The organism is Nocardia thailandica NBRC 100428, assembly GCF_000308795.1.
Lineage (GTDB): Bacteria > Actinomycetota > Actinomycetes > Mycobacteriales > Mycobacteriaceae > Nocardia > Nocardia thailandica.
Map to the genome: position 1 here is coordinate 1 of NZ_BAGK01000067.1, position 41805 is coordinate 41805.

General features: G+C 71.4%; 34 protein-coding genes. 22 read left to right on the forward strand and 12 right to left on the reverse strand.

Going from position 1 to position 41805, the window contains the following annotated elements; translation table 11 throughout:
• The 6 genes from sucB to ppnP form a co-directional block, all read left to right on the forward strand.
• Positions 1-716, forward strand: a 716-nt coding sequence (sucB, locus tag ON36_RS07175) for a 2-oxoglutarate dehydrogenase, E2 component, dihydrolipoamide succinyltransferase (protein WP_043649310.1), incomplete at its 5' end; no start/stop codon positions are given.
• A 9-nt stretch (positions 717-725) separates the two neighbouring features.
• Positions 726-1622: a TIGR01777 family oxidoreductase gene (locus tag ON36_RS07180; RefSeq protein WP_043649313.1), complete on the forward strand. Its 897-nt coding sequence runs from the start codon at positions 726-728 to the stop codon at positions 1620-1622.
• A 4-nt stretch (positions 1623-1626) separates the two neighbouring features.
• Entirely contained in the window at positions 1627-2148 is a 522-nt protein-coding gene (locus ON36_RS07185; protein ID WP_043649316.1) for a GNAT family N-acetyltransferase, read from the forward strand.
• A 9-nt stretch (positions 2149-2157) separates the two neighbouring features.
• Positions 2158-2928 carry a lipoyl(octanoyl) transferase LipB gene (lipB, locus tag ON36_RS07190; protein ID WP_043649318.1) on the forward strand — a complete coding sequence of 257 codons (771 nt, stop codon included), beginning with the start codon at positions 2158-2160 and terminating at the stop codon, positions 2926-2928.
• Entirely contained in the window at positions 2925-3947 is a 1023-nt protein-coding gene (gene lipA, locus ON36_RS07195) for a lipoyl synthase (protein WP_174377544.1), read from the forward strand. The genes lipB and lipA overlap by 4 nt, the downstream gene beginning before the upstream one ends.
• Positions 3948-3984: 37 nt before the next feature.
• Complete coding sequence (gene ppnP / locus ON36_RS07200; RefSeq protein ID WP_043649326.1) at positions 3985-4296, forward strand: pyrimidine/purine nucleoside phosphorylase; 312 nt, start codon at positions 3985-3987, stop codon at positions 4294-4296.
• A gap of 59 nt (positions 4297-4355) precedes the next feature.
• Here the strand turns inward: ppnP and ON36_RS07205 are convergent, their stop codons facing one another.
• Together ON36_RS07205 and ON36_RS07210 are read right to left on the reverse strand one after the other, a co-directional pair.
• Positions 4356-5090, reverse strand: a complete 735-nt coding sequence (locus ON36_RS07205) for a glucose 1-dehydrogenase (RefSeq protein WP_043649329.1) — start codon at positions 5088-5090, stop codon at positions 4356-4358.
• 76 nt (positions 5091-5166) lie between these two features.
• Positions 5167-6159: an SDR family NAD(P)-dependent oxidoreductase gene (locus ON36_RS07210; protein WP_043649332.1), complete on the reverse strand. Its 993-nt coding sequence runs from the start codon at positions 6157-6159 to the stop codon at positions 5167-5169.
• A 72-nt stretch (positions 6160-6231) separates the two neighbouring features.
• Here ON36_RS07210 and ON36_RS07215 point away from each other — a divergent pair, with 72 nt between their 5' ends.
• Positions 6232-7575, forward strand: a complete 1344-nt coding sequence (locus ON36_RS07215; RefSeq protein ID WP_043649334.1) for a TIGR01777 family oxidoreductase — start codon at positions 6232-6234, stop codon at positions 7573-7575.
• Between the two features lie 8 nt (positions 7576-7583).
• Here the strand turns inward: ON36_RS07215 and ON36_RS07220 are convergent, their stop codons facing one another.
• From ON36_RS07220 to ON36_RS07240, 5 genes are all read right to left on the reverse strand, one after another.
• Positions 7584-8825: an SAM-dependent methyltransferase gene (locus tag ON36_RS07220; protein WP_052313725.1), complete on the reverse strand. Its 1242-nt coding sequence runs from the start codon at positions 8823-8825 to the stop codon at positions 7584-7586.
• Positions 8822-9529 (reverse strand): DUF1365 domain-containing protein, encoded by a 708-nt coding sequence (locus ON36_RS07225; protein WP_043649396.1) that lies wholly within the window; start codon positions 9527-9529, stop codon positions 8822-8824. Before ON36_RS07225 ends, ON36_RS07220 begins: the two co-directional genes overlap by 4 nt.
• A 101-nt stretch (positions 9530-9630) precedes the next feature.
• Complete coding sequence (locus ON36_RS07230) at positions 9631-10950, reverse strand: NAD(P)/FAD-dependent oxidoreductase (protein WP_043649336.1); 1320 nt, start codon at positions 10948-10950, stop codon at positions 9631-9633.
• A gap of 92 nt (positions 10951-11042) precedes the next feature.
• The gene (locus tag ON36_RS07235; protein ID WP_043649338.1) at positions 11043-11885 is read right to left on the reverse strand and encodes a MerR family transcriptional regulator; all 843 of its coding nucleotides are present in this window, start codon (positions 11883-11885) and stop codon (positions 11043-11045) included.
• 35 nt (positions 11886-11920) lie between these two features.
• Positions 11921-12301 carry a hypothetical protein gene (locus ON36_RS07240; RefSeq protein ID WP_043649340.1) on the reverse strand — a complete coding sequence of 127 codons (381 nt, stop codon included), beginning with the start codon at positions 12299-12301 and terminating at the stop codon, positions 11921-11923.
• 78 nt (positions 12302-12379) lie between these two features.
• On the opposite strand from ON36_RS07240, the gene ON36_RS07245 reads away from it, so the two are divergent.
• The 10 genes from ON36_RS07245 to ON36_RS07290 all read left to right on the forward strand — a co-directional run bounded on the left by ON36_RS07245 (position 12380) and on the right by ON36_RS07290 (position 23553).
• Positions 12380-12985: a lipocalin family protein gene (locus ON36_RS07245; protein ID WP_043649343.1), complete on the forward strand. Its 606-nt coding sequence runs from the start codon at positions 12380-12382 to the stop codon at positions 12983-12985.
• Entirely contained in the window at positions 12982-14304 is a 1323-nt protein-coding gene (locus ON36_RS07250; RefSeq protein ID WP_043649345.1) for a cryptochrome/photolyase family protein, read from the forward strand. Before ON36_RS07245 ends, ON36_RS07250 begins: the two co-directional genes overlap by 4 nt.
• An 88-nt stretch (positions 14305-14392) precedes the next feature.
• On the forward strand, positions 14393-15814 hold the full coding sequence (locus ON36_RS07255) for a WGR domain-containing protein (RefSeq protein ID WP_043649352.1): 1422 nt from the start codon (positions 14393-14395) through the stop codon (positions 15812-15814).
• Positions 15815-15829: 15 nt separating this feature from the next.
• Positions 15830-16189, forward strand: coding sequence for a hypothetical protein (locus tag ON36_RS07260; protein WP_043649355.1), 360 nt, complete (start codon positions 15830-15832; stop codon positions 16187-16189).
• Positions 16190-16247: 58 nt separating this feature from the next.
• Entirely contained in the window at positions 16248-17405 is a 1158-nt protein-coding gene (locus ON36_RS07265) for a hypothetical protein (protein ID WP_218001171.1), read from the forward strand.
• Complete coding sequence (locus ON36_RS07270; protein ID WP_043649358.1) at positions 17402-18487, forward strand: hypothetical protein; 1086 nt, start codon at positions 17402-17404, stop codon at positions 18485-18487. Before ON36_RS07265 ends, ON36_RS07270 begins: the two co-directional genes overlap by 4 nt.
• Positions 18488-18530: 43 nt before the next feature.
• Entirely contained in the window at positions 18531-19997 is a 1467-nt protein-coding gene (locus ON36_RS07275) for a hypothetical protein (RefSeq protein WP_043649361.1), read from the forward strand.
• Between the two features lies 1 nt (position 19998).
• Entirely contained in the window at positions 19999-21312 is a 1314-nt protein-coding gene (locus ON36_RS07280) for an AAA domain-containing protein (RefSeq protein WP_043649364.1), read from the forward strand.
• A 386-nt stretch (positions 21313-21698) separates the two neighbouring features.
• Complete coding sequence (locus tag ON36_RS07285; RefSeq protein WP_043649366.1) at positions 21699-22463, forward strand: phosphoribosylanthranilate isomerase; 765 nt, start codon at positions 21699-21701, stop codon at positions 22461-22463.
• Positions 22464-22476: 13 nt separating this feature from the next.
• On the forward strand, positions 22477-23553 hold the full coding sequence (locus ON36_RS07290) for a HEAT repeat domain-containing protein (protein ID WP_043649368.1): 1077 nt from the start codon (positions 22477-22479) through the stop codon (positions 23551-23553).
• 644 nt (positions 23554-24197) lie between these two features.
• Here the strand turns inward: ON36_RS07290 and ON36_RS07300 are convergent.
• Complete coding sequence (locus ON36_RS07300) at positions 24198-25280, reverse strand: hemerythrin domain-containing protein (protein ID WP_169334682.1); 1083 nt, start codon at positions 25278-25280, stop codon at positions 24198-24200.
• Positions 25281-25330: 50 nt separating this feature from the next.
• Positions 25331-25783, reverse strand: coding sequence for a TetR/AcrR family transcriptional regulator (locus ON36_RS36870; RefSeq protein ID WP_083884963.1), 453 nt, complete (start codon positions 25781-25783; stop codon positions 25331-25333).
• 297 nt (positions 25784-26080) lie between these two features.
• On the opposite strand from ON36_RS36870, the gene ON36_RS07310 reads away from it, so the two are divergent.
• Genes ON36_RS07310 through ON36_RS07325 form a run of 4 tightly spaced genes read left to right on the forward strand, consistent with a single transcriptional unit; the run spans position 26081 to position 34198 of the window.
• On the forward strand, positions 26081-27628 hold the full coding sequence (locus ON36_RS07310) for a TIGR02677 family protein (protein WP_043649376.1): 1548 nt from the start codon (positions 26081-26083) through the stop codon (positions 27626-27628).
• A complete protein-coding gene (locus ON36_RS07315) occupies positions 27625-28833 on the forward strand; it encodes a TIGR02678 family protein (protein WP_043649379.1) in 1209 nt (402 codons plus the stop codon). The genes ON36_RS07310 and ON36_RS07315 overlap by 4 nt, the downstream gene beginning before the upstream one ends.
• Positions 28830-32957: a TIGR02680 family protein gene (locus ON36_RS07320; protein ID WP_043649381.1), complete on the forward strand. Its 4128-nt coding sequence runs from the start codon at positions 28830-28832 to the stop codon at positions 32955-32957. Before ON36_RS07315 ends, ON36_RS07320 begins: the two co-directional genes overlap by 4 nt.
• Positions 32957-34198 (forward strand): TIGR02679 family protein, encoded by a 1242-nt coding sequence (locus ON36_RS07325; RefSeq protein ID WP_043649384.1) that lies wholly within the window; start codon positions 32957-32959, stop codon positions 34196-34198. The genes ON36_RS07320 and ON36_RS07325 overlap by 1 nt, the downstream gene beginning before the upstream one ends.
• 743 nt (positions 34199-34941) lie before the next feature.
• Here the strand turns inward: ON36_RS07325 and ON36_RS35765 are convergent.
• Together ON36_RS35765 and ON36_RS35770 are read right to left on the reverse strand one after the other, a co-directional pair.
• Positions 34942-35628, reverse strand: coding sequence for a DUF2399 domain-containing protein (locus ON36_RS35765; protein ID WP_218001172.1), 687 nt, complete (start codon positions 35626-35628; stop codon positions 34942-34944).
• Positions 35625-36260, reverse strand: coding sequence for a TIGR02679 domain-containing protein (locus ON36_RS35770; RefSeq protein WP_306306902.1), 636 nt, complete (start codon positions 36258-36260; stop codon positions 35625-35627). Before ON36_RS35770 ends, ON36_RS35765 begins: the two co-directional genes overlap by 4 nt.
• 203 nt (positions 36261-36463) lie before the next feature.
• On the opposite strand from ON36_RS35770, the gene ON36_RS07335 reads away from it, so the two are divergent.
• Positions 36464-38698 (forward strand): 3'-5' exonuclease, encoded by a 2235-nt coding sequence (locus tag ON36_RS07335; RefSeq protein WP_043649386.1) that lies wholly within the window; start codon positions 36464-36466, stop codon positions 38696-38698.
• A gap of 4 nt (positions 38699-38702) precedes the next feature.
• Here the strand turns inward: ON36_RS07335 and ON36_RS07340 are convergent.
• Positions 38703-41805, reverse strand: a 3103-nt coding sequence (locus ON36_RS07340) for a Zn-binding domain-containing protein (protein WP_043649390.1), incomplete at its 5' end; no start/stop codon positions are given.

The following is a 41805-nucleotide window of genomic DNA, read 5'->3' on the forward strand; positions in this document are numbered from 1 at the left end:
GCACCACGCAGAAGGCCAGCCGGATCCGGCAGATCACGGCGACCAAGACCCGCGAATCGCTGCAGACCACCGCGCAGCTCACGCAGGTCCACGAGGCCGACGTCACCAAGATCGCGCACCTGCGTCAGCTGGCCAAGCGGTCCTTCGCCGAGCGCGAGGGCGTCAACCTGACCTACCTGCCGTTCTTCGCCAAGGCCGTGGTCGAGGCCCTCGGCGTGCACCCGAACGTGAACGCGTCCTACAACGAGGACACCAAGGAGATCACCTACCACTCCTCGGTGCACCTCGGCATCGCCGTCGACACCGACCAGGGCCTGCTGTCCCCGGTCATCCACAACGCCAGCGACCTGTCGCTGGCCGGCCTGGCCCGCGCGATCGCCGACATCGCCGACCGCGCGCGCAACGGCGGCCTGAAGCCGGACGAGCTGTCCGGCGGCACCTTCACCATCACCAACATCGGCAGCCAGGGCGCGCTGTTCGACACCCCGATCCTGGTTCCGCCGCAGGCGGCCATGCTCGGCACCGGCGCGATCGTCAAGCGCCCGGTCGTGGTGACCGACGAGACCGGTGGCGAGTCCATCGGTGTCCGGTCGATGGTGTACCTGCCGCTGACCTACGACCACCGCCTCATCGACGGCGCCGACGCGGGCCGTTTCCTCACCACCATCCGGCATCGGCTGGAAGAGGCGGCGTTCGAGGCCGATCTGGGTCTGTAAGCGGTACCCATGAAGGTGGTGATCGCCGGCTCGTCCGGGTTGATCGGGCGTGCGCTGGTCACGGCGCTGCGCCGGGACGGGCACGAGGTCGCCCGCCTGGTGCGGCGCGCCCCGCAGGCGCCGGACGAATTCGCGTGGCACCCCGCGCGCGCCCAGCTCGACGAGCGGGCGTTGCGCGGGGCCGACGCCGTGGTGAACCTGTGCGGCGCGAGCATCGGCGCGCGCCGGTGGAACGGCAGCTACAAGCAGGAGCTGCGCGACAGCCGGATCACCCCCACCGACGTCCTGGCCGCCGCGGTCGCGGCCGCGGGCGTGCCGACGCTGGTCAACGCCAGCGGCGTGCACTACTACGGCAGCGGCAACGGTGACCGGGTCGTCGACGAATCGTCCCCGGTGGGTACGGGTTTCCTTGCGCGGTTGTGCGCGGACTGGGAGGCCGCGACCGCCCCCGCCGCCGAGGCGGGTGCGCGGGTGGTGCTCGTGCGCAGCGCCGTGGTCCTGGCCCGGCACGGCGGCATCCTGTCCACCCTGCAGCCGCTGTACTGGCTGGGGCTGGGCGGGCGGCTGGGCAGCGGCCGCCAGTACACACCGTGGGTGTCCCTGGAGGACGAGGTCGGCGCGATCCAGTTCGCCCTGACCCACCCCGAGATCAGCGGGCCGATCAACGCCGCGGGCCCGGCGCCGGTCACCAACGGCGAGTTCTCCCGGGCCCTCGGTCGCGCGCTGCACCGGCCCGCCACCCTGATCGTCCCGGGGTTCGCGCTGCGCGCGGTCGTCGGCGAGTTCGCCGACGAGACGGTGCTGCGCGGCCCGCGGGCCATCCCCCGGGCGCTGGAGGAGGCCGGATACCGGTTCCAGCACCCCACCATCGGCGCCGCCCTCGCCGCCGCCGTCGGACAGGAGTGAGCCGATGACCGTCGCGACCACCGTGATCCGCGAGGCCGTCGCCGGCGACCTGCCCGCGATCCTGGTCATCCACAACGCCAACATCGCCGCCTCGACCGCGATCTGGGACACCGAGCAGGTCGAGCTCGCCGAGCGCCGCGCCTGGTTCGACCAGCGCGCCGCCGCGCACATGCCGATCCTGGTCGCCGAGATCGGCGGGGAGGTCGCCGGGTACGCCTCCTACGGGCAATGGCGGCCCAAGTCCGGCTACCGCTTCACCGTGGAGAACTCGGTCTACGTCGACGAGCGGTTCCAGCGCCGCGGGGTGGCGAGGGCGCTGCTCACCGAACTGATCGCGCGCGCCCGCGCCTCGCACCGCGTGCACGCGATGGTCGCGGCCATCGAGTCGGGCAACACCGGTTCCATCGCCCTGCACGAACGGTTCGGCTTCGTCACCGTCGGCGAGCTGCCCGAGGTCGGCCACAAGTTCGGCCGCTGGATGGACCTGACTCTCATGCAACTCACCCTGCCGATGGGACAGGAGTAAGGAGGCACCATGTCCGGGCGTACCGTCGAGGATGTGACCACCGCACGTACCGCGTCCGCGCGACTCGATCCCACCCCGATCGTCGTCGAGCATCTCGGGCTGATCGATTACCACGCCGCCTGGGACCGCCAGCGGGCCCTCGCGGACGACCGCGCCGAGGGCCGCGGGTCCGACACGCTCCTGCTGCTCGAGCACCCGCCGGTGTTCACCGCGGGTCGCCGCACCGAGGACACCGACCTGCCCGCCGACGGCACCCCCGTCGTGCAGGTCGACCGGGGCGGCAAGATCACCTGGCACGGCCCCGGCCAGCTGGTCGGCTACCCGATCGTCCGCCTGGCGGAGCCGATCGACGTGGTGAACTACGTGCGCCGCCTCGAGGAAGCCCTCATCTCGGTGTGCGCCGGGCTCGGCCTCGACTGCGGCCGGGTCGACGGGCGGTCGGGCGTGTGGCTGCCCGCCAACGACTTCCAGCCCGAGCGCAAGGTCGCCGCGATCGGTGTCCGGGTGCAGCGTGGGGTCGCCCTGCACGGCATCTCGCTGAACTGCAACTCCAGCCTGGACGGGTTCGGCTCGATCGTCCCCTGCGGCATCCGCGACGCGGGCGTGACCACGCTCAGCCGCGAACTCGCCCGCGAGGTCACCGTCGCGGAGATGACCCCGCTGGTGGCCGAGGCCATCATCGCCGCGCTCGACGGCGTCCTCCCGGTGCGGACCCATGACATAGATCGCACCACCGCCGCCGAACCGGCCGCCGCGACCGGCGTAGAGTCGATCCGGTGAGCTCAGTGGACGCATCCGCACCGGCCGGCCGCAAACTGCTGCGTATCGAAGCGCGCAACGCCGAAACCCCCATCGAGCGCAAACCCAAGTGGATCCGCACCCGGGCCACCATGGGCCCCGAGTACACCGAGCTCAAGGGTCTGGTGAAGCGCGAGGGCCTGCACACGGTGTGCGAGGAAGCGGGCTGCCCCAACATCTTCGAATGCTGGGAGGACCGCGAGGCCACCTTCCTCATCGGCGGTGAGCAGTGCACCCGGCGCTGCGACTTCTGCCAGATCGACACCGGCAAGCCGGCCGCCCTCGACCGCGACGAACCCCGCCGCGTCGCCGAGAGCGTGCAGGCGATGGGCCTGCGCTACTCCACCATCACCGGCGTCGCCCGCGACGACCTGCCCGACGGCGGCGCCTGGCTCTACGCCGAGACCGTCCGCGCGATCAAGCGCGTCAACCCCGCGACGGGCGTCGAGCTGCTGATCCCCGACTTCAACGCCGTCCCCGACCAGCTGGCCGAGGTCTTCTCCTCCTGCCCCGAGGTGCTGGCGCACAACCTGGAGACCGTCCCCCGCGTCTTCAAGCGGATCCGCCCCGCGTTCCGTTACGAGCGTTCCCTCGCGGTCCTCACCGCCGCGCGCGAGGCGGGCCTGGTCACCAAGTCCAACCTGATCCTCGGCATGGGCGAGACCCCCGAGGAGGTCACCACCGCCCTGCGCGACCTGCACGAGGCGGGCTGCGACATCATCACCATCACCCAGTACCTGCGCCCGAGCCCCCGCCACCACCCGGTGGATCGCTGGGTCAAGCCGGAGGAGTTCGTCGAGCACTCCCGCGTCGCCGAGGAGATCGGCTTCGCCGGCGTCATGGCGGGCCCGCTGGTCCGCTCCTCCTACCGCGCGGGCCGCCTCTACGCCCAGGCGATGGCGCACCACGGCCGCGAGATCCCCGCCGACATGGCCCATCTCGCCCAGGAGGGCACCGCCGCCCAGGAAGCGGGCGCGGTCCTCGCCCGCTTCGGCAGCTGACCTAAACTGAGGTTCCCCTCACCTGCTGGAAGGAACCATGTCGAAGTTCGAGAACGTCTCCGTGACGAAGACCGCCAATGTCTATTTCGACGGCAAGTGCGTCAGCCACAACATCGAGCTGGCCGACGGCACCGCCAAGTCGGTCGGCGTCATCCTGCCGTCGAAGCTGACCTTCGGCACGGGAGCCCCGGAGATCATGGAGCTGCTCGAGGGTGAGGCGAAGGTGACCCTGCCGGGCGAGACGGAGCCGAAGGTGTTCCGTGGCGGGGAGTCGTTCTCGGTGCCGGGCAACAGCTCCTTCGACATCGAGGTCACCGAAACCCTGCACTACGTCTGCCATTTCGGCTGAGCGCACCGCGCGGCGAGGGCGGCGGTCCGGCCGGGCCGCCGCCCTCGCCGCGTCCGGGCTCAGAAGCTCTTGTGCGGGATGCCCGCGGTGAGGCCGCCGTCGACGACGAATTCCGCGCCGGTGGAGTAGGACGACTCGTCGGAGGCGAGGTAGGCCACCAACGCCGAGACCTCGTCGGAGTCCGCGGCCCGGCCCAGCGGGATCTGCAGGAAGTCCGCGGGGATGTTCTCGGTCATCGGGGTCGTGATCAGGCCCGGGTGTACCGAGTTGACCCGGATGCCCTGGGGCGCGAGCTCGAGGGCGGCCGACTTGGTGAGGCCGCGGACCGCGAACTTGGTGGCGGTGTAGCCGTGCAGGCCGGGGCTGCCGCGCATGCCCTCGACCGAGGAGATGTTCACGATCGACCCGCCGCCGGTCATGGCGGGGACCACGGCCTGCATGCCGAGGAAGGTGCCGGTCAGGTTGATGTCGATGATGCGCTGCCATTCGTCGAGGGCGAAGTCGACGAGGCGGTTGCCGTTGGCGATTCCCGCGTTGTTGATCAGCACCTGCACGCCGCCGAAGCGCTCGACGGCGAGTTCGACCACGGCTTTCCACTGATCCGGCTCGCGCACGTCGAGGTGCTGGTACACCGCCGCCTCGCCGAGTTCGGCGGCGAGGGCCTCGCCCTCGGCGTCGAGCACGTCCCCGAGCACGACCGAGGCGCCCTCGCCGACGAACCGCCGCGCGTGTGCCGCGCCCATGCCTCGCGCCGCGCCGCTGATCACCGCGACCTTGCCTGCCAACCGTCCCACGTTCCGATCTCCTTTCGAGCGAATAGCTCTCTCACCGTAGGAAACCGTGCCGGGCGCCGGGAGGTTTCCGGCGAGATCAGTGTGTATCGGGCACATCGATCAGCGCGCGGCACACGTGCCAGAGGGCGGTGACCTGGGCGTCGGTGTAGCGGGTGCCCGGGCGCAGGTGCTGGGGCCGGATCCGGCGGTCGTGCCAGAACTGCCCGCTGGGCACCTTTCGGGCGGTGGCGGCGAGCCAGACGGCCGTGTCGGCGCCGTCGGCCGGGGTGCGCAGCAGGGGCCGGGCGATCCGCCGGAAGCGGGGCAGCGCGTCGGCGATGCCGGGGGTGTCGACCCAGCCGGGGTGCACGGCGTGCACCCCGACCCGCTCCTCGGCGAGTTCCGCGGCCAGCAGCGGCGTCAGCGCGACCTGCATCCGCTTGGTGCGGGCGTAGGCGCGGGCGCCGCGGTACTCGCCGTCGCGGTATTCGGGGTCGTCGGTCGCCAGCGGCTGGGCGTACATGCCGCCCGAGGACATCAGCACCACCCGCGCGCCGCGCGCGGCCGCGAGCAGCGGCCGGACCAGTTCGGTGAGCAGCAGCGGGCCGAGCACGTGGGTGGCGAAGGTCAGTTCGTGCCCGGCCGAGTTCTCCCGGCGCTCCGGCGGGAGCACGCCCGCGTTGTGCACGAGGACATCGATCGGGGCGTCGCCGAGTTCTGCGGCGGCGCGCCGGACCGAATCCGGTTCGGCCACATCGCAGATCACCACGGACACGGCCGCGCCGGGATGCCGCTCCCGCAGTCGCGCCGCCGCGGCGGCGCCCCGGCGCGCGTCGCGCACGGCGAGGACGACCGCCGCGCCCCGGCTCGCCAGCCCGTCGGCGACGGCGAGGCCGATGCCGCTGTTGGCGCCGGTGACCACGGCGCGTCTGCCGCGCAGGGCGTCGGCGGCGGGGTCGCCGGGCGGCCAGGTCCGGCGCCGGATCGCGATGCCGAGTCGGCTGTAGCCGGGGATGACGGCGCGGTCGAGCAGCGCGTCCCCTGTCGAAGGCTCGAACTCTGCATCGTTGTCCGCCTGGTCTCCGCTCATCACCCCACAATACCGCGTGAAACGATGCACCAACGGTTCACTTTCGCTCGAGCGGGCGACTAGAGTCGAGCCATGGGCATCGACTGTTCGGAGCTTGTCCCCGCACCCCGCGACGAGGTCTTCGCGTGGTTCGCCCGGCCCGGCGCGTTCACGCGCCTCGCGCCGCCCTGGCAGCCCGTCCGGCTGCTCGGGGAGGCCGACGACCTGGCCCGCGGCTCGGCCGTTCTCGGCCTGCCGGGCGGGCTGCGCTGGGTCGCCCGCCACGATCCCGCCGCCTACGACCCGCCGCACCGCTTCGTTGACGCGATCGCCGTCGACGGGCTCGCCTCCGCGCCGATCGGGCGCCTGCTGCCGTGGCGGCACACCCACGAGTTCGAGGCGGTCGACGCCGGACACACCCGCGTGGCAGATCACGTGGACACCCCCGTCCCCGCCCGCCTGCTGCGGCCGATGTTCGACTACCGCTACCGCCAGCTCACCGACGACCTGGCCGCGCACGGCCGGGCGGCCCGGGCGGGCTTCACCCGGCGCATGATCGCCGTCACCGGCGCCTCCGGCCTGGTCGGCACCGCGCTGTGCGCGTTCCTGTCCACCGGCGGTCACGAGGTCGTCCGGCTGGTGCGCCACGCGCCGGGCGGCCCCGGCGAACGCCGGTGGAACCCCGACGATCCCGCGCCCGACCTGCTCACCGGTGTCGACGCGGTCGTCCACCTGGCCGGCGCGTCGATCGCGGGCCGGTTCACCGCCGACCACCGCCGCGCGGTCGCCGACAGCCGTGTCGGGCCGACCAGGGCGCTGGCCGACCTCGCGGCCCGCTCCGGTGTCGGCACCTTCGTCTCCGCGTCCGCGATCGGCTACTACGGCTACGACCGCGGCGACGAGATCCTCACCGAGACGGCCGATCCCGGCGACGGCTTCCTGGCCGAGGTGGTCACCGCCTGGGAGGCGGCGAGCGCGCCCGCCGCGGCCGCGGGCGTGCGGGTGGTGCGGGTCCGCACCGGCATCGTGCAGTCCCCGGCGGGCGGCACGTTGCGGCTGCTGCGTCCGCTCTTCGCGGCGGGCCTCGGCGGCCGCATCGGCGACGGCGCGCAGTGGCTGTCGTGGATCGGCCTCGACGACCTGCTCGACATCTATCACCGTGCGCTCTGGGACGATTCGCTCGTCGGTGCCGTCAACGCGGTCGCCCCCGAACCGGTGCGCAACCGCGAGTACACCGAGGTGCTGGCCCGGGTGCTGCACCGGCCCGCCCTGCTCCCGGTCCCCTCCTTCGGCCCCGCCCTGCTGCTGGGCCGCCAGGGCGCGCGCGAGCTGGCCGAGGCGAGCCAGCGCGTGTCACCGGCCCGCCTGTCCGGGGCCGGGCACGCCTTCCGCTCGCCTGGCCTCGAACCCACCCTGCGTCACCTGCTCGGCCGCTGACCCGACCTTCACGGCCGCGCGAGGACGAACTGCCCGACATCGAGGTACCCGGCGCGGAAGCCGGCCTCGGAGTAGGCCAGATACAGCCGCCACATCCGCGTGAAGGTCTCGTCGAAGCCGAGCGCGGCGACCTCGGCGCCGGCGGCGTCGAACCGCTCGCGCCACTCGCGCAGCGTGCGCGCGTAGTGCGGCCCCATCGAGAACTGCTCGGCCACCACCAGTTCCGTTCCCCGGGCCACCGACTCCTCGATCGCCCGCACCGACGGAAGGAACCCGCCGGGGAAGATGTACTTCTGGATCCAGGTGTAGGTGTCGCGGGTGGCGAGCATGCGCTCGTGCGGCATGGTGATGGCCTGGATCGCGGCGCGCCCGCCCGGCGCGAGCACCCCGTCGATGGTGGCGAAATAGGTGTCGAGGTATTCGTGACCGACCGCCTCGATCATCTCGACCGACACGACGGCATCGTAGGTTCCCCGCACGCGCCGGTAGTCGAGCAGGTCGACGCGCACCCGGTCGGCCAGCCCCGCCGCCGCGACGCGGGCCCGCGCGGCGGCCTGCTGCTCGGTGGACAGCGTCACCGTGTGCACGGTGGCGCCGCGCGCGGCCGCCCGCAGCGCCAGTTCGCCCCAGCCGGTGCCGATCTCGAGCAGCCGCGTCTCCGGGCCGACGCCCGCGCGGTCGAGCAGCCGGTCGATCTTGGCGCGCTGCGCGGTGGCCAGATCGTCGGCCGGGCCGGCGAACAGGGCGGCCGAATAGGTGAGGGTCTCGTCGAGGAACAGCCCGAAGAAGTCGTTGGACAGGTCGTAGTGCCAGGCGATGTTGGCCCGGGTGTTGTCCTTGGAATTGCGGTGCGCGGCGGGATGTCGGGCGACGTGGAGGCGGCGGAGCCGGGCCAGCGACCGGGGCACCAGCTCGTCGACGTGGGCGGCGAACACGGTCAGCACTCCCACGAGATCGGACGCGTCCCAGTCCCCGGCCATGTAGGACTCGCCGAAGCCGATGAGCCCGGCGACACCCACCCGCGCCGCGAAGTCGTCCGGGCGGTGCAGGATCAGCCGGGGCGCGGTCGCCGGGCCGAGCACCGTGCCGTCGGGGTACTGCACGGCCAGCGGCAGCCGCCGGGTGAGCCTGCGCACGAGCAGGTCGACGACCGTGGCCGAGACGGTGGCGCGCGTCCCCCGGGGGACGGCGAGATCGGGCCACCGATCGCGGACGGGCGCGGCGGCGTTCACGGGCAGGTCGACGGTCATCGCGGTGTCTCCTCGGGCACGGCCGCCCGCGGCACCACGGGCAGTCCCCGGGCCCAGAGCCGCAGGCCCTGCCACCGGATACGCGCGGCGACGAGCAGCGACGGGAACGGATCGGTGAGCACGGCGCGTACGACCGCGCCGGTGGTGGCGGGCACGCAGCGGCCCGCGACGGTGGCGACGAACATCGGGTGGTCGGTCACCAGCGTGATCGACACGCGCAGCGCGTCCCCGGGTTCCGGCACGCTCAGCCGGTACTCGCCCGCCACCGGGTTGAACGGCGAGACGTAGAACTCCTTGCCGACGCGGGCGCGGCCGTCGGCGCCGGGCCGCAGCAGATACCGGTGCGCGCCGCCGTAGGTGTTGCGCACCTCGGCGATCACGCACACCGGGTCGCCGTCGCGGTCGCGGCACCAGTACAGCGTCAGCGGATCGAACACGTACCCGAGCGAGCGCGCGCCCGCCAGCATGAGCACCCGGCCGCCCCGCAGGTCGATGCCCTGCGCCGCCAGATACCGGTCGACGGCCGTTCGCAGCGCATCGCCGGGTTCCCCCAGGTGGTCGCCTGCGTCGAAGCCGGCGAACGGCCGCAGCCACCACGGCAGCCGTGGCATCCGGTCCAGGTCGATCAGCCAGCTGTGCCCGCGGTAGCGGAAGGCGTGGCGGACGGGGCTCAGCCGGGTGTGGCGGATGTCGGTGCGGATCAGCCGGGCGGCGGTGTCTCCGGACGCGACGTCGTGCCGTCCGCCGCGCGGCGCGGGCCGGGCGCCGCCCGCGCGGGTGCCGAGGCCGGCGGCCGAACGGCCGTTCACGACACCACCGCCCGCGCGGGCACCGGCCCCGCCCACCGCGCGCCGAGGCGTTCGGCGGCTCGCAGCCCGGACAGCGCGCCGTCCTCGTGGAAGCCCCACCCGTGATAGGCACCGGCGAACGCCGTACGCGCACAGCCGAGTTCGCCCGCGCGATCGCGTGCGGCCACCGACTCGGGGGTGTAGAGCGGATGCTCGTAGGTCATGGTGTCCAGGACGGTCCGCTGATCGATCCGGTCGCCGTCGCCCAGGGTGACCAGGAACCGCCGCCCGCCGTGCTCGCCGAGCCGCTGGAGGCGGGTGAGGTCGTAGGTGACCAGCACGCGGTCGGGTTCGGCCGCGCAGGCGGGCAGGCGGTAGTTCCAGGACGCCCGGGCACCGGCGGCCCGGGGCAGCAGACGCGAATCGGTATGCAGGACGGTGTGATTCACCGTGTAGGGCAGGGCGGCGAGGATCGCGCGTTCGGCGTCGGTCGGTGCGACGAGCAGGGCCAGCGCCTCGTGCGGGTGGGTGGCCACGACGGCGGCGTCGAAGTCGTCGACCGTGTCGTCCGCGGTGCGCACGCGCACGCCGTCGGGATGCCGGTGCAGGGCCCGGACCGGCGCGGCGACGCGCACCCGGTGCAGACGCTCGGCGACCGCGGCGACGTAGGTGGCCGAGCCCCCGGTGACGGTGCGCCAGGTGGGCGAGCCGAAGACCGTCAGCATGCCGTGGTGTTCGAGGAAGGTGAACAGGTACCGCGCGGGATAGCGCAGCGCGGTGCGCGGATCGCACGACCACACCGCCGAGATCAGCGGCGTCAGGAAGTGGGTGCGGAAGTACGGGGAGAACCCGGCGGCGGCGAGGAAGTCGGCCACCGTCCGTTCGGCGTCCGTGCCCGCGGCCAGTTCGGCCCTGGCCAGGCGGTGGAATCGCGGCACCTCCGCGAGCAGCCGCAGGTAGCGACCCCGCGCGAGGTGCCCGGCCCGGGGGAACAGCCCCGGGAGCCCGCGGGCACCGGCGTATTCGAGCCCGCACCCGTCACAGCGCACCGACATGCTCATGTCGGTCTCGGCGGTGGCGATCCCGAGCTCGCCGAACAGCCGCTGCAGGGTGGGATAGGTCCGGTCGTTGTGCACGATGAATCCCGTGTCGACGCCGAGGGTTTCGCCGTCGCCCGCGTCCACGCGATGGGTGTCGGCGTGCCCGCCGAGCCTGCCCTGCGCTTCGTAGAGCGTGACCTCGGCCGAGCGTGCCAGCACCCACGCCGCGGTGAGACCGGCGACGCCGCTGCCGATCACCGCCACCCGCCGGTGCCCGGACCCGTTCGATGCGTTCATTCGATTCCTCCGGTCGTCCCCGGCCCAGCGGATGGACGATCCACCCGAAGTGAATCAATTATGCATCGTTTTGCGATCGGCGGCCAGCCGGGTCAGCGCAGCGCCGCCACCGCGGCGGCCAGCGAGCCGATCCGCGCGGCCTCCGGCGGCAGCAGGGCCGCGTCCCAGCCGGGCCCGCCGACGAACACCCGCGCGCCCGCCTCGATCCCGGCCAGCACGGCCGAGGTCAGCGCCGTCGACTCGCGCTGCGACCACAGCAGCAGCGAGGTCGGCCCGCCCGGCCGGGCCAGCGCGCCGACCAGCGCGACCGTCGGCACGTCGGCGCCCAGCATGCGCGCGCCGACGCCGTCCTCGGCCAGCGCCGCCCGCAGGACCTCCACCGGCAGCGAATGCGTCTCCCCGCCGGTGCAGGCCAGGAGCACGGTCCGGCCGTTTGCGGCGGGGGCGGTGCGCACCCGCTGCATCACCGCCGCGATGGACCACGACAGCAGGTGCTCGACATCGATGCAGTTCTCGCCGACGCCCTGGCGCGCCACGATGTCGGCGAAGGCGGGCCTGCACAGCTCGTCCCAGGTCCGGACCACGCCGTAGGCGCGCACGTGCGCCTCGATCAGGGCCACCGCGGCCGAGGAGTCGAGGGCGAAGGCGGCGTCGAGCAGGTCGGCGCGGTCGCCCGCCGCCACCGCGGGCCCGCGCGCGGCGGCGGCCGCACCGGCCGGGCTCGCGCCGTCGCGGATGAGGGTGAGCATGCGCTCGAGCAGGGCGATGTCGGCCTCGGTGTAGAGCCGGTGCCTGCCGGGCCGGTCCTGCGCCGGGCCGATGCCGTAGCGGCGGTTCCAGCTGCGCAGGGTGGCCGTGGGGATACCGAGACGGTCCGCCACCGCGCGCACCGTGTACCCGGCCGCGTCGGTGACAGGGGCGGAACCGGCGGACATCGTTCCATTCTGACCGATCCCGCCCCGCCCGCGAATCACGGCCGCGCGGCGGCGGGTCGCGCGGGCCACGCCAGCGCCGCCGTCCCCGCGCCCAGCAGGCCCCAGACCAGCGGCACCGCGATCGCGGTCGGCTTGCGGCCGGGCTCGACCGTCGTGCCGAGCACCACCGCGTCGGCGAGGTCGGCGGCGATCCGGACCGCCGCGGCGGCGCGCCCGGCGCGCGCGTCCGGGGCCAGGGCCACCGCCGCGCCCGAGATCGCGTCCCGGCACCCGACCATGCGGGCCACCGCCCGCGACCCCGGCCGGTCGGTGTCGAACCCGCACGGCCGGAGCAGCAGGTCGGGGCGGGCGGCCACGCTCACGCCGTAGACGGCGGTCGCCAGACCGAGTAGTCGGAACGGCCACTGACGCTTCATCGGATCTCCTCTCCCGGGTGAATCAATTATGCATCGTTCACTGGTAGCCTGTCAGTATCACCGATCCGAGGAGTTCTCGTGCGCGTCGCCCGTCCCTCCCCTGCTCTCCGCCTGCTGCCCGCCGCGTGCGCGGCCGTGGCCGCCGCCGCCGTGATCCCCGCGACGGCCGCCGCGGCGCCGCCCGCGCCGGTGCCGTCGCTGCAACTCGACCGGTACCTGGGCGTATGGCACCAGCTGGCGGCGGTCCCCGCCCCGTTCAGCCTCGCCTGCGCCGGTGACACCACCGCGACCTACACCCTCGACGCGTCCGGCGACGTCGGCGTGTACAACCGCTGCCGCACCTGGTCGGGCGGCACCGACGAGATCCGCGGCACCGCCACCGTCACCGATCCGGTCACCAACGCCCAGCTGCACGTCTCCTTCCCGGGCGTCCCCGGCCAGGACCAGCGCACCGGCGACCCCAACTACATCGTCACCGCCCTCGGCCCGGACTACTCGTGGGCCGTCGTCACCGACCCGAGCCGCCTGTCGGGCTTCGTGCTGTCCCGCACCCCCGCGGTCGACGACAGCACCTGGAACGACATCGACGCCGCGATCGTTGCCGCGGGCCAGAACCCCTGCGTGTACCTGACCACCCCCACCGCGGGCGGACGCGCCGACCTCACGCCCCTCTGCGCGCGATGACCACCTCGATCGCGCTGTTCACCCGCGACCTGCGCCTGACCGACAACCCGGTCCTCACCGCCGCGCACCGCGAGAGCGACGCGGTAATCCCGCTGTTCGTCGTGGACGACCGCATCGTTCCCGATCGCTGCCCGCCCAACCGGGCCGCCTTCCTGGCCACGGCCCTCGCCGAACTCGACGAGCGCCTGCGCGGCATCGGCGGCCGCCTCGTCGTCCGTCACGGCGACGTGGCCGAGCAGGTCGCCCGGCTGGCCGACGAGACCGGCGCCGGCGCGGTGCATCTCGCCGAGGACGTCAGCGCGTTCGCCGCCCGCCGCGTCCGGGCGCTGCGCGAGCGGCTCGACGGCACCGGCTGCGCGGTGGTCACCCACAGCGCGGTGGTCACCGCCGCCGACCCCGCCGTCCTCACCCCGGCCACCGGCCGCGACCACTACGCGGTGTTCACCCCCTACTTCCGCCGCTGGGTCGACGCCCATCAGCGCCGCCCCCTCGGCTCGCCGCGGTCGCTGCCCGTCCCCGACGTGCGCGGCGAGGCGCTGCCCGCCGCCGCCGACCTGGCCGCGGGCGAGGCGTCGCCGAACTGCCCGCGCGGCGGCGAGATCAGCGGCCGCGTCCTGCTGAGCAAGTGGCTGGCAGGCCCGATCGACGACTACGCCGAGCGCAACGACGCCCTCGACGCCGACGCCACCTCCCACCTGTCCCCCTACCTGCACTTCGGCTGCCTGTCGCCGGTCGAGATCGTCCACCGCACCGATCTGTCCACCGACGGCGGCCACGCCTTCGCCCGCCAGCTCGCCTGGCGCGACTTCCACCACCAGCTGCTCGCGGCCCGCCCCGACACCGCCTGGACCAGCTACCGCACCGGCCCCTTCGCCGTCCGCGACGACCCCGAGGCGGTCACCGCCTGGAAGGAGGGCCGCACCGGCTACCCGATCGTCGACGCCGCGATGCGCCAGCTGGTCACCGACGGCTGGCTCCCCGGCCGCGCCCGCCTGATCACCGCCTCCTTCTTCGCCAAGTCCCTGCGCCTGGACTGGCGCGTCGGCGCCGCCCACTTCCTGCACTGGCTCGTCGACGCCGACGTCGCCAACAACCAGCTCAACTGGCAGTGGGCCGCGGGCACCGGCACCGACACCCGCCCCAACCGCACCCTCAACCCCCTGCGCCAGGCCGACCGCTACGACCCCGACGGCACCTACGTCCGCACCTGGCTCCCCGAACTGGCCGACCTCGACGGCGCCACCATCCACCGCCCCTGGCGAGCAGACATCCCCCACTCCGTCTACCCCCCACCCCTACTGGACGTCCCGGGCATGTGACCTGGGCGAACGCCGTAGGCCACCCCGATGTCGGTCACCCTTGCTACTTTTCGCGCAACCGTCACACGCACGAACGCAGCGAGGATCCATGGCCACCGCCGAAACCACCTACCTGGAACTGTCCGACGACAGCGGTTCCTCCCACAAGTTCTACGAGGTGATCGTCTCCGGCACCCAGGTGAACATCCGCTACGGGCGGATCGGGGAGCAGGGGCAGTCGAAGGCGAGTTCGTTCGCGACCGAGGACAAGGCGAAGGCGGCCGCGCGGAAGAAGATCGACGAGAAGGTCCGTAAGGGGTACGCCCCGGCGGTGATGGGCGCGCGCGAGCGCCGGTCGGTGACCCGCCGGGTCATCACCAGCCGGCGCTCGACCGCCAAGTCGGCGCCGGTGCTGTGGCGCTTCGATTCCGGCGCCGCCGCGTTCGGGATCTTCGTCGACGAGCAGCGCTGCTGGGTCGGCAACGAGAACGGCGAGGTCTTCACGCTGACCCCGGACGGCGAGGTGACAAGCCGCTACCAGCTGCCCGACGGCGTGAAATGCCTGGTGGCCGACGACTTCTGGATCTACGCCGGCTGCGACGACGGCCGCGTGTACGACCTGTCGGGCAAGGTGCCGCGCGCCGCGTACGACGTCTCCGCCGACGACGTCTACTGGCTCGACATCCACGACGGCATCCTCGCCGCGTCCGACGCCGCGGGCGGCCTGACCGTCATCGACCACGAGGAGGAGTCGCTCTGGTCGGCCCGCAGCACCGGCAACTCGGGCTGGATGGTGCGCCTCGACGCCACCGGCGTCTATCACGGCCACAGCGCCGGCGTCACCAAGTACCACCTGGAATCCGGTGCCACCCAGTGGCATTCGCCCACGTGCGGCGCGGTGCTGTTCGGCTGGCAGGAGACCTCCGACGTCTACGCGGGCACCTCGGCCAACCGGGTCGAGGAGATCACCAAGCAGGGCGCCGCGACCCGCGTCTACCAGTGCGACGCCGCGGTCTTCTCCTGCGCGGCCTCCCCCGACGGCCGCTACGTCTTCGCGGGTGACTCGCACTCCTCGGTGTACTGCTTCGACGCCGACGGCGCCCGCCTGTGGAAGCTGGCCACCGGCTGCGGCTCGGCCTACTCCATGCAGTACCACGACGAGAAGCTGTATCTGGTCACCACTTCCGGCGCCCTGGCCTGCCTCGACGTGAGCGAGCGGGCGATACGCGACGCCGATCAGGGCGTGCTGCCCTCCACCGTCTCGGTGAAGGCACCGCAGATCTCGGCGGTGGCCGCGTCGAGCACCGTGGAGGTCACCACCGAGGCGGGCTCGGGCATCGTCGTGGAATGCGTCGAGCACGGCGGTTCGCTGCGCGTGCACGTCGTCTCCCCGGGCTACCGACCGGGCTGGAATGTCCAGTTCCCCCGCGACATCCGCGAGGCGGGCGCCCGCTATGTGGTCGACGCGGTCACCGAATCCGCCCGCGGCGGCTTCTACCGTGTGCGCGGCGACATCCGCCGCCTCGGCTAGCACTACGCTGCGCGCATGCATCCGATCGGGAGCAGGCGGCGCGGTCTCCCCGCGCCGCCGCACGCCGTGTTCGACGCGCTGGTCCGGCCCGACCGTGACCCGGCCCGGCCGTGGCTCGACCTGCTTCCCGACGAGCGGATGCCCCGGATTCTCGAGGCGGGCGCCGTCGACTTCGTCGTCTGGAGCTCCCTGTGGCCCGCGCGCCCGGACGCCGTCGTCCGCTTCGACATCGATCCGGGCGCGGGCGGCGGCACGTTCCTGCGCTGGACCGTCCTGGTCGACGATCCCGTCCCGGACGACGCGACGCTCGACCACTGGCGCCTGCGCATCGCCGTCCTCGTCGACGCGAACCTCCGCGCGGCCTTCGACCGATAGCCCCCGATTCACTGGAAAATACTGGACAACACTGGAAGTGCCTCCTACGCTCACACCCATGCCCGACGCCGCGGAGCTGCTGGAAGCCCGCATCACCGACCTGCGCACCGCCGTGCGGCGCGCGGTCGCCTCGGGTGACCGCGTCTCCGCCCGCCGCCTGCGCGGCGAACTGCGCGTCGCCGAAGCCGCCTGGGACGAGGCCGTTCTCGGCGAGGACGCCGATGTTCCCGACGATCTCCCGCAGCCGCCCGCGCGTCCCGCCGACACCGGCTTACCGACGTCCCCACCCCACTCGGCGTCCCTCGATCCGGCGAGCCCGCACCACCCCACCACCGCGTCGGGCCGGGCCGACGGTCCGGACCGCGCCCTCGCCACCGGCGCGCCCGCCGCGGCGGCCTGGAACCCGGAGCCCTCCGGCCCACCCGGCCGGTCCGCCGGGCAGACCACGACCTCGGTGTCGCCGCCGCGGCCCGGCGACCCGGATTCCGCCACGGCACAGAGCGATTCGGCCGTCTCCCGCCGGCTGCTGCGTTCCGTCCGCGATCGGCCCGCCGCCCCGCCGACGAGGCCCGACGCCGACCGTCGGCAGGCCACCACCCCCCGCACGCCTGCCCCCAGCGTCCCGGTCCGCGAACACGTCCACCGCGCGCTGACCCTGCTCGGCGCGCCCTCGGCCCCGAAGCTGGTCCTGCAGGTCCACGCCGCCTTCTACTCCGGCGACATCGTGCCCGCCCGGCTGACCAGCCTGCGCCGCGACGAGGAACGTTCCTTCCGCGCCGCGCCGCTGGCCCGCCCGTACTACATCTGCGCGGCCCTGACCGCCGACCTGCTCGCCCCCGCGCGTGGCCTGATGGCGCTGAGCACCTGGCCCCTGCACCGGCGCGTGGTCGGCCCGCTGAGCCCGCGGGTCGACCTGCTGAGCGCCGCGATCCGCCTCGCCGAGCACCTCGACGCCCAGGCGGAGCCGACCCCCGAGGCCCGCCGCCTCATCTGGCGCCTCGCCAATTCGATCCCCGGCGTGACCGGCACCCCCGACACGATCGACGCCAGGGCGGTGAAACACGCCGCGCAGCAGGAACTCGCGGTACACAAGGAAGACGACGCGCGCCATCGGGACCGGGCCGCGCACCGGGCGGCCCAGCAGCTCGACAACCCCGCCCAGCTGTTCGGTGTCCGGCTGACCGTGGCCGGCAAACGACAAGAGGAGGTGGGATGAACACACTCTCGGCCCGGCTGGACGAATTGCGCGGTGCCGCACCCGCGATGCGCCACAACGCCCGCACCATCGCCGCGCTGACGGCCAATCCCGGCTGCGCGCGCCGCGCCCTGCTGGACGCGGCGGCCGTCGACAAGGCCGCCCTCGCCCGCGAGCTCGGTCATCCCCCGCAGTTCGGCCAGTCCTCGTTCGCCATCACCCGCGGCAACTCCTTCGAGTCGGTGGTGAAGGCCAACGGCTGCGCCGAACTCCTCGCCCTGCTGCGCGAGACGCTCGGCCTGACGATCCCCGAAGTCGCCTACCAAGACCTGAATTCGGTCGCCGAGAACACCGGCAACGCCGTGCGCTACCAGCGCACCCGCCAGCTGCTCGCCCAGGCCCTCGACACGGGTGTCGGCACCCTGTTCGACCATCCCCTGCTGCGGCTCGACATCGCGGGCGCCACCGCCTATCTCGAGCCCGACGTCGTCGCCCTGCAGATCGAGGGCATGTTCCACGTCGTGGAGATCAAGTCGTTCCCCGTGGTCGACGGCCAGGCCGACCCCGCCCAGGTGGCCGCCGCGGCGCGCCAGTCCGCCGTCTACGTGGTCGCCCTGCGCCGCCTGCTGGAGGACATCGGCGCCGACCCGGACAAGCTGGTCTCCCACAACGTGATCCTGGTGTGCACGCGGGACTTCACCAACCGCCCCGTGGCCACGATGGTCGACCTGCGCAAGCAGATCGCGGTCGTCTCGCGTCAGCTCTCGCGGCTCACCGCCATCGCCGACCTCATCGACCTGGTCCCCGCCGGAGCCACCTTCGAGCCGGGACCGCACCTCGAGCAGGTCGTCTCGGCCATCCCCGCCCGGTTCGCCCCGGAGTGCCTCTCGGCCTGCGAGCTCGGTTTCGCCTGCCGCGCCGAGGCGCGCGCCTGCGGATCGGTGGACGCGCTGGGCCGCGGCGTCTGCGACGAACTCGGCGGCCTCACCGACCTGGACACCGTCCTCGGCCTGGCCCGCGGCGTCCTCGCCCCCACCGAGGACCAGACCGACATCACCGAACTGCTGCGCACCGCGCATCGGCTGCGCCAGGAGATCGCGTGAACGCCGGCGACCGCGTCCCGCGGGCACGGAAGGGCATCCCCGCATGAGTGTCCTGTCCGCGCTCGCCAAGGTCGAGGCCGCCCGCGCCGGCCGCGCCCAGCCCACGGCGACGGTCCGCCACTGCCACCTCGCCGACCGTCCGATGGTGCTCATCCCGCTGCGCCTGGCCGGCGAGGCCGCGGCGCCCCTGGCCCTGCTCGCCGGGACGACCCCCGACGACGCCCGCCTGCTCCTCGTCCCCCAGCCCCGCGACCGCGTGCTGCGCCTGCGTTTCGCCGAGGACCTGGCCGCGATCCTGCTCCCGCACATCATCGGCTTCGCCGACGACACCGAACCCGTCGTCATCGACAAGAAGACCAACGAGACGATCGACCGCTGCGTCGACGCACCCCAGATCTGGGTGCCCGGCCCGGCCGCGGTCACCTTCCTCAAGCTGCTCGGCCGGTCCCTGCGTTTCCGCCGCACCGAGGGCGAGGACGCCGTCGCCGAGTCGATCCCGTTGCTCGGCCGCTGGCTCACCTGGTTCTGCGACCGCGCCGAACACCCCGGCTCCACCGCACTCGCCCCGCTGACCACCCACCTCGCGACGCACTGGACCACCGGCCAATCCGCCCTGGAGGACGCGAATCTCGCCGCGCTCCTCGGCTGGATCGCGCCCCCGGACGGCCTCTCCGGCCCCGAAGCCGCCGCCCGCGCCGAGGACCCGACGCTGTGCCCGCCCGCGGGTCCCGCGACCGACCCCGGCTTCGACAATGTCGTCCTCGCGCCCCTGATCACCGCCTACGACACCGCCCCCGACGAGGTGGCCCGCGCCCGCGCCGTCCAGCGCCTCGACCACGCCCTGCGCACCCAGCTCGAACCCACCTGGGCCCTGATGTGGCACGGCATCGCGCTCCTGCGCGCCCTGCCCGAGGGCGCGTCGGTCGCGCACCGCTGGGCCGAGGACGTGCGTTCCTTCTCCTTCTACGCCGAGACCCTCGCCGAGAGCACGCCCCAACCCCGCCGCGACTCCGCCGTCGCCGCCGTCCGCCGCCTGCTGAGCCGCGAGCAGGCGCTCGAGAAGCTCACCGCCGCCATGGCCTACGACGACCCCTACCGCATGCTCGAACACCGCCTCGCGGGCAACGCCTGCCTGGCCGAGGTGATCGACGCCGAGCCGACCCGGACCACCGTGAGCGACAAGGGAAAACGCATCCTGCGCCCGCTGCTCCGCGTGACCACCACCGACCCGTTCACCCCCGCGATCGGCGAGGTCCTGCACAACACGGCCGTCAAGGGCCAGCAGGCCACCGTCCTCGAACTCGACGACGACGTGCTCGTCCTGGAGCTGAGCGGCGGCATGGGCCGCAGCACGACGACGCCCGCCGAGGGCACCGTCAACGGCGAGGGCGACCGCATCGTCCTCGCCCGTTTCGGCCCCAACGGCAACTTCCGCCCCGCCGCCCTGCCCGCCCCCGAGGAGACCCCGTGGACCCACGGCGGCCCGCCGGAACTCATCGAGGAGCCCTGACATGTCCGCCGCCGCCCACGCCGCCGACACCACCGTCGCGGGCATCCTCACCGACCTCGCCGACCCCACCCACAAGGCCATCGTCGTCGACTCGCCGCCCGGCGCGGGCAAGTCCACGCTCGTCGTGAAGGCCGCCCGCCAGCTGGCCGCCGACGGCACCCAGCGCATGATCGTCGCCCAGACCAACGAACAGGTCGACGACCTCATCGCCCGCCTCGCCGCCGCCGAGCCCGAGCTGCGCATCGGCCGCCTCTCGGCCCAGGGCTACCGCCGCGCCGAACGCATCGACCTCCCCACCGTCCGCGACTCGTCCAAGGCCGCCGATCTCGAGGACTGCACCGTCGTCATCGGCACCGCCGCCAAGTGGGCCACCCTCACCGAGGGCACCTGGGAACACGCCATCGTCGACGAGGCGTACCAGATGCGCTCCGACATGCTCCTGCGCATCGCCCGCCGCTTCGACCGCGGCCTCTTCGTCGGCGACCCCGGCCAGCTCGACCCCTTCGCCACCGTCGAGTCCGACCGCTGGGCGGGCCTGGACTGGGACCCCACCATGAGCGCCGTCTCGGTCATGCTCGCCAACAACCGCGACCGCCACATCCCGATCCACCGCCTCCCCGTCTCCTGGCGCCTCCCCGCCAGCGCCGCCCCCGTCGTCTCCCGCGCCTTCTACCCCTTCACCCCCTTCGACGCGGGCACCGCCCCCGGCACCCGCCGCCTCGACTTCGTCACCCGCGGCCTGCGCACCCCGCTCGACCGCTGCCTCGACGAGGCCGCCGACTCCGGCTGGGCCTTCTACGAACTCCCCTCCCGCAACACCCTGCGCACCGACCGCGAAGCCGTCGCCGCCGTCGCCGCCCTCACCGTCCGCGTCCTCGAACGGGGCGCCACCGCCACCTCCGAACAGGGCGCCCACCCCGTCACCGCCGACCGCCTCGCCGTCGGCACCGCCCACCGCGACCAGGCCGAGGCCATCCGCCTCGCCCTCCGCGGCACGCTGGCCGAGCCCGTCACCGTCGACACCGCCAACCGCCTGCAAGGCCGCGAATACGACCTGACCGTCGTCCTGCACCCCCTGTCGGGCCGCCGCGACGCGAGCTCCTTCCACCTCGAGGCGGGCCGCCTCTGCGTCCTCACCTCCCGGCACCGCCACGCCTGCATCGTCGTCGGCCGCGCGGGCATCCCCGAACTCCTCGACGCCCACCCCTCCGCCGAACCCGTCCACCTCGGCGTCCCCGTCAAGTTCCCCGACGGCTGGGAAGCCAACCAGGCCGTCCTGAGCCACCTCGCCGCCCACACCATCCGCGCCGGATAACCCCAGGTCAGCTCGATCGGACTACGATGGTCCCCGTTGTTCGATCAGCCACGACGACGGGAGCACGATGTCCGACAAGAACACGCGCGAACAGAAGATCGAGGAAGAGGAACGCCGCCGCCAGGAGGAACGCGACCGCCTGGAGAAGGAAGAGGAACGCCGCCTCGAATGAGGCACGGGGTCACAACCCGTATTTACGGACCCAGTCCTCGGTGAGGTCGATCGCGGGAATCCCCAGATCGGCCGCCCCGATCTCCCGCGATGTCTCCTCGACGAATGTCGTAGGCTCCGGCGGCAATTCCCGCCACCGGGCCCGGGCCAGCGGAGAACGGTGACTCGGCCGCTGCGACGCACACCGGCGACGACACAGGACTAGCCTCGTGCCCATGAGCGCTCCCGACTGCAGTCGCGTCCGCGTCAAGTTCTGTGGGCTCCGGTCCGAGCGGGACGTCCGCACGGCACTGCTGGCCGGCGCCGACGCGGTCGGCTTCATCTGCGGGCAGACCCACCGCACCGAGGACGCACTCGAGGAGGCAGCGGCCGAGCGGCTCGTGCGGCTGACGAAGACGCTCGCCCGGAGCACGGAGGAAGTGCCGGACAAGGAAGGACCGGCGCCGCAGCGCGTCCGCGGCGCCGTCGCCACTGTGCTCGTCACCCACCTCCGAGAAGCCGACGCGATCGTCCGACTGGCCGACCGGCTCGGCGTCGACGAAATCCAGGTCCACGGTCTGATCGGCCCCGACGTCCTCCCCGAGATAGTCCGCGCGACAGCGGGCTCGGCGCACCGGCCCGCCGTCGTGCGCGCGGTCCACGTCATGGACGAGTCCGCCATCGATGACGCGATAGCCGCGTCCGACACCGCCGACGCCATCGTCCTCGACACCCGCACCGCCGACCGGCTCGGCGGCACCGGCCTCGTGCACGACTGGACGATCAGCAGACGGATCGTCGAGAGACTGGGTGGCTCCGGTACCGAGGTCTACCTCGCAGGCGGCCTCACCCCGGCCAACGTCGCGGAGGCGATCGCGGTAGTCGGCCCCGACGGCGTCGACGTCAACTCCGGGGTCGACGACGCGCGCGGCGACAAGGCCCGGAGCGCCTGCGACGCCTTCGCGAACGCCGTTCGCTCACCGCTCGTTTCCCGCTCCTGATCGAGCGCCCGAGGTGACAGGCACCGACTCCGGAAGCCACCCGCCGGACGATCCGGTCGGGACCGCGCAGCAGCTGATCACTATCGCCGCTGAGCTGACCCGGCTCGCAGCAGATCTGGCCTCTGTCGCTCGTCGAGCATCCGGGCGGACACAGCTCACCGAGGACGGAGGGCGCTGGAGCCGCGAACTCGACGAGCATATCGAGCGGATTTACCGGTACCGCAAAGAGGTCATGGATATCGGCATGCGGATCATCGCCGACCACCATGCTTCCGAGAACATCTCCCCGGTCCCGCCACCGAGTGCCGCGGCCCCTCCACCCGGATACGACCCGACGACAATGCCGGACAGCCTGGGTAATCCTCCTATCGTCCACCGACCGTATCCGCTGATGCCGGACCGCGCGGATTGGCTCGAGAACCTGCCACCGTCGTTGGTCGACGGGCAGACAGGGTTCGAGCTGCGGCTGGTCGAGGAGCTGGCGGCCGTGGGCATCCGAACATATGAGCTCAGCCCGCTGAGCAAACTGCGTCCATTACCGGCGGCAGTTCCGATAGTGGTGGACTGGCTGGAGCACCTCGACGAACGAATCCCCGGCGCAGAAGGTCGCGGCGTCACGGGTTCACCGGAGAGTCACAAGCGGGCTGTGCACACCAGCCTGCTCATAAGCCTCAACGACCGCTCTGCTCGCGGAAACAGCAGAGCCAGAGACATCTTGGTCGCCGAGCTTCGGCGAAACCCTCCCCTGCCTGAGGACCAGAGCTACTTCGCGGCCCGCGCGCTCGCCACCGTCGCCGGACCGGCAGACTTCGATCTGATCCTCGGACTGTTCGAAGCGCAACCGCGTCCGAACGAGGTCGCGGCCGGACTCCTGGAATATGTCGGTAGGCAGAAGTCACAGCCACTCGCCACCACGGTGGCTGCGGGATACCTCGGCGACGCGGCGACGCGGAACTACGCCATCGACGCTCTGGGCAAGCTGAAATCACCCGGTACTGCCGAACTGATCGAGCCGTTCACGAACGACGCGGACCCCTACACCCGCAAGCTCGCTGAGCGGACAATGAAAAAGTTGCGGCGGGCACGATAACTGCTGTCGGCTCCGCATCCGCTCATCAATACTGGCCACGACACCGATCGACCTGCCCCCGAACCGCAGGCCCGTCGGTCCACGGTAGATGCCAATATCGAACTCACCGGTTCACCACCGTCGAAGAGCTCGACTGTTCTCGTGATGGGGCACTCCCGGCATTTCGACACGGGCGTGCTCGTCGAGGCGAGCATGGTTTCGGCGGCGATGGTTGGATCCTTTTATCCCGGCGCCGGAGGTCTCCCGACCCGGATACCGTCGATCTCGGTCTGCAGGTAGATCACCCGATCCGCTTCCTGCAGAGTCCCGTTCCGGTTCGGCGGCCCTACCAGGTCCTCGACATCGACGGTCGGCACCGTGAACCCCTCGATCGAGTTCGACGCCGCTACAGCGTAGCGGTCAGAAACTTCCGCAGTCCGCCGCTCCACTTCACCGTCACACCGCGCTGTCGATGCGGCTTTCGCCGCGTAGCAGCAGTCGTGGAGCCGGCGTGCGGTCACGCGACGCGAGACTGTCCGCCGTCGGTCAGGCCTGTCGTTGCGTACCCGGTCTTGTACTCCATCAGGGGCCGAAACACGGAACCGGTGACCGAGCTCCTTCAAGTTCGACGAAAGTCCCTCGGCCACACAGTACCGAGCCGTTCGTCAACCCCCCGCCACCTGACCCAGTCGCTCCAGATCACCCCGCAATGCCGGCCGCCGGTCATGGTGGGCCGGCATCAGCACCCACACCGCCCGGTCGAACCACCACGGCATCGTCAGTACCTGGTAGGCCTGCGTGATCACGGTGCCCTCGGTCGTCGGTGTCAGCCGGTAGCGCCACTCGGTCGCGTCGCCCCAGATCCCGCCGTGCGTTACCCAGGCGAGTTCGTGCCTCGCGTCGACCGTGGTGAAGGTGCAGTCTCGGCTCCACCGTTTCCAGCCGGATGTGCTGGTGCCGCGAAACCGCGCTCCCGGCACCGCGTGCGTGTCCCCGTCGAGCCAGCGCGCGGTCCGGCACTCGTGACTCCACTCCCCTACCCTGGTCACGTCGGTAAGGACATCCCACACCTGCCGCGGTGAGGAGGATGTGGTCGCCTCCTGTATACCCCGCAGCGGTGTCTTCAGCGGCGAGAACTCCGCGCTGCGCCACCGCCGGAACGCCTGCCGCCGGTACCGCCGCATCATGACGTGCAGGATGAACCACCGCGGTATCGGCGGCACGAGTTCGGTGATCGCGTCACGGCGCTGCCCTTCGAGCCCGTCGAGGATGAACAGCCCCTGATCGGAAAGTTCGATCGGGCCGAGCGGCTCGATGTTGTACTCGTCGTCCCAGTGCCGCCATTCGGCCTCGGTGATCGTCTCCGACACCACCGGCATCATCTGTTCCTCTTCGCGCTGCAGGTGCGGCAGCAGCGCAGCACTCAGATCGTCGAGCGCGGCCACCACTTCCTCGCGCGCCTCGGGCGAGTGCTGATAGTGGGTGGCCGCGCGGTCGAGCGCCGTCATCGCCGGTTCGATCGTCCGGTGGTCGGCGTCCATCCGGTCCAGCAGTGGCCGCGCGCTCTCGTTGCGCTCACACGCCATCGGATACAGGTGCTCGTCCTCGGACTCGTGGTGGTGGTGCAGGAAGTCCATCATCCAGTGCAGGTGCCCGGCCACCGCGACGCGTTGCGCGTCCTGCGGAAACGGCCACCGTTCGAGCACCTCGTGCGCTCGGGACAGATCCCGCCGCAACGCCGAGTGCACTATTCCCATCACTCGTGTATCTGCGGGTCGGCCGGTGTCGGCCTGTGTAGTCATGACACTGTTACTCCTCGTGAAGGTCGAGCAACCGCACGACAGCCTCGGCCGCCCACCGCTCGTATTGCTCTCGTGTCCTGCCACTGTGCTGTGTAAGCAGGTGGAAGATCTCGTTGCTGAACACACCTTGAATCCCGGCGGCCTCGATGTGCGTCAACGGCCGGCCGATCGCCGCGGACGCCAGTTCGGTCCGCGAGATATTCTCCTGGTGACTGGTCGATTTTCGCCCAGTCCCATTGCGCCGGACTCACCGGTTCCGCATCCCCGACGACAACCTGGTCGATCACTGTTCCGAAGACCGCCGCCTTGTTCCCGATCTTGGCGTACACCATCTCCACCGAGCATCCGGCGGCCTCGGCGATGTCCCGCATGGAGGTGCCGCCCCAGCCGCGCTCGGTGAACAACGCCGCCGCGGCGCTCACTATCAATTCCTGCGTCCGTGATGCCATCTTCCGACGCAGACGCGAACTGTGGCAACGGGTACCGCAGTCGACCACGGAACATTTCTAGAACCGGCATGTAATGGAAACAATCCCGGTTCGGCATTCGATCGGCCGCGCGCGCATCACCGGCTCGACCGTCCGCGACACGACCGGGAACCGCTCGATCCGGGCGGTGTGGACAGCAGGCGGCCCGCGCGTGTCTCCGGGGTCGTCGTCGCGGCAACCGCCGTGGCACAGGTCGTCCCGCGGAGATGGTGTCGTCACCCACGGATAGAATCGACCGACCTTTCCCGGGAGACTTCTGTGCAAGCTGACGACGCGCCGCGGCCGTTCGCGCACCTCGGCGCGACCAATGCCGAGCTGTACCGAGCGGTCCTCACCGCCTTCACGGCCGCCAAACGGCGGTTCACCGTGCATCTACGTCCGGACGATCTACGCCCCGCGCTTCGCGCCGCCGACCTGGACTGTGATCAGCAGACGCTGGTGAGCGCTCTCACCCAGCTGTGTGAGTGGGGCAATCTGCGCGCCGACCCCGACACCGCCAGGGTGACCTCGGTCGAGGAGTTCCGCCGCGCGCGATTCCTGTATCAGCTCACCAGGGAGGGCGAGGCCGCCGAGACCGCGCTGGCCGCCTACGACACGGCCCTCGGCCGCCGGGGCGCCCTGCAGTCGGTCGCGCTGACCGATATCGTCACCCAGCTGCGGGCCCTGCTGGTGCTGGCCGCCGAACCCGAACCTGACGAGGCCCGCACCCATCTGCTGCTGATGGCACTGGCGGGCCGCTTCCAGGACCTGGCCGACAACGCTCAGGCCTTCATGGGGTCGCTGCAGGATGTCCTCGACCCGCACGACAGCGATGTCGACGCCTTTCTGGCCTACAAGGATCGGCTGATCGACTACCTGGAGCGGTTCATCAAGGATCTGGTCGGCACCGGCGCCGAAGTCGCCTCGCTCATCACCGAACTCGACGCCTTGGCCACCGATGCGTTACTGGACATCGCGGCCCGACGCGAAGCCGCCGACGCCGCACCCGACGGCACCGAGGACTTCCGCGAGCGCGCGTTCGCCCGGCAGCGGCTGCTGTGGGGTGAACGTTGGGACGGTTTCCACGCGTGGTTCGTCACCCGGGCCGGTCACACCAGTCAGGCCACGATGCTGCGCAACCAGGCCCGTTCGGCTGTGCCGCGGCTGCTCACGGTGGTGGCCGCGTTCAACGACCGGCGTGCGGGCCGATCCGACCGCTCCGCGGATTTCCGGACGCTGGCGCTGTGGTTCGCGGAGGCCACGGACGACAATGCCCGGCATACGCTGTGGCGGGCCGCGTTCGGGCTGCAGCACTCGCGGCATCTCACCGTGGACGCCGACACACTGGACGCGCGTGCGGCCGACGCCGTTCCGGTCGCGACCACCTGGGCGGCGGCGCCGGCGATCGAGATCAGCCCGCGGTTGCGCAAGACCGGTTCCTATGAGCGCAGGGGCCGGGCCAACAAGGTGATCGATCGGTCCGAGCAACGGCGGTATCTGGCCGAGATGGCGAGCAAGGAGGCCGAGCAGACCAGGCTGGCCCGCACCGCCCTGCTGGCGAAAGCCGCCGCGCCGTTGCGGCTTTCCGATGTCGGTCGGCTCGACGAGGGTGCTTTCCGGCTCTTCCTCAACCTGCTCGGCGACGCGCTGACCGCCCGGCGCCCCGGTTCCGATGTCGTCGAGACCACCACCTCCGACGGCAGTCTCTCGATCCGGTTGCAGGTGCTCGAGACCGCGACGACCGCCGAGATCGTCACCGATGTCGGCGTCTTCCGCGGGCCGGATCATCTGCTGCAGATCACCGACCTGATCGGGGATGCCGGATGAACAGTCTCGACGACGCCCTGACTACGAGCCGGGCGGCCGAGCGCCGCAAAGCCGCGCGTGCCCTGCTGAAATACCCGCTCCTCAACGCCTCCGGTTCGCGCCGAGAGCTGTTCGTTCTCGTCACCAAACATCAACAGGACCTGCGGGAATGGTTCGACGCCGAAACCGGGTGGCGGCTGGTGTCCACGACCGAGGCGGTGCGGCTGGCCAAGTCCGGCCTCGATCCCGATCCGGGGTGGCCCGCCGTCGAGGTCGGCGGGGCACGGCTCCCGTTCAGCCGGCGCCGGTATGTGCTGACCTGCCTGGCGCTGGCCGTGCTCGAGCGCAGTGATCAGCAGATCACGCTGGGCAGACTGGCCGAACAGGTGATGCTCGCGGCAACCGATCCCGCGCTGGTAGCCACCGGGCTGGTCTTCACCATGGAACGCCGCGACGAACGCGCCGACATGGTTGCCGTCGCCCGGTTGCTGCTGGATCTCGGTGTCCTGGCGCGCGTGGTCGGCGAGGAGAACTCGTTCGTCGACAACGTCGGCGACGTGCTCTACGACGTACGCAGGCGCACCATGTCGCTACTGCTGACCAGCGCGCGCGGTCCGTCGACGCTGCTCGGTGCCCCCGATCGCGCCGCGGCACTCACCCACGAGCCGCCCGCGGCCACCGCCGAGTTGCGCACCCGGGCGATCCGGCACCGGATCACCCGCTTGCTGCTCGATGAGCCGGTCCTGTATTACGACCGGCTCACGGCCGAGGAGGCCGCTTACCTCACCGGTCAGCGCACCGCGATCTGCCGCCGCATCACCGACTTCACCGGACTGGCCGCCGAGGTCCGCGCCGAGGGCATCGCCATGGTCGATCCCGCCGACGACCTCACCGACGTCCGGATGCCCGAAACCGGCACCGACGGACACGTGACCCTGCTGGTCGCCGAATACCTGGCGGCGGCGCCCGGATCGGAGGTGCCGATCGGCGACCTCGAACGATTGATCCAGGGCCAGGCCGCCGAGTTCGTCCGACAGCGGATCTGGCGCTCGACCGCCGCCGATCCGGGCGCGGCCGCCGCGCTGGTCCGGACCGCGCTCGCCAAACTCACCGCGCTGCGGTTGGTTCGCGCCACGGCCGACTACGACCGGATCGCCGGTTTGCCCGCGATCGCCCGCTACCGGGTCGCCGCCCCGATCATCGTCGAAACCGGAAAGCCACGATGACCTCGTATCGCCCACTGCCCCAGCCTGTCTCGGCCCGGTGGAAGCCGCTGCGCGCCGGCCTGGCCGACATGTTCTACTACGACGAGCAGGAGTTCCCGTTCCGGGACGGCAGGCTGCTGTTACGCGGCAACAACGGTGCGGGGAAATCGAAGGTTCTCGCCCTGCTGCTGCCGTTTCTGCTCGACGGCGATCTCTCTCCGCACCGGGTGGAGCCCGACGCCGACCCACGCAAACGCATGGAGTGGAACCTACTGCTGGGCGGTGCGCATCCGCACACCGAGCGGATCGGCTACACCTGGCTGGAGTTCGGCCGGGTCGATCCCGACGGCACCCCGCATTTCCGGACGATCGGCTGCGGTCTGAAAGCGGTGCGCGGCCGCGGGATCGCCTCGCACTGGTTTTTCGTGTCCTCGGGGCGGGTCGGCGCCGAGTTGCGGCTGGTCGGCGAACAGGGCTATCCGGTCGCCCGCGACCGTCTCGGCGAACAGCTGCAGGGCAACGGTGAGCGCTACGACACCGCGCTGGCCTACCGCCGGGCGGTCGACGAGAACCTGTTCGGGCTCGGCGAACTCCGCTACGGGGCGCTGGTGGATCTGCTGATCCAGTTGCGGCAGCCGCAGCTGTCGAAGAAGCCGAGCGAGAAGGTGCTTTCGCAGGCGCTGACCGAGTCGTTGCCGCCGATCGATCAGGCGATCCTCGCCGATGTCGCCGAAGCCTTCCGCAGTCTGCAGGAGGATCGCGACGAACTCCAGGAGATGAAGGCGGCGCTCTCGGGTACCGACACCTTCCTGCGCCAGTACCGCGAGTACGCCGGCGTGGCCGCGCGACGGCAGACCACCAGGCTGCGGCAGGCCCACTCCCGCTACGAACAGGTCGGTCGGGACATGAACGAGGCCAAGGCCGCGTTCGAGGTGGCCACGGACGCCGAGACCCGGCTCCGGGCGCAGCAACAGTCCGCCGAGGACGAGCACGAGCGGCTGACCGTGCACCGGCAGTCGCTCAACGACAGTGCCGCCGCCGGGGCGGCGCGCGAACTCCAGCGGTCGAGGGCTGCCGCCGAACAGGCCCGCGCCGATGACCGGTCCCGCCGCAAGGATCTGGCCGAGGCCACGGCGAGCGCCGACCGGGACGCCGCCGAACTCGCCGAGGCTGCCGCGGCCGTCGAACACTCGGCCGAGGCCCTGGCCGCGGCGGGCACCGAGGCAGCACATCAGGCGGCCCGGGCCGCACTCACCGCCGCCCACTCCGCCGAGGTCGCCGGACCGCTCGAGCAGATCGCCACCGGCACCACCGCCTCGGGCGCCGACCCCGTGCCCGCCCTGCGCGCGGTCACCGACGCGCTGGTGGTCCGGCACACTGCCGCCATCCGCCAGGTCCGTGCTCGGATCACCGCCGCTGACGAAGCCACCGCCGAGGTGCGCCGCGGCCGGACCCGGCTCGACCGCATCGATACGGCACGCGCCGAGCACGCCACGGCCGCCGTCGACGCCGAGCGCCGAATCCGCTCGGCGGCAGCCGATTTCGGGTCCACCACCGCCGACTACCTGCGCGGAACCAGCGAACTGACCTTGCCCGAGCAGGCCGCACTGCTCGATGATCTCGGTGACTGGGCGCTGATCCCGGCCGGGCTGTCGCCGGTGGCGGCCGCCACGCTCGCCTTCGTCACCGCGCGCCGCGAGGAATTCGCCCGCGCCGACGCCGCGCTCGACGCGCGGGAGACGGCGGTGACGGCTACCCGGCGTGACCTCGAGACCGAACTGAACCGGCTGCGCCGTGGCGGTATCGAACACCCGCCCGCCCGATATACCCGGGCCGTTCCCGCCGGCGAGACCCCCGGCGCGCCGCTGTGGCAGCTCATCACGTTCGGCGACCAAGTGGCCGAACCGGATCGGGCCGGGGTGGAGGCAGCGCTCGAGGCCGCGGGAATCCTGGACGCGTGGGTGCACCCGGACGGAGTACTGCGCACCGGCACCGGTGAGGTCGTCGTGACCGGCGACATGCCCGCGCCCGGCCGCACCCTGAGTTCGATCACCGGCCCCGACATCGACACCACCGACCCGCGGGCCGCGGCGGTCTCGGCCGCGACCGTCACCGCCGTCCTGTCGGCCATCGGGCTCGGCGCGACGAGCGGCCACCACACCTGGGTCGACCCGTCGGGCCGGTTCCGACTGGGTGTCCTCGACGGTGCGTGGCACAAGCCGAGCGCGCAGTTCATCGGCGCCACGGCCCGCGAGCGGTTCCGCCGGGAACGGATCGCGGTGCTCGAAGCCGAGCTCGAACAGTGCGTCGACCAGCTGACGGAACTCACCGCGCAGCGCGCCCGGCTGGCCGATCGGGCCGCACTGCTGAGCGCCGAGGCAGCCGGACTGCCCACCGACGAACCGGTCCAGGCGGCGCACCGCCACGCCGCCGAGGTCGAGCGCCGGGGCCACCAGCTCACCGCCGATCACGCCGAGGCGGCGGCCGAACTCGCGGCCGCCGAGGCGGCAGCCGAACGAGCGCTCACGGACCTCGATCGGGACGCGGGCGACGCCGGGCTGCCGGTGATGGTCCAGGCTCTCGACACCATCACCGAGTCGCTGACCGAGTACCGCCTCGCGCTGGGCACCGTGTGGTCGGCGATCCAGCGATCACGCGACGCGCACCTGCGGCAGTCCCGCGCCGCCGAGAACGACGCCCGTGCCCGCGAACGCCTGGTCGACCGTGCGGAGGCCGCAGAGCAAGCCCGGCTCGAGGTGCTGCGCGCCGAGGAGCGATTCCGCACCCTCGATGCCAATGTCGGCGCCGAAGTGGAGGAACTGCGCGAAAACCTGGCCCGCAACAGCCACGACCTGACCGCCAACGCGTCGCTGCGGACCCAGCTGTCCACCGAACTGGGCGCCGCGCTGCGCGCCATCGGTGTCGCCGAGGGCAAACTGTCCGAACTCACGGCACTGCTCGACCAGGAACGGCACACTCGCGATACCGCCGTCACCGAATTGGCGCGCTTCGCCGCGACCGGATTGTTCGCGATCGCCGTGCCCGAGATCGGACTGCCTGCCGGCGAACCCTGGTCGGCCGCGGCCGCGATCGCCTTCGCCCGCGCCGCCGACACCGCGCTGAGCGAGGTCGCCGAGGACGACAAGTCCCTGGACCGCGCCCAGCACCGCGTCACCGAGGAACACAAGCGGCTCGCCGATCTGCTGTCGGCACAGGGTAATTCGGCCGCCATCACCTTCCGCGACAACGGCATCGTCGCCGAGGTCGGCTTCCGGGGCCGCACGATGACCGTCTCGGAGCTGGCCGCCACCCTCGACCGGGAGGTCGGTGACCGGGACCGGCTGCTGACCGAGCGAGAGCGCGAGATCCTGGAGAACCATCTGGTCGACGAGGTCGCCGCCGCGCTGCAGGACCTGATCCTGGCCGCCGAGACCCAGGTGGCGCGGATGAACGACGAACTCGAGTCCCGGCCGACCAGTACCGGGATGCGCCTGCGGCTGCGCTGGGTGCCCAGCGGCGACGCCCCCGTGGGCGCGAAACCCGCGCTGGCCCAGTTGCGGCGCCGCGCCGATGTGTGGAACTCCGAGGACCGGGCCGCGGTCGGTGAGTTCCTGCAGCGTGAGATAGATCGGGTGCGCACCGCCGATACCGCGGGCACCTGGCTCGAACACCTGACCACGGCTTTCGACTACCGCCGCTGGAACACCTTCGTCATCGAACTGCAGCAGCGCGGGCAGTGGCGTCCGGCGGTCGGCCCGGCCTCCGGAGGTGAACGGGTGCTCGCCGCCAGCGTCCCGTTGTTCGCCGCGGCGTCGGCGCACTACGCCTCGGCCACCGATCCGCACGCGCCCCGGCTCGTCATGCTCGACGAGGCCTTCGCCGGAGTCGACGACAACGCGCGCGCCAAATATCTCGGCCTGCTGGCCGCCTTCGACCTGGACGTCGTGATGACCAGCGAACGCGAATGGGGCTGCTATCCGGAAGTGCCGGGCCTGGCCATCGCCCAGCTCGCGCGCACCGACGATGTCGACGCGGTCCTGGTGACCCAGTGGGAATGGGACGGCACCACACGCCGCCGCGTCGACCCGGTGCCGCCGACAGCGGCCACGAGCGCGGCGATATCCGAGCCCGGCGGATTGTTCTGATGGCCACCGATCTGGCGCGGTTACGGCGCGTCCTCGGCGGCCCCGACACCGCCCGGCTGCTGGCCCGACTGCGCGAGCGCTTGATCAGTGACCGCCCACTCACCGGATCGATACGGATCGCGGACCCGACTCCGGCCGAACGCGCCGCGATCGACGGACTGCTCGGCCGCAAACCCGGTGGCGCCGGATCGGTGACGGTGCCACTGGCCGGGCTGGCGAAAGTGCTGTCCCACAGCGGAATCCACACCGGCGATCTCGCGGGCGCGGTCATCGCGCTGACCGGCCCGATTACCACCCGCGCCGCCGCGACCGCCGCCGCCGAGCAGAGCTGGGCGCTGGCCTGCGCCCCCGGTGCGGCATTGGCCGCCGACCTACCCGCTCTCGCCGCGTGGTGGGAGCGGCTGCGCGACCGAGGCACCTTGCGCCGGGTCAGCGGGAACGACCCGGACATCGCACGGCAGCTGCTGACCGACACTCACACCGTGCTGACCAGCGTGCCGACCGGACGGGAGGCCCTGCCGGTCTTCGCCGCCCGGGTTCTGGGCAACGCCCATCGACTGGACTCCGATCAGCCCGTCACCGGCCTGATCGTCTCCGCCCTCACCGCCCTCAGCGACCTGCCCGACACCGCCGATCGTCGCACCGTCTGGGCGAGTGCGGGAATTGTCGTCGACGAACTGTCGAGCCGGGTCCTGACGCTGGGCCTGTCCGCCGAAGCGAGCACACCGGCCGGGCGAGCGGTCGGCCTCTGGCGCGAGACCGGACAGCCGCTCGTTCTCACCCTGCGACAGTTGATCACCGACCCACCGGTGTTCGCTCCCGGTCCTCGGGTTTACCTCTGCGAAAACCCCAGTGTGGTCGCGGCCGCCGCCGACCGGCTCGGTCCCGGCTGCCCGCCGCTGATCTGTACCGAGGGCCAGCCCGGCGCGGCGGTCACCACGTTGCTCGACCAGCTCGCCGCCACCGGCGCCGAACTGGTCTACCACGGCGACTTCGACTGGCCCGGCATCGCCATCGCGACCTTTCTGCGCCGCCGGTACGCCTGGCGCCCTTGGCGTTTCGGCGCCACCGACTATCTCGCCGCGGTTCCCGACGGCGCCCTCGCCACTCTGCGGGGCACCCCACGGGAAACACCGTGGGACCCGGCCCTGCGATCGGCGATGAGCACCCGCGACGCTCAGATCGAGGAGGAACACGTGATCGACGACCTGCTGAGCGATCTCACGCGACAACTCGGCTGAGCGTTCGATTTCAGGGACGACCGGTGGCGTCTCCAGAGGCCAGCCGGTGGTCAGCGCCCGGCCCAGCCTGTCGGCGGCGATACGCAAGTTCTCCGCGGTGTTGTTGCTGAAGCCGAGGCGCAGGTGGTCGGTGTAGTGGACGGCGTCGGCGGGGTCGAAGTAGCGGCCGAGGGGGAAGTCGGTGCCCAGGGCGCGGGTCTGGACGGCGGACAGGTCCAGGTCGGGGTCGGTGGCGCGGCCCAGGGTTTTGGAGTAGGTGTTGACCCGGACGACGGCGTCGCTGTCCAGGCTCAGGTCTCCGACCTCGGACCCCGGACCGGGGCGCCGGGAGAAGCGCAGCTACGAGTGCACGGCCCGCCACGGCCGGCATCTGACCAGTTCGACGCTGGTTCGGTACCTGGCATCGCAGGTCACCCCCGGCGGACGAAACACCTTGGGGCGCGCGCCGATCCGTCTCGACCTGCCGCTGGGGAACGAACCAGTGCCGACACCCGGCGTGGTCGCCGCACACCGCGCCCGCCGCGCCGGCACCGCCCGCATCGCCGAAGCGGTCGATCTGCCCGCGGTTGCGTGCGTTCGCCCGCCGCATCGTGCGCCGCTCGCACTGACCGATCGACGAAATCCACCGCCGGACACGAGGTGTCACGGCGCGACTCCACGCCCATGACCGGGCCCGACACGCAGCATGCTGCCCGGCCGCCGCATTCCCCTCTTGCGCGCCGGCTTTCGCTACCGCCCGAGCATCAGCTGTCGCGGACACCGCTGCACACAGTCCCGGTGCGGGAGGTGCGGTGACGCTCTCGTTCGCGGCATTCGATGTCGAGACGGATCGCGGTGTAGAGCCCGGATAGTTCACCGCTGGTGAATCGGAACATCTCCGGCGGCACACGAATCGGATCCACCACTGCTCCCTGTTCGGTTCGTGGTCTCGAAGGTAGCGCCACCCACCGACATCTACCGGGCGATGTCCGCGATCGCCGCTCGATGACCCGCTCCTGCGACACCGTGGTCCCGACCCGGCGGAGATGGCCGGCGAGCTCGCCGTCCCACGGCACGTCGGTCACCCGCCCGACAGCGGGTCCGGGTCCCACCGCCGACAGGTAGTCCGAGCTGTCCATCCGCCACGGCCGCCCTGCGAGCCGGGCCACCATATGCGCGGCGATCCGGAGCCCTTCCCCGTCGAAGTCCCCGTTGTAGAACGACGACGCTCCCGCGGTGCTCAGCATCTCCAGAATGCGCGCTGCCGCGCTGCTCGGCCACCCCGCGGTGCATACCATCGCCGGGCAGCCCGACCCGAAGCTCCGCACGGTTACCGCGAGCACGCTCGGGTTCTCCACGACGAACACCCGCTCCGGTACACCGTGCATGACCGAAATCGACCGCCGTTGCTGCAGGGTCACCGATGCCGCCACCCCCGCCGCGGCGGTCACCCGCAGCACATCGCCGAGCCCTGTCCCGCCCCGCACCCCGCCGAGGCCCGCGACCCGCACGGTGGAGACAGCTCGTCGTCGGCTACTCCAGCCAGCTCCCACATCCGCCGCGCCGCTCCCGCGTCCGTGGGCACCGGAGATTGGTAGATCTCGGCGAGACCCCGCATGACCAGCGAGCGCAACCGGGTCCCCTCGTCGAGCGCGTGGGTATCGTTGACCGTCTGCTCGGCCAGCACCGGCAGCGGCAGTCCGGTCGCGGGCAGCACCGCCAGCACTGCCACCGCTTGTTCGAGCAGTGCCCGGGTCGCCGGCACCGACTTGTTCACCAGACCAGCGCGTTCCACCGCATCGGCCCACGCCCCGAGTGCCGGCTGGGCCCGGACCACCGGATGCTCGTGTAGCCACGTCCACAGCTCCCGCCGGATCCGGTCCCGTGCGGCCCGTTCAGCCCGCCGGTTCGCGACCGGCCACACAAGCCGCTCGACCACCTCCCGCGCATCCGCCCGGACACGGCAGTGAGTACCGCGTCGAGTTCGGCGACCTTCACCGCACACAGCTCGGGCGGCGAACTGGCCCACCCGAACAGATCGGCCATTGCCTCCCGCTCGCGGTCGGTCAACGGCCCCACCCACACCGAGGCCACCGGCCCACCCGCCGAGAACCGCTCAGACAACGCTCGCCACAGTGGCATCAGCTCGGGCGACAACCGCTCGATACCCGACATGACCGATCACATCCCCGTCCTGACCGCTTGCGAACAACGGCCGCCCGAACAGTAACCGCGCTGCTCGCCTCACTATCATCGATTCCACGGCGAGACGAACGGGGAGCTTGAGTGGCACAGGTCGTGGTGGCGACGAACAACAGATCGATGCCGAAGCTGGACGGTGCCGTCAAGAACAGCATCTTCCGCTACCTCGAACGGGTCGGCTCGGACGACAGTGTGCCAGGGCTGGGAATCGAGTCGTTGCCCGGCGCGGTGGATCCCCGGGTCCGGACGGGGCAGGTCGACGACGAACATCGGGTGATCATGTTCCGGATCGAGGATCGCCTCGGCGATCCCACCTATATCTATCTGGGTACCTGGCACAATGAGAAGGCGACCGAACTCGCCGCCCAGTCCACCTTGCGGGTCAACCAGGTCAACGGCGTTCTCGAGGGCATCGTCGGCGCGCTCGACGGTCACGACGACCGGCGCAAGCGGACGGTGGTCCCCGATCGCAGTGGCAAGCTCACCGAGCTCGCCGCGCGGGCACCGGCGGGCTATCTCGCCCGCGCCGGCCATACCCTCGGCCAGCTCACCGATCGGCTCGGCCTCGACGCGACGCTGGCCGCCGCCGCGCTGGGCGCGCCCGACCGCGAGGCCATCCAGGTGGCGGCCCAGGATTCCCCGGTCACCTGGCAGCACAACGCCGTTCTCGAACTGGCGGCGGGCCGTTCGATCGACGATGTCCGAGACAGTCTCGGGTTCACCGATCGGCCGGTCGACCCAACCCTTGACGAGAACGACCAGATCCTGGCGGCCCTGGCTCATCCGGCGACCAAGATGCAGTTCACCCTGGTCGACGACACCGACGAACTGCGCCGGGTCATCGAGGAGGGGGATTTCAAGGCGTGGCGGACGTTCCTGCACCCCAATCAGCGCCGTTTCGTCGAGCGAGAGAACCGGGGTGCGTTCCGGCTCTCCGGTGGGGCAGGTACCGGCAAAACCGTTGTCGCCCTTCATCGTGCGCGCTTCCTGGCCCGTCGCGATCCTGAAGCCCGGATCGTCGTCACCACTTTCAACAAGACGCTGGCCAAGACCCTCGCGGACGATCTGCGCGCGCTGGATCCCGCTGTCACGCTCGCCGACAAGCCCGGCGAGCGCGGGGTGTTCGTCGCAGGTGTGGACCGGCTGGCCGCGGCGGTCATCGGCCGCCGTCGTGATCTCGAGCCGAGCCTGACTGCCGTGTTCGGCCCCACCGCCTGGACCCGACATCATCTGCGCCGCCGCAGCGACGCCGGCTGGACCGAGGCCGTGCAGGCGGCGGGAGCCGATCTCGAAACGCGGCTGCGACATCCGTCGTTCCTCGCCGCCGAGTACGTCAATATCGTGCTGGGGCACCGGGTGACCGCACGCGAGGAGTATCTACGGGTGCCCCGGGCTGGGCGTGGGGTGCGCTTGACGCGGCCACAGCGTGCCGCGGTGTGGCAGGTCTTCGAGGAGTATCGCCGTGCAGGCAGGTCCGGGGGACTACTGTCGTTCCCGGAGGTCCTGGCGGTGGCGGCGGCCGATCTGCGGGTGCGGGCCGGATCCGGCGAATACATCGCCGATCATGTGATCGTCGACGAGGCACAGGATCTGCACGCCACGCACTGGTCGCTCCTGCGCGCACTCGTCGCCGAAGGTCCCGACGACCTGTTCATCGCCGAGGACTCACACCAGCGCATCTATGGCCAGCCTGTGGTACTGAGCAGGCTGGGCATCAACATCCGGGGTGGCCGGTCAGCCAAGCTGACCCTCAACTACCGAACCACCGCCCAGAACCTGCAGTTCGCCGTGGGCATCCTCGACGGCGCCGACTTCCGCGATCTCGAGGAGGGCGCGGAATCCACCGCCGGGTACACCAGCGCCCGGCTCGGCCCCGATCCCGAACTCGTCGAATGCCCCACCGCCATGGCCGAACTCCAGGTTGTCGCCGACCGGATCAAACTCTGGATGGACCGGGACCAGGTCGATCCCGGTGACATCGCCGTGCTGACCCGCGCCCAGAACGACCGGGACCAGATGGCGCGGGCTCTGGCCGAGCGCGGCGTCGCCGCGGAAGTGCTCGACAACGAATTGCCCACCGGCGGTAAGGCTGTCGTGCTCACCATGCACCGCGCGAAGGGCATGGAGTTCCGCTGTGTGATCCTGGCCGGCGTCGACTGTGAGCACGTACCCTCGCAGGCACAACTGCGCGGTGTTCCGGAGGAGGAGCTCGCCGAGGCACAGCAGCGGGAACGGTCGCTGCTGTACGTGGCGGCCAGCCGGGCACGCGATCAGCTCGTGGTCACCTGGAACGGCCAGATCTCGGAGCTGCTGGCCTGAACGGTCAGGCCAGCAACGACCCGAGCCGCTGAGCAGCATCGGGCGCTTCAACGGGAACCACCGTGTAGCCGCCGTCGCCGAGCCCACTGTCCCGATCGGTGTCTACACCCTGCACCACCACGACCTTGGCCGACGGCCAGGAGAGCTCGACCGGCCAGTAGTGCTTGCCCTCCTCGATTCCGTACTCCGGCTGGCGCACACCGGCTCGCGCGAGTTCGTCCAGCAGGGCGACGACCGCTTCCGAGGCCCCGTCCGGCCGCAGTTCCCAGCCCGGTGCCGCACCGCCGGGCAGACCGAGCGAGTCGAAGACGGCCAGCGCACCCAGGCGGGTGAGCATCTCGTGGTGCCGCGCGTTGCGGAACGAGCGCAGGCAGCCGTAGCAGGAGGTCTCGGGACCGCATTCGCAGTGCGTGACGCGGTCGGCGGCGGACCGGAGTACGGTCTCGATCCCGGCTGCGATCCGTTTGGCGGCACCCGCGCCGGCGGGCACTGTGTCGAACAAGACGATGCTGCGGCGGCCGTCGGCGCTCCACGAGAGTGTCCCGTCGATATCGTCGCGGCTGATCTCGAGGACTTCGGAAGCACCCTCCAGCAGGGCGTACAGCACCGACGTCCACTGGGCTTCGGATTCGGGGGAATAGCTGTACTGTGCGGAGAAGGTGATCTCAGCGACATCGGTCTCGTATCGGTGCGCCAGTGACACAACCTCGAGCGGTCCTGAGCAGGCGACGCCGGTCACCGGACGCTGATGGGTTCTGCCACTGTTGCGCGTCACCCCGATCGGCTCGGCCCAGCCGCACCACTCGCACAGCATGAACCCGCTGCCCGCGCCCTCACCGATGACGGCGAGCCGGGCCCGGGTGCCCGCACGAGCGCGCACCTCGATCCCGCCGGGTGCGGTCCAGCTCGTCAGGTGGACTTCCTCCCCGATCGTCTCGACATAGCTGGCACCGAACCACGATCGGTGCGGCGGCTCGGATTTCACCTCCTGGGGTACACGATCGGCGACGAACCCGTATTCGGGCAGCACACAGCGCTTTACCGGTCCGAAGTCGGTCTCACAGTTCGGGCACACCGGAGTTTCATCCAAAACGTGCCCGCACTCGAAGTGCCTGCACTCCTTGCACACTCGGTACTGCAGCGATTCCAGTTCCCGCTTGGGTAGTTTGTGCAGTCCCCGGGACGTCCACAGCTGACCGCCCGCGACCACCTGATTGCCGGGAGCGTAGTCGTAGATGGCCTGGCCGAGATCCCGTGCCAGTTCGAGCCGGGCGCCGATCGTCCCCTCGCAGTGCGAGGTCCGTAGTTCCACGGTGTCGACCGGGAATCCGTATTTGGGCAGGACATTCTTGTTGGCCAGGTAGCCGAGCAGCTGCCGATCACGGATGGTGCGCAGGGTCTTCTGCAGTTTGTCGCCCAGCGACAACTTGCGATCGGCGATCGCCTGATCGATGAGCCCCTCGAAGGTGGCGATGTCGGTCCGGATATCGGTTTCGGCATCGGCCAGCTGCGCGCAGAGCCGGTCGACCCAGGCATCGGTCTCGACCCCGATCTCGGCGCGGATTGCCTCCGGCAGGGCCGCCTGCAGCGAAGCGCGCACTGTGTCGGGCACCGGGGTCAGGAATGCCCGGATACTCGCCGCGGGTGAGGAATTCGTACCGGTGAGTGGGGTGAAGAAGTCACCTGCGGTACGCCATTCCTGGCCGGTACGCTCGAAATGGTGCCGAAAGTAGGCGGCCAGGGCGATGGAGTGCGCGTGCCTGCGCCCGATCCGGTCGTTGTCGATGGGAATCCATGGAATCCGCATACGGCCCGCGATCATGGACTGCGGGTTCTGGAATTTCGACAGATCGTGCGAACTGCGTTTGGCGTAGGTGACCACGAGCGCGGCCGAGGCGGCGCGCCGGCCCGCCCGGCCCGCCCGCTGGACGTAGTTCGCGGTCTTGGGCGGCATATTGCGCAACATGACCGATTGCAGGTCACCGACATCGACGCCGAGTTCGAAGGTGGTGGAGCAGGACAGAACGTTCACCTCACCGGAGATGAACTTGCGCTGGATCTCCGCGGCTGCGGTGGCCTCCCACTGCGCAGTGTGCTCGCTCGCGGTCAGCGGGAGCATGCCCATGTTCCGGTAAGCCGTCCGGTAGTGATTCGTGTCGGCGTCCGGTAGCGGCACGGCGAACGGTGTCAGTGTCCCATCGCAGTTGCCCTGCGGGCACAGGCTCCGGATGTCGTGGATCGTCAGGCGGCGGCAGGCGGCGCACTGGAACCACTGACAGCGGGCGCCGGGCCGGATCCGCAACTGTTCCTGGTCCAGCTGGTAGAGCACGCCCGCTACTCGATCGCTCTCCTCGGAAAGATACTGGTTCCGCAGCAGGAACTCCCAGTAGGCGTCGAGGACCTTCTCGGCAGGTACGCTCGCGCCGAGCGCGCCGAGGACCTTGCGCACCAGCAGGATCCGGTTGTTGGTCGTCCCCGGCCGCCCACCGGGCAGCCAGCTGATGATGCGCCGGTCCCGATCGGCGTCCCGGGACCGTATCCGGATTCGATTTGCGCGCGGTTCGAACAGCGAGTCGGTGATGTCGACATCGGGCAGCAGGCTCATCGCTCCCTGTAACCTGATCGTCTTCACCAACTCGTTCAGTAGCGACCAGAATTCGTCGTCGGTGAGTCCGAGCTTGCCGAACGCGGGCGGGATCTGCACCGAACGCGGCTGGACCAGCGACACGCCTAACAGTCCGAGCCCCTCCAGGGACAGCCGCTGGTCCATCGCCATGAGTTCGGCCATCACCCAGGGGTTCACGACCCGCCGGATCGTGGTGCGGGTGTCACGCTCGTCGAAGTGCTCGGCGTCGAGAGCGACCTTGCGCGCGCTCGCGGCGAGGTCCTCCGGGGACTGCGGTCCCGGGTCGTCAGTGGGCCGCTCCAGCGCCTCGGTGAGATAGCGGCGCTGCAGCATCCTGCCATAGGTGTCGGCCAGATACGGGGCGGCGAACGCGGCGGCCTGGCGGGAGTCCGAGAACATCAGCAACTTGCGCCCACGGCCGACCCGGTCCGCGGTACCGTCGTCGGCGGGTGGCAGATTCTGGTAGAGCGCGGTAGTGATG

Coding starts and splice junctions, on each gene's coding strand:
- ON36_RS07180 (WP_043649313.1), top strand. CDS start 726: ATGAAGGTGGTGATCGCCGGCTCGTCCGGGTTGATCGGGCGTGCGCTG.
- ON36_RS07185 (WP_043649316.1), top strand. CDS start 1,627: ATGACCGTCGCGACCACCGTGATCCGCGAGGCCGTCGCCGGCGACCTG.
- lipB (WP_043649318.1), top strand. CDS start 2,158: ATGTCCGGGCGTACCGTCGAGGATGTGACCACCGCACGTACCGCGTCC.
- ppnP (WP_043649326.1), top strand. CDS start 3,985: ATGTCGAAGTTCGAGAACGTCTCCGTGACGAAGACCGCCAATGTCTAT.
- ON36_RS07210 (WP_043649332.1), bottom strand. CDS start 6,159: ATGAGCGGAGACCAGGCGGACAACGATGCAGAGTTCGAGCCTTCGACA.
- ON36_RS07215 (WP_043649334.1), top strand. CDS start 6,232: ATGGGCATCGACTGTTCGGAGCTTGTCCCCGCACCCCGCGACGAGGTC.
- ON36_RS07220 (WP_052313725.1), bottom strand. CDS start 8,825: ATGACCGTCGACCTGCCCGTGAACGCCGCCGCGCCCGTCCGCGATCGG.
- ON36_RS07230 (WP_043649336.1), bottom strand. CDS start 10,950: ATGAACGCATCGAACGGGTCCGGGCACCGGCGGGTGGCGGTGATCGGC.
- ON36_RS07235 (WP_043649338.1), bottom strand. CDS start 11,885: ATGTCCGCCGGTTCCGCCCCTGTCACCGACGCGGCCGGGTACACGGTG.
- ON36_RS07240 (WP_043649340.1), bottom strand. CDS start 12,301: ATGAAGCGTCAGTGGCCGTTCCGACTACTCGGTCTGGCGACCGCCGTC.
- ON36_RS07250 (WP_043649345.1), top strand. CDS start 12,982: ATGACCACCTCGATCGCGCTGTTCACCCGCGACCTGCGCCTGACCGAC.
- ON36_RS07255 (WP_043649352.1), top strand. CDS start 14,393: ATGGCCACCGCCGAAACCACCTACCTGGAACTGTCCGACGACAGCGGT.
- ON36_RS07260 (WP_043649355.1), top strand. CDS start 15,830: ATGCATCCGATCGGGAGCAGGCGGCGCGGTCTCCCCGCGCCGCCGCAC.
- ON36_RS07265 (WP_218001171.1), top strand. CDS start 16,248: ATGCCCGACGCCGCGGAGCTGCTGGAAGCCCGCATCACCGACCTGCGC.
- ON36_RS07270 (WP_043649358.1), top strand. CDS start 17,402: ATGAACACACTCTCGGCCCGGCTGGACGAATTGCGCGGTGCCGCACCC.
- ON36_RS07275 (WP_043649361.1), top strand. CDS start 18,531: ATGAGTGTCCTGTCCGCGCTCGCCAAGGTCGAGGCCGCCCGCGCCGGC.
- ON36_RS07280 (WP_043649364.1), top strand. CDS start 19,999: ATGTCCGCCGCCGCCCACGCCGCCGACACCACCGTCGCGGGCATCCTC.
- ON36_RS07285 (WP_043649366.1), top strand. CDS start 21,699: ATGAGCGCTCCCGACTGCAGTCGCGTCCGCGTCAAGTTCTGTGGGCTC.
- ON36_RS36870 (WP_083884963.1), bottom strand. CDS start 25,783: ATGGCATCACGGACGCAGGAATTGATAGTGAGCGCCGCGGCGGCGTTG.
- ON36_RS07315 (WP_043649379.1), top strand. CDS start 27,625: ATGAACAGTCTCGACGACGCCCTGACTACGAGCCGGGCGGCCGAGCGC.
- ON36_RS07320 (WP_043649381.1), top strand. CDS start 28,830: ATGACCTCGTATCGCCCACTGCCCCAGCCTGTCTCGGCCCGGTGGAAG.
- ON36_RS07325 (WP_043649384.1), top strand. CDS start 32,957: ATGGCCACCGATCTGGCGCGGTTACGGCGCGTCCTCGGCGGCCCCGAC.